Raw genomic sequence first — 57671 nt, forward strand, 5'->3', positions numbered from 1 at the left:
GAAAGTGAATCTTCTACCACGCACACCGCGTCTTCTACCATAGAAAGTGAATCTTCTACCACGCGCACCGCGATCTTCTACAATCGAATGCGAATCTTCTACCACGCGCACCGCGATCTTCTACAATCGAATGCGAATCTTCTACCACGCACACCGCGTCTTCTACAATCGAATGCGATTCTTCTACCACGCGCACCGCGATCTTCTACAATCGAATGCGAATCTTCTACCACGCACACCGCGTCTTCTACAATAGAAAGTGAATCTTCTACCACGCGCACCGCGATCTTCTACAATCGAATGCGAATCTTCTACCACGCGCACCGCGATCTTCTACCATAGAAAGCGAATCTTCTACCACGGATTCCGCGTCTTCTACAATCGAATGCGAATCTTCTACCACGCGCACCGCGATCTTCTACAATGGAATGCGATTCTTCTACCACGCACACCGCGTCTTCTACCATAGAAAGTGAATCTTCTACCACGCGCACCGCGATCTTCTACAATCGAATGCGATTCTTCTACCACGCACACCGCGATCTTCTACCATCGAAAGTGAATCTTCTACCACGCACACCGCGTCTTCTACCATAGAAAGTGAATCTTCTACCACGCGCACCGCGATCTTCTACAATCGAATGCGAATCTTCTACCACGCACACCGCGATCTTCTACCATAGAAAGCGAATCTTCTACCACGCGCACCGCGATCTTCTACCATGGAATGCGAATCTTCTACCACGCGCACCGCCTAGTATGCGCCGCGAATAAACGGATGTACTTCTTTCCAGTAAAAGTCTTCAAGCTTTTTCCTTTCTATACTGGAGAAGCCTGGGGTGTTTATAGCGGATATATTATCTTCTACTTGTTTTACGTTACGGAATCCTGGTATGACGCTTGTTACAGCTTCATGTTCTAGTATCCATTTTAGGGATGCACGTGTCATATTTCCGCGGTCTTCCGCTATCCTGCTTAGTTTATTACTAAGTTCTACACCTTTCGCAAAGTCCAGTCCAGCAAATGTTTCGCCTACATTAAATGCATCGCCATTAATATTGAAATGGCGATGGTCATCCTCTTCGAATGTGGAGTCAGTTGTGAATTTCCCTGTTAATAGTCCACTTGCTAAAGGTAGACGTGATAAAATCCCAATATTTTTTTCTTGTGCTCGTGGAAATAATGTATTGATTGGCTTTTGGCGGAAAATATTAAAAATTACTTGTAAGGCGCTTGCTTTTGTATTGTCGATTACAAATAATCCTTCTTCGATTGTTTCTACACTTACGCCATAATAACGAATTTTCCCTTTTTCCTTTAACTTGTCTAAAACTTCAAATACATGACCGGCTTGTAAAATCTCCATTGGGGGACAATGTATTTGATATAGGTCGATATAATCCCGATTCAAACGTCGCAAGCTATCTTCACAATATTTGGTGACAGCTTCTTCAGAATAATTATCTGGATCATAAATGTCACCTGCTCGGCCAAATTTTGTTGCGATATAAATATCCTGTTTCATTCTACTTGTTACTTTTGCTAACAACTGTTCACTATGACCATCGCCATATACATCTGCTGTATCAAAAAAATTTACTCCTAATTCTATTGCGCGCTCTAATCCCTTTAACGCCTCTTGATCGTTTGTTTTTCCCCATGCACCACCTATCGCCCATGTACCAAAACTTAGCTCACTAATTTTTAAATCTGTATTTCCTAATTGGTTATATTTCAAAATGACCACTCCTTCTGCATACGTGTTCACATAATAATCCACATAAAACAATACCTTATATAGACTCTTTTACTTTTACTTTTACTTTTCCATCATCGCCCATTACACCGAAATAAATCATCAACTTCTATAACTTAATAGTTTTTCATTCAGTACTTTTGTTGTACTATAAATTTCTTGATATACGCCAAACAGTTCTTTATATTTCCGTACATTTTCTTCATTTGGAATAAATTCCTTCTCCACTTTTAGAAATACGTCTGCACATGCTTGGAGGGTTTCGAACCAGTTGCACCCGTATGCTGCAATCATTGCTGCTCCCATGCCTGGTCCTTGTTCACTTGTTAATTTTATTATTTTCGCATCAAATACATCTGCTTGCATTTGAAGCCAAGTATCGCTTTTGGCACCACCACCTATAGAGACAATGGTGTCAATGACTTTTCCCTCTTCACGGAATATATGGATTGATTCATTGAGAGAGAATGTGATACCTTCTAGAACAGCGCGGGTAAAGTCCGCTATTTTATGTGATGCATCTATTCCAATAAAACTGCCGCGTATCGTTGAGTCAGCATGTGGCGTGCGTTCGCCAACAAGATACGGGGAGAAAAGTAAACCATTTGCTCCAACTGGGACGTCTTCCACATTTGCGAGTAATTCATCAAATGATACTTCTTTTGCAAATACATTTTTAAACCAACTTAAGCTATGTCCAGCTGAGAGTGTAACCCCCATTGTATAGTAGGCATTTGGCGCACTATGATTAAAATAGTGCACTTTTCCGTTAAATTCCTTGTTGCTACTGGATTCATAGGATAAAACAACACCTGATGTCCCGATGCTACAAAGTGTTTTTCCTTCTTGTAAAATACCTGCACCGATGGCACCGCATGCATTATCTGCTCCTCCTGCAAATACTTTTGTTGTTGTTTGCAGTCCTGTCTCTTCTGCGATTTCTACGGATAATTCCCCAACCATTTCATCGGATGTTACAAGGGGTGGACATATTGTTAGGTTTATATCTAATCGTTCACAAATCTCTGCACTCCATTCCTTTTTCGCAATATCTAGTAATAATGTTCCAGCGGCATCTGAATATTCCATTTGTAGTTTATTCGTTAGACGAAAGCGTAAATAGTCTTTGGGCAATACAAATGTTTTAATTCGTGCAAATAATGCCGGTTCATATTTTTTTACCCATAATAACTTAGGCAACGTAAAACCTTCTAATGCTGGATTTTTTGTAATTTCAAGTAACCGCTCTTTGCCAATCACATCATATATATCTTTACATTGTTCGGTTGTTCTTGTATCGTTCCACAGAATTGCCGGGCGTAATACTTCATCATTTTCATCCAAAAGAACAAGTCCGTGCATTTGACCGGAAAAGCTAATTCCTTCTATATTCGCTGTATCTTCGGTAAAGTTTTGATGTAACTCTTTTAAAGCATGAATAGTTTGTTCCACCCATACTTCTGGATCCTGTTCGCTATAGCCCGATCTTCGCTGTATGATAGGATAAGATTTAGAAATCTCTTGTACTACCACACCTAGCTGATTAACGAGTAAAACTTTTACTGCACTTGTACCCAAGTCGATTCCAATTACATATTTCATAGGATACATACCTCTTTTCGATGTTTATACATGTACAGCCAGATGAAGGAACTACCATCTGGCTGTACATAATTTAAGAAATCTACATTATCTATTCATTATTTTTAAGCAAAGGTTGTAAGTAAATATTGATTAATGGTGGCTTTTATTTTTTCCATTTGTCCTGATTTATTTGTGATTTCACCCATATTTCGTGCATGTGCTTCCAATGTTTTGAAGTTTGCCTTACCATCCACTATATCTTTACCAATACCATCTTGGAAACTGCGATAACGTTCTGATACAATCCCTTCAAGGACACGATCCTCTATTAATCTTTGTGCAACTTTCAATCCTACGGCAAAACTGTCCATCCCAGCAATATGAGCGTGGAATAAATCTTCTTTTTCAAATGAACCACGGCGAACTTTCGCATCAAAGTTCAAACCACCACGCCCTAATCCACCATTTTTCAAAATTTCATACATAGCAAGTGTTGTAGCATACAAGTCTGTTGGGAATTCATCCGTATCCCAACCTAACAACGGATCACCTTGGTTCGCATCAACAGATCCTAGCATGCCATTAATTCGTGCATAATGTAGTTCATGTTCAAATGTATGACCTGCCAATGTTGCGTGGTTTGCCTCAATATTAAATTTGAAATATTGATCTAAGTCGTATTTTTGTAGGAAAGCATGCCCAGTTGCTACATCAAAATCATATTGATGTGTCGTTGGCTCTTTCGGTTTAGGCTCAATTAAAAACTGTGCATCGAAGTCAATTTCTTTCGCATAATCTACAGCCATATGAAGGAAACGACCTAAGTTATCTAATTCAAGTTTCATATCTGTATTTAATAATGTTTCATATCCTTCACGTCCACCCCAGAATACATAGTTCTGTGCCCCAAGTTCTTTTCCGACTTCTAGGCCTTTTTTAACCTTCGTAGCAGCATAAGCAAATACATCTGCATTACTTGAAGTTGCTGCACCGTGCACAAAACGAGGATGTGTAAACATATTTGCAGTATTCCATAATAATTTCGTCTTACTATCTTTCATGTAATCTTTAATCATTGCAACAATGACATCAATGTTATGCAATGTTTCCTGTAAATTGTCCCCTTCAGGCGCAATGTCAATATCATGGAAACAGAAGTATGGTACATTTAGCTTTTCAAAGAATTCAAACGCTGCCTCTACACGGGCTTTCGCCAAATCCATCCCTGTAAACTTATCCCAAGGTCTGAACATCGTGCCGGAACCAAATGGATCAGTTCCATTCGCTGTGAATGTATGCCAATAAGCAACAGCAAAACGTAACTGCTCTTCCATCGTCTTACCACCGACTATTTCTTCTGGATTGTAAAATTTAAATGCATACGGATTTGTAGAAGTAGCACCTTCGTAGTTGATTTTTCCTATTTCATTGAAATATGCCATAATGAATTCCTCCTAAAGTGTATGTTGATTATGTTATAATAAATAAAATATTAATTAACTTAGTTTATTCAATAGATAAACTAACAATTACCTAAAAAAATATTGTTTCTGTTTTCGATGACACCCATATAAAAATTATTTTTCTTCCCTATCGGCCATACTATATTCTCATATCTCTGGAGGGTTTATCATGAACATGTTTAGCAGCACACTATACCGTATCACGGAATGGATTACTCGATTTGCCTATATCCACTTACTATGGATTCTCTTTACAATATCCGGGTTCGTTATATTTGGCTTCTTCCCATCGACTGTTGCCATGTTCTCCATTGTTCGTGACTGGCTACGTGGGAAAACAGATATACCCATCTTCCAAACATTTTGGAACTATTTTAAACAAGAATTTAAGAAAAGTAACTTATTAGGTGTATTCGTATATGCCGTCACTTTATTAATTGTATTAGATTTTTATTTTATTACTTCCAATACAATCAATCGCTTCACTTGGATAAATATCCCTTTATTTGCTTTTATATTTTTATTTATTTTATTCTTGATTTACTTATTTCCAACGATCGCACATTATCATATGAAACCTATGCAGCTCATAAAAAATGCCTTTTTTATTATGCTCGTTAGTCCAATCCAAAGTTTCCTCATTTTATTAAGTCTAGTTTCATTATATTTTATCTTTAAACTTCTACCTGCATTAGCCTTTATTTTTGGTGGAAGCGTCTATGCATTTATTACGATGTGGCTATGTTTACACGCCTTCGAAAAAATTGAAAACAAACAAGCTTCATAAATACAAGGATGAGGTTCATGGGCTTGAGCCTCTTTTTATTGTTATCAGTTTTATCCTTTTACTGCACTAGAAGAAATACCTTCTACCACTTTATTACTGAAGAAAATGAATGCAATTAGAATTGGTAACACACTTATAATTAATGTTGCACCTATTGCTCCCCAATCCGTCATATATTGGCCAATAAAGTTTTGAATACCGACTGTCAATGTTTTAAATTTATCCGAGCTTATAAAAGTATTTACAAAAACAAATTCATTCCAGTTATAAATCATATTAATAATTACCGTTGTTGACATAACAGGTGCTGTCATCGGCAAGATAATCCTAAAAAACATACGATGGATAGAACAACCATCTATAATAGCTGCCTCTTCAATTTCCCGTGGTAATGTATAATAAAAACCGAGTAATATCATAATGGTTATGGGCAAATTGTATGCCGTATATGTCAACACAATGGACCATGGATTATCAATGAGACTAACTTTTAGAAACATACTGAATAACGGTATGATCGCAGAGTGAATAGGAATCATTAACCCTACCATAAAAAGTCCTAATACTAAACCGCTATATTTCCACTTCATTCTTGTTATTGCAAAAGTAGCCATACTTGCAAAAAGTACTGTGAATATAATAGCTAGCCCAGTAATCCAAACACTATTCCAAAAGTAGGTTCCAATACCGCCTTCCCAAACCTTCAAATAATTTTCCCATCTAAACTCTGTAGGTAAAGCAAATGGTGAACCCGAGAATATCTCCTGGTTATTTTTGAGTGAAAACAAGAACAGCCAGATGATAGGAAAAATCTGAAAAACAGCAACTAAACCTAATGAAATATAGAGTAAAACCTTCCCTAATCGTTTCATGCTCATAACCTCCTCCCTCTAATATTGAATCTCTTCTTTCGACGCTGTAAGTTTTTGTACAATAATCGTCACTACGAGCGTAATTGCTAATAAGAGGAATCCAATTGCACTACCATATCCAAAGTTATTCGTTGAAAAGGCTAATTTATACATATACGATGCCATTACCTCACTTGCACCGTTTGGCCCTCCACCGGTCATCACGTAAATAAGATCAAAATATTTTAATGAACCTACAATAGCTAACACGATCGTAACTTTCACGACACCCATAATAAGTGGTAGCTTTATTTTAAGCGCAATCTGTATTGGATTTGCCCCATCTATTTTTGCAGCCTCAATAACAGAATCCGGAATGTTTTTTAATGCTGCATAATATATGAGTATATAAAAACCCGCATACTGCCATAAAATTGGAATAAATATCGCGTATAAAACGATTGAAGGTTCCGCCAACCAAGATGGTGGATTTTCCATACCTAATTTCATTAGAATGTAATTCAACATACCGTTCGATGGATTAAATACCTTAATCCACAATTGCGCAATCGCAACCGAGGATAATAACATCGGCACTAAATATATTTTCCTTAATAAATCTGCTCCTTTTATTTTTGAAGCTAGAACCATTGATATTGCTAAATAAGCGATGAGACTCAATGTTGAAAATATAGCTAATAATACCGAATGCCCTGCACTACTCCAAAATTTACTATCCTGTATTGCATTGATGTAGTTCTCCATCCCGATAAATTTCATATCACCTATACCATCCCAGTCCATCAAGCCGTAATAGGCTGATAATCCTAATGGTATATAAATTAATACGGCAATTAACAGTAAGGCAGGAAGAACGTACAATGCGATGATCCACTTATTGGACATAACTTTATTCATTGTATTCAACCCCATATCATTAAAGTAGAAAAGGACAACCGATATTGGAATGTCCTTTTCAATTTTTAAGCATGATTGCAAACTTTATAAACCATTACCAATAGAGCCGATTATTCCTCTGCCGATAATGCATCCTCATGTGCTTTCGCAAATTCCTCAGGCGTTATATCTTTACCAAATAATGCTTGAATTTGTTCCAAATGAACTTGTGCTGTACTTGCACTCATTTGAACATCAGCAAACAACGTAATATTCGTTGCACTGTTAAGGTCATTTAACACATCTACATACATTTGCGGAAGTTCCAATGACTCCGTATCCACTTTTGTTGCTGGAATGACCCCAACTTCAGTAACTGCTCTTTCTCCCCATTTTTCAGTGAAATATGCAACAAACTCTTTTGCTTCATCTTTAACTTTTGAGTTTTCCGAAACAAATAGTCCAACACCAGGTCCACCTACATAACTATTTTGATCACCTTTACCATCAACAACTGGAAATTTGAAATAGCCAACAGAATCTCTGAATTCTTGAGGGACATCTTCATTTGTTGTATAGTTTGGTAAATCCCAAGTGGCAATCAAATACATCGCTGCCTGTTCATTCATAAACATACTTTTTGCTTCTTCATCAGAAAGACCGTTAAATCCTTTAACGAAGGCATCCATATCTACGAGTTCCTGTACATCCTTTGCAGCCTCTATAAGAGCCGGGTCTTCAAATGATCCTTCTCTTGTAATAGCCTTTGTAAGTACATCATCATCACCAATTCTATCGGCAAAATACATATACCATAAAGAACCCGTCCAACTATCCTTATTTCCTAATGCAATTGGGGCAACCCCATTATCTTTTAATGTTTTTACAACGTCTTTGAATTCATCATAATCTTTTGGTTCTTTTAAACCATACTGATCAAAAATTGCTTTATTGTAATAGACAGAAACTATGTTTAATTCTAATGGTAAGCCATATGTTTTTCCGTCGATTGCATATGCTTCTGTTGTTCCCGATACAAAACTATCCTTTAATCCGTCATCTAAAACGTCATCTAATGTAGCAAATTTATTACCGCTTACATATGGTTGCAAGAATCCTGCAGCCCATGTCATTCCAACATCTGGCAACTCATTTGATGTAGACAATACTTTTAATTTATCTTTATATTGTTCATTACTTAATACTTCAACATCTACTTTTACGCCTTCATGCTCTTTTTCAAAATCAGCAACAATATCTTTCACAATTTTATGATGCTGCGCAGAGCTTCCTTCTGGCCAAAGATGCATGAATTTAATCGTCTTTGCATCTCCCTTATCACCTTGACTATTATCATCCGACCCAGAACAGCCTGCTAAAAACAAAAATAATGCCATGATAGAAATAAATAATGTTAGCGCTTTCTTTTTCCCCATTGTGACACCTCCGAATTTTTAAAAGATATACCGTTTTACGGGTTAAATAAAGAATACCACGCATAACATTGTTTGTCCAGTGGATAAACTAAGTTTTTTCCAGATGTTTATGATATAATCAGATTTAACTTCATGTACTAACATTAACAATCTTCATGAGTACATAACCTTTTATGAAACTTGTATAAATCAGATATTCATAGTATTACTCCATTTCATCGGTAGTTTACGCTATTTATTTTTTAAAACCTACTATCTAAAACGAATACACTATATCAAGAAAAGAGTTGACTACAATGGCCTTAAACAAAACTTGGAACCAACATGTTGTAAAAAAGGAAAATAAATCTTTGGTTCTTAACGTCATTCAATCATCCTCTCCTATTTCTCGAGCGGACATTGCATCTATAACTGGACTTAATAAAGGAACTGTTTCGTCTCAGGTAACCGAACTTATTGACGAACATTTAATCTATGAATCAGGTCCTGGAAAATCTAGTGGTGGTAGAAGACCAGTCATGCTTCTATTTAATAAAATCGCCGGCTATTCAATCGGAATTGATCTAGGTGTAAATTATATTCTTGGTCTGCTTACCGATTTAGAAGGAAATATTTGTAAAGAAAATTATATAAAAATTAAAGACCTATCTTTTGATGAAATCATGGAGAAGCTCTATGAAGTAATAGATTCACTAATTGCGTCCGTCCCTTCAAGCCCATACGGAATAATCGGGATTGGGATTGGAGTCCCTGGTACAGTTGATAATAACGGGAATATTCTTTTGGCACCAAATTTAAAATGGAAAAATATTCACTTAAAAGAAATCCTTGAGGAAAAATATCACATACCTATCGTAATAGAAAACGAAGCCAACGGGGGAGCCCACGGTGAAAGGAAATTCGGAATCGGTATGGACACAAAACATATTGTTTACGTGAGTATTGGTATCGGAATCGGAGTCGGACTTATTTTAAATGGTGAGTTGTATAAAGGCAATAACGGTTTTTCTGGTGAACTTGGACATATGACAATCGATATAAATGGGAAAGATTGCCGTTGTGGCAGTAAAGGATGTTGGGAACTTTATGCATCCGAACAAGCTTTAGATGATTATGCTGCACAACTAAAACTAACATCTTTATCCGAAGAGGAAATTTCACTAGAAAGTTTACTATCACTTGCTGAAAAAGGAGATGAAAAAGGAATCGCCTTATTTGAAGAAATTGGCAATCAAGTTGGGATTGGATTAAAAAACATCGTTAATATTTTCAACCCTGAACAAATCATTGTCGGAGGACGCTTAGCCGCATCCAAGAAATGGTTAATAGCGCCAATAAAAAAACAGTTAGATCAAACACAATTATTTCAACAACAAGACTTACAAGTGGACTTTTCTAGCCTATCAACACATTCCGCCGCAATGGGAGTAGCAGCTTTTGCCGTAGAGGAATTTTTACAAAATAATCTACACAAAGCGTGAGTGTGCAATACTGTTTATCGCATTTAAACCGAGCATGGCAATATTATTTTCTAGCTGGGATTGTTAATACGAGGGCATGCGCATTTGATTTTATTGCTGGGATTGTTAATACGAAAGCTTGACACATTTGATTTTATTGCTGGGAATGTTAGTACGAGGGCATGCGCATTTGATTTTAATTGCTGGGATTGTTAATACGAGGGCATGGCGCATTTGATTTTATTGCTGGGATTGTTAATACGAGGGCATGGCGCATTTGATTTTATTGCTGCAACTATTAATACGAGGGTTTGGCGCATTTGAGTTTATTGCTGCAACTATTAAAAATAAAAAGCACATGTATGATATTTTCTATAGCCTCCTTTTACGCTCTAAGAAGGAGCCTATTTTTATTAAATATACTTTGTTTGTTGATTAGACAAACTATATGTTATGATAATATGAGCACAGACAAATTCAAGCATTTTTGACAAAACAAATGTAAACCCTTTCAACAAACTGGAGTATATCGACTCCATGCTGATTTACGTTAGGTGTAACAAAAAATATATTAATAGAGGTGGTTCATTATGGCAACGATAACAAATCCCATTTTAACTGGCTTTAACCCTGATCCAAGTATTTGTCGTGCGGGCGAAGACTATTATATCGCAGTATCTACATTTGAATGGTTTCCCGGTGTAGGAATCTATCATTCAAAGGATTTGAAAAACTGGCGTCTTATATCAAGACCACTTCAGCGCTTGAGTCAATTAAATATGTCAGGTAATCCCGATTCAGGTGGGGTTTGGGCACCTCAACTATCTTACGCTGATGGTAAGTTTTGGCTCATCTACACTGATGTCAAAGTTACCGAAGGACAGTGGAAAGATTCCCATAATTATTTAGTTACATGTGATACCATCGACGGTGAATGGTCTGAACCTATATTTCTAAATAGCTCTGGATTTGACCCTTCTTTATTTCACGATGATGATGGAAGAAAATATTTAGCAAATATGTTCTGGGACCATCGGATTGGTAACCATAACTTTTACGGTATTGTTTTGCAAGAATACGACCATGAAAATAGAAAGCTAATTGGAAAATCTGAAATTATTTTTAAAGGCACAGACGTGATGCTAACGGAAGCACCCCATATTTACAAAATAAATGGCTATTATTATTTACTTACTGCTGAAGGTGGCACAAAATATGACCATCAAGCAACAATCGCACGTTCAAAGAACTTATGGGGGCCGTATGAAGTACATCCAGAAAACCCATTGATCACATCATTTCCATACCCAAGAAATCCTTTACAAAAGGCTGGACATGCTTCCTTTGTTCAGACACATACAGACGAGTGGTTTTTAGTTCATTTAACAGGACGTCCATTGCCAAAAGAAGGACAACCTTTACTTGATCCTAGAGGCTTCTGTCCACTTGGACGTGAAACCGCAATCCAACGCATGGAATGGAAAAATGACTGGCCTTACATTGTTGGCGGCAACCAGCCTTCCGTTGAAATTGAGGGACCTGCTATTGATGAAGTGAAATGGCAACCGGATTATCCAACGATAGATGATTTTAATTCAAATGATTTAAACTTACATTTTCAAACATTACGGATTCCACTGGAGAAAAACATCTTATCTTTAGAAGATAATCCAGGACATTTACGACTATACGGAAAAGAGTCGTTGACTTCAAAATTCACGCAAGCATTTGTTGCAAGACGCTGGCAACACTTTAATTTCACAGCTGAAACAAAAGTAGCATTTAGCCCAAATTCCTTCCAACAAGCAGCCGGTCTCGTGAATTATTATAATACGCAAAATTGGACAGCACTACAAATTACATGGCATGAGGAAAAAGGAAGAATTTTGGACTTAACAACATGTGACAATTTCACCTTTGACCAACCCTTAAAAGGAAATGAAATTATTATTCCTGAACATGTCGCATATGTTTATTTACGGGTAGACGTCCAAACAAATATTTACACCTACTCCTATTCATTTGATGGAGAAAACTGGACAGCGATTCCGATAAACTTTTATTCATATAAACTATCAGACGATTATATTAACGGTGGCGGTTTCTTTACAGGGGCCTTTGTCGGAATGCAGTGTCAAGACGGTTCCGGTCAAAATCTACCCGCCGACTTTGACTACTTTAAATATCAAGAAAAGTAAACAAGTCATTTAGCCTGCCCCACCTGCCTTGCAATGCTCATCGAGTGGAATTTAACTTGTGAAATATACAGTTAAATTTCACTCGATTTGATTTATCCAGGATTCGCGAAATCATACAACGTGGCATGAACATCTACCACAGAGGGCGCGCGGAATTCTACCATGGAATGTGAGTCTTCTACCGCAGGGGGCGCGGAATTCTACCATAGAAAACGAATCTTCTACCATGGATTCGCGGACTTCTACCATAGAAAGCGAATCTTCTACCATGGATTCGAGAACTTCTACCATGGAATGCGAATCTTCTACATGGATTCCGCGAATTCTACCATCGAATGTGAGTCTTCTACCACGGTCGGCGCGGGGGCCACGTTTTGGAGCAGCTCTTCTGCCATGGGGGCGTGGACTTCTACCATCAAAAGCCTATCTTCTACCACGGATTCGCGAACTTCTACCATAGAAAACGAGTCTTCTACCATGGATTCGAGAACTTCTACCATCGAATGTGAGTCTTCTACCACGGTCGGCGCGGGGGCCACGTTTTGGAGCAGCTCTTCTACCATGGATTCGCGAACTTCTACTATAGAAAGCGAATCTTCTACCACGGATTCGAGAACTTCTACCATCGAATGTGAGTCTTCTACCACGGATTCGTGAACTTCTACCATAGAAAGCGAATCTTCTACCATGGATTCGAGATCTTCTACTATAGAAAGTGAGTCTTCTACCATGGATTCCGCGAACTTCTACCATGGAATGTGAGTCTTCTACCATGGTCGGCGCGGGGGCCACGTTTTGGAGCAGCTCTTCTGCCATGGGGGCGTGGACTTCTACCATCAAAAGCCTATCTTCTACCACGGATTCGCGAACTTCTACCATAGAAAACGAGTCTTCTACCATGGATTCGAGAACTTCTACCATAGAAAACGATTCTTCTACCATGGATTCGAGAACTTCTACCATAGAAAACGATTCTTCTACCATGGATTCGAGAACTTCTACCATAGAAAGCGAATCTTCTACAACGGATTCCGCGTCTTCTACCATCGAAAGCGAATCTTCTACCATGGATTCGAGAACTTCTACCATAGAAAGCGAATCTTCTACAACGGATTCGAGATCTTCTACCATAAAAAGCGAATCTTCTACCATGGATTCACAGACTTCTACTATAGAAAACGAATCTTCTACCATGGATTCGCTGTCTTCTACCATAGAAAGTGAATCTTCTACAACGGATTCGAGATCTTCTACCATCGAAAGCGCGTCTTCTACTATCATAAGTCAATCTTACTACCACGGATTCGCGGACTTCTACTATCAAAAGTCTATCTTCTACCACGGATTCGCGGACTTCTACCATCAAAAGCCGATCTTCTACCACGAATCCCGCAGCTTCTACCATCAAAAGCGGATCTTCTACCACGAATCCCGCAGCTTCTACCATCAAAAGCGGATCTTCTACCACGGATTCCGCGTCTTCTACCATCAAAAGTCAATCTTCTACCACGAATCCCGCAGCTTCTACCATCAAAAGCCGATCTTCTACCACGGATTCGCGAACTTCTACCATCAAAAGCGAATCTTCTACCACGAATCCCGCGTCTTCTACCATCAAAAGTCAATCTTCTACCACGAATCCCGCGTCTTCTACCATGGATCTTGAATCCTCTACCACGCCCACACTAAATTCTATATCTTATAAGTGGAATTCCCCAACAAAATCCATTTCTTCTAGAACCTTTGCCATACTACTTTTAGCCCATTTTTCTAAATAGTCAGTTATAGTATTGCAATAATCAAGTAATTGGGTATTATTGGATATAACCTCAAAAAATTAGACTTCATTAACATAACTAAAATTTATATTGATATAAGCAGGCAAATTAGTTTAAAACAACGAATACATTATTACTTTATCCATTATCAAAGGTGGTTATTTCGGTGAAAAGAAAATTCCCTATGTTGTTTATCGTTCTTTCAATGTTCCTCCTACTATTGCAAGCATGCAGTTTTTTAAATGCAACCAATAAAACGCAACACGCTAAGGAGGAAGAATTCAAAAAGACCGACTATGAAAAGGAAAACTATGTCAGAGTTCAGGATTATACAGGTGAGGGATTTAAACTTCGTGATAGTAAAGAAAAAAATGGTGAAATTGCTCGTAACCAACAAGAGGTTGTGGAAAAAGGAGTAAAAGACTTCTTCCTTAAAAACTATCGTACGGAAGTGAAGATAAATAACATTGTCAGTGCAGTTGATGGTGCGGTTGTTTATGTTGAATCAGTAAAAGAACCTAAATTTCACACGTTTGCTATTGTACCTGTTAATAGTAAAAATAAAACTGTTTCCATCAATCGAATTTGGTCCTTAGAGGGAGAAGTGGAAAGTTCTCTCGCTACTGGACTGTATGTACTAGCTTTTCAAGGTGAATTCCAGAAATTGGATAACTATCTCCAAGATGTTGTAGATAACCATCCAGTTGTTGGAATGTCAGAAGAGATGATAACAAATATTGGCGGTGAAGGTTATTTATCACCATATTATTTTATGTCACCTTTTGGGGATGCTTATGATCAGCTAGTAGCCGAATATCTGGAAAATCCCGAAATGTCCTCAGAAGAAGTGCGTGATTTTTTAAATAACCATAGCAATGAATTATACAAAATTAATATTACCATCGAGTTATTTATGGAAGATGAATACACTTCACCAGACCAACAGATTTTAGATGAAGTCGCAGCCAATATTGAAGAAATGGATGGTATTCCTGCAGGAGAATACTCCATATTTATCCATGACAATTATATCGATAAGAAAAGAGGCGTCGGATTTAAGGAAAATACGCTCGAACGAACTAACCCAAATAAGATTAGAAAAGAATAGAAGGAGGCTCAATTAAATGAGTACAACTACACCACATGTGAATCATAGCTAGTTTGTGTGCAAAGGCGATAATCTCAGGATTGGGGGATTTTTAAAATTTTTTAAAATATATCACAAACAACAATTTCACGAGGTGGATACATGAGGAAACTAACCTTCGTATTTATGGGTTTCTTAATAATATTTTCAGCTGGATGTCAAGCATTAGAAAAGAAACCAGATACACTACAAGCAGATGAAGAAAAAGTAAACGAATTTAAAGAAACTGACTATCGAAAAGAAAACTATGTCAGAATTCAAGATTATACAGGTCAAGGATATAAACTTAATAACAGCAAAAAAGTAAACGAAGAAATTGCCTGGAGCCATCAAGAAGAAATAGATAAGGCTGTAAAGGAATTCTTTCTTAAAAACTACCATACGAAAGTGCAAGTAAACAACATGGTGAGCGCTGCTGATGGTGCAGTTGTTTATGTGGAGTCAGTAAAAGAACCCAAATTCCATACGTTTGCCATTGTTCCTATTCAGCGTAAGTCTGTGCTAATAAACAACATTTGGTCGTTAGAAGGTAAAGTAGAAGGGGCAATTGCTGGGAGTTTATACGCGCTAGCTTTTGAAGAGGAGTTCCAAGTTTTAGACGACTACATACAAAGTATGTTAGAGAAGCATCCTATTGTTGGTAAACCAGATGAAATGATAAAAAATATAGGTGATCAAGGCTATGTAACTTCATATTTTTTCCTAGCACCATTAAGTAAAGTTTATGATGAGTTAGTTGCAAAGTACTTAGAACAACCCACGATTACAAAGCAGGAAATTAGAAAATTTTTACATACTCAAAAGGAAGAATTACACAGAATTAATGTCTCCATCGAATTTTATATGGAAGAAGAGTATACACACCCAAATCAAGAGATTTTAGACGACATTGTTGCGGGACTTGAGGAATTGGAAGGGATTCCTCCTGGCTCCTATTCCGTACACTTAAACGATAACTACATAGATAAAAGAAGAGGAATTGGAAAAAAGAAAAATACAATTAAACAGAGTCATCCAAATAAAATTTTAAAGAAATAAAAGATGAAGTATGTTGAAGAAAATCAAAGTAAATAGAGGGAGGTTTTATATTGGTCACGGCTATTAATCATATTGATAGGGACCATTTTATTAGTAGTTTTAATAACCAAAGTGTAAATAGGGTGAATGTGAAGGATACTTGGCATTTCAATTATTATTGAATATTCTTGGATATAAGTATACTTAGGGATAGCTCTAAGTTTATCATGTTTAGGGGTTTTCAAATATATCAAAATCAATGTATTTTGTGAGGTGTATACATGAGGAAATTAGCTCTAACATTTATGAGTTTCATAGTATTTTTAGGAGGTTGCCAAGCATTAGAAAAGAAACCAGATACACTACATGCAGACGATGAAAAAGTGAAGGCATTCAAAAAGACAGACTACGAGAAAGAAAACTATGTCAGGGTTTAGGATTATACGGGCGAAGGATTTGAACTTCGGGACAGTAAGAAGGATAATGGGGAAATTGCAGAACGACATCGGGATGATATAGAAAAGGCCGTCAAGAAACATTTTAATGAAAATTATCGGACAGAAGTAAAAACAAATAATTTAGTCAGTGTTGTCGATGGTGTTGCTGTTTACGTTGAATCTTTTGATAAACTGTCTTTCCATACTTTTGTTATTGTACCTATTAGCCTTAAGAACCAGACTGTACATTATGACAAGATTTGGTCATTGGAGGGCGATGTGGAAAGAGCCATTGCTGGTGGTCTGTATGCCTTTGCATTTGAAGAGGAATTTAATCGTTTAGATAAATTTTTAGAAGAAAAAACCGAACAATTCCCTATCGTTGGAATTACAGAAGAAATGGTGAAGTATGTGGAAGCTGACGGATATACGACCCCCTACTATTTTCTAGCACCCTTTGGAGATGTATACGACAATATTGTCGAAAAATATCTTGAAAACCCAGCAATCTCAAAAGAAGAAGTACGTACATTTTTAGAAAATAATCGTCAAGAGTTACACAAAGTAAATGTTGCTATTCAACTCTACATGAAGGAAGAATATACGGCTCCGGACAAAGAGATTCTTGAACAAATCGCGAGTGACATTGAAAATATGTCTGATATTCCATATGGTTCTTATTCCATACACTTAAATGATAATTATATCGATAAGAAAAGAGGTACGGGACTGAAAGATAACACGATCAGACGTAGTAACCAGAATAAGATTATTAAAAGATAAAGGAGGGTGCATGTTGTCTGTAGTAAATATTAACCATGTTAATACTACTGATTATACAAATATTATCAATCAGAATGTCAATGATGTCGATGAGAACCTTATCAGCGACCCTGATTTAAGTAAAATTAGCTGGTCATTATGCGTATATTAAGCCCAAAGAAGGTAGAATAATCGAAGTTGGTGGAACCGAATATGAAGTCATTGACGCTGTCTACAACCATGAAACCGGCCTTGACGCCTTCACCATAAAAAATGTAAACACAAAAGGATACCAGGACTTAATTGTCGTTTTCGTTGGGAGTGAACAACTTAGAGAAGATTGGCTTGAAACGAGTGTGAATTTGTTAAGCAATCTCACCCCTAGGCAGCTTAAAGAAGCAATAAAGTAAGTTAAAGAAGTTGAACGGGATTCTCTTTTAAACCACATCTTACTTTCAAAACGCAAGTACCCTCTTTACTACGGGTCTTCCTACGCATATCCTTTGCCTCATTTCTAAAATATTGCATAAGTTTACTTGCGCTTCGACTTCAATTGGATACTATTGGATATAGGTATACTTAGGGAAATCTCTAATTTCGCCATATCTAGTGGTTGTCAAATGTCAAAAACAATATATTTTGTGAGGTGTATACATGAGGATTTTAGCTTTAATATTTATGAGTTTCACAGTATTTTTAGGAGGTTGTCAAGCGATGGGAAAAAAGCCAGATACGCTAAACACAGATGAAGAAAAGGTGAATGAATTTAAAAGGAATGATTATGAGAAAGAAAACTATGTCAGGGTTCAGGATTATACGGGCGAAGGCTATACTCTCCGTGACAGCAAGGAAAAAAACAGGGAAATAGCAATACAACATCAAGATGAAGTGGAAAAGGCAGTCAAGGAATTCTTTTTAACCAACTACCATTTAAATGTGGAAGTAAATAATATTGTTGCTGCAGTCGATGGCGTTGCTGTACATGTTGAATCCATTGAAAATCCGAACATACATACATTCGCTATTGTACCAGTGGATATAAAAAGTAAAATTGTTCATACCAATCAAACATGGTCCTTAGAAGGTGAAGTGGAAAAGGCTATCAAAGGTAGCTTGTATGTAAAGGCAAATGAAAAGGAGTTTGCAAATCTAAATCGCTACTTAAATAGTATTGAACAAAAATATCCAGTAACAACTGTTAGATTAGAGTCAATTAAAAATACTAGTATAAGAGGTTATAATACTCAACATTATTTCATTGCACCAGCAGGTAAAACATTCAATAAATTATTTATAGAATATATGAATAATCCATCACTATCCCCAGATAGTATAGTGGAATTCTTTAAGTTAAACCCATTAGATCCCCGCTATATTACAATTTCTATTGAGTTTTTCATGGAAAATGAAAATGAAGAACCAAGTATAGATATACTAGATGAAATTATTCATGATCTTGAAAACATGAGTAATATCCCTAAAGGAGCATATTCTATTTACTTACATGATAACTATATAGACAAACAAAAAAGTATTGGGTATAAATCCAATACCTTAGAACGAAGTCACCCGAATCAACTTATAAAGAAATAAGGAGGTTTGGATATTGAGTATATCTAAGATTAATCATAATGTTTCCGTTTCAAAATAAAAGAATATCTTTTGCGATTTCATCCTTCCTAAGCCTCCCGTAATTGATAGTTATAACGAGCTAATTCGCTTTCTTCATTAAACATATCTTCAATTGCTACTTTGATTTTATGTAATAATTCCCTTTGATGGAGGTTACCGGATGATTTTGTGAAAGAATATTTAGCAAGAAATTGTGGATGTTTATAATGAGGAAGGTTTTGATGGCATTATTAACAAGTTATTAGGTTTAGATGCTGAAATGATTGATAAAATAGTGGATATAAATGAAGGTAAAATACCGAAGTGGAAGAAGATAACGCTAATTCCGAGCTTTGTAAAAATGGTAAATGATGTGTGGAAAAAGATACCGGATGTTATTACCTTCTTGAAAATATTAAACCAAGACATTCCAGAGGTCTCAAGTACATTAGAGGAACTTGGCTACATTAGTGAATTGAGGCAGAGGTGCTAGTAGCTGAAATTGATGGATTGATTCATGATTTACAGGGAATGTACAAAAAGATTGATGGAATGTTTTCGAATTCTATCTTTCTAGTAATTCCACAAGTGCGTGCAGCTGCTATACGGTGTATGTTGCCCTAGCTATCGACCTAAAACTTTCCTATGATCGTGTCCGTGATAGATGGTGGTGCAGCATTAACGGTGTATACGTCATCAAAGTATCCTAGAACTATTTGAAGTAACGTAATTAGGTTTCCACCTAATGAATGACCCAGACCAATTTTCCTTACCTTTCCACCTGTTTTCAGCTTTATTTCATTAGTAACTTCTTGATCAAAATATTCTGCTGCTCGATATTGCTCTGTATTTTCTCCTACAAATATCCCCATTAGATTATAAATCCAGTCTATCGGTCGCCAATCGTTTTCTTGCGTCATTTCCGTTCCTCTTGTAATAGTATATGTTTCATTTATTCCCTGTTCCTCATCGAATAGATGGATGATCGTTCCATTAAATCCATTTGCATCTACTTCCTCTATATAATCCTCTGAGTAATAAATATCTACGGCTACATCTAGTTCCTTTCCTGTTTCCTCATAGTAAATTCTTCGTATCTCATCTTCCGTAATTCCATCGTATTCTATATCCATAATCCGGATTTTTATGATATCTGTATAAAGGATATCTTTTTGATTTGTCACTGATTCCACCACCTTTAGTCTATAAATTCAACCGATTTTATTAAACTCTTTATTTGTTGTTCAACCTCGTTTAAATCGAATGAGCATTCGATTGAATTCTTACAAATAATTGTATAGTCGTACTGTAATGCCTGATTACTCTTATCCTGTACTAAAAGTGCTAAAAAGGAATAATACGTAGTGTTTTTACTTTTTGTAACATATTTATTTACTGCGAAATATAGAGTTTTATCCCCATGAAGACTTCTTTCATAATCACCTTTATAACCAGAAGTGACTGATAATAAATCAAGATATGTCTGATGTTCATTTACATCACTTAAATTATTGTAAATAGCACGAACATAATACTGGGCATCAGTGCTTCTATCATGACTTCCTCCAAACTGTATAGCTTCAAAATGCTGTTTATTATTCTGATAATACATATCATCCATCCTTGCATCTTCCGGATACCACATCGTATAGCCGCCTGTTTTGGATTCAAATAAATAATAACCATCCTCTACTTCTTCCGCGGAAGTCATAAATCCTCGTGTAAATTCATCTTGGAATGCCATGACATCTGGTAAATCTTTTGGATCCCGTTCTGCGATTGGTTTTTCAAACATACTGCAACTTACTAATAAAGTAAATATCATGCTTAATGTTACGAGCCTTTTCAATAATGTCAAAGAAGGATTCCTCCCCTCATATTTGGAATTTTTAATTATCATATCATATAATCTTTATCAGTTGTTGGTAATTTAAGGGGTATTTTACAATTTGAGTGTTTAGGACTAGAGATTTTATACTATTGTTTTGAGGGCTGTATAAAAATAAGAAGGGATTGAGATTGAGGTTTGACTTTTGGAGTTAATTATATGTACAGTCTATTATAGCCGTATGCTCTTGCTAGGAAGGATATAACAAAGTTATCAAATAAACATTCAAACAGTTTTCCTATTTGATTATAGATCCAATTAATCGGACGCCAATCATTCTCTTGGGTTGGTTCGGTTCCGCGAGTGATAGTATAAACTTCATTAATTCCTAATTCCTCATCGAATAGATGGATCATTGTTCCATTAAACCCATTTTCATCTACCTCATCTATATAATCCTCTGAGTAATAAATATCTACTTCTACATTTAATTCCTTCCCTGTTTCTTCAAAATAAATTCTTCGTATCTCGTCTTCCGTAATCCCATCATATTCTACATCCATAATTCGGATTTTCATGATATCTGTATGAAAGACACTTTTTTGATTTGTCACCGATTCTATCCCCCTTTATTATTTAAATACAATGGATTTCATTAATTTTCTTACATGTGCTTCCACTTCTTCTAAATTATCAGTACATCCATTATTTCCATCTTCCTCACAAATAATAGTGTATTCATAACGTAAACCTTGATTGCTATCATCCTTAGCGACAAAGCCAAAAAATGTGTGAAAACTAGTCTTTACGTCAACATTTTTCCTCTGTGCAAAATAAATCGTTATGTCATCACTTATACTCTTCTCATATTGACCTTCATAACCTGACATTGATGATAATAAATCAAGATACAATTCATGTTTTTTTACATTCTTTGATTTATTATAAGTGACATGTACATAATAAGTATTATGCGTTATCTTGTCATGACTTCCACCAAACTTTATATGTTCACTATATTCTTTATTCCTCTGATAATACATATCATCCATCCGTGCATCTTCTGGATACCACATCGTATAGCCGCCTGTTTTGGATTCAAATAAATAATAACCATCTTCTACTTCTTCTGTAGATGTCATAAATCCTCTTGTAAATTCATCCTGGAATGCCATGACATCCGGTAAATCTTTTGGATCCCGTTCTGTGATTGGCTTTTCAAACATACTGCAACTTACTAATAAAGTAAATATCATGCTTAATGTTATGATTCTTTGTAATGGCATCAAATGAGATCCTCCTCTCACTTTTTAGAGTCCTTTATGCAAATATTCACCACTCACATCACACCCTCTATTCGTTAAATTCTACCGATTCCATCATTATTTTTACTTGCCTCTCTACTTCATCTAAATCAAAATCACAACTGTTCTTAGGTTCATCACAAATAATTGTATATTTATACTCTAACGCTTGATTTCTGGCATCCTCTACAACAAGGGCTAAAACTCCATAAAAACTTTTAGTTTCTCCAATATTTTCTCTCCTAGCGTAGTAATGGGTTCTATCATCTTTTTCTTCCTTCTCAAATTCTCCATCATATCCTGACGTTCCAGATAATAATTCTAGATATAGCTCATGATTCTTTACATCATTTAATTTATTGTAAATTGCTCGCACATAATACCTTCTTCCAGTGACCTTATCATGGTCTCCTCCAAACTGTATAGCTTCAAAATGATCTTTATTCCTCTTATAATACATATCATTCATCCGGGCATCTTCTGGATACCACATCGTATAGCCACCAGTCTTAGATTCAAATAAATAATAACCATCTTCTACTTCTTCCGTGGAAGTCATAAATCCCCTTGTAAATTTATCTTGGAATGCCATGACATCTGGTAAATCTTTTGGATCCTGTTCTGCGATTGGTTTTTCAAACATACTGCAACTTACTAATAAAAATATGAGCGCTATGACAAGAAAAACTAATTTCCTCAATGAGAGTGTTCTCCCTTTTTTTGAATTTTTGATTATCATACCATACTTTTAATGAATTTCTAGTATATATAGGAAGGTTTTTACAAATTGAGTATGAAAGACTAGGAAGTTAGTACTAAAGGATTGAGAATGGCAATTTTAATTGATGGGGAAATAAGAATACGAAGCCAAGTAAAAGATATAAAATCCAAGGTAACGAAGGAACCTCGAATTATCAATCATCTATTGCGCAAAAATTTGGGAAGGAACGCTCATAGGAAAGAAAGTTTCCCTGTACATGGAAATGGCATTATCAAATTTAAGCATTAGCTAAGAGGCGGGTCGTTCACACAGTTCTAATGATACCCGCTCCCACCGAACCTTACTCCGCTACCCTCCTTTCACGCAACACCTTCTCCAACACATCTGGGTAATTTGTAAACATCCCCGTTACCCCCCATTCCACAAGCCGCTCCATATCCTTTCCCTCATTTACTGTGTATGGATGAATAAGCAAATCAGCATCACGAATTTTCTTCACAAATTTTGGTGTTAACGATTTGAAATTAGGGCCAATTCCAACTGCATATTCCTTTATTTCAGCTATTTGCGCATCCGATAATTTTGCCTTCCCTTTAAAATTAAAAAGTTGAATAAGCGGAATAGACGAATCTAGTTGCTGGATTTTCAATAAACTTTCCTTGTGAAATGACTGGATAATCACAATTCCCTCACGTAAACTAGTGTTGAGCAAATCATGCTTTCGTAATAACTGTAACAATGCCTCTTCCATACCTGGATATTTATTCGGTGTTTTAGTTTCAATATAATAATTAGATTCTTTTCCAAAGTAAGTAAAGATTTCATCTAATGTCGGGACCTTCGCACCACTAAATACAGGATTCGCCAAGTCTGGATATATTTCGTTAAACCATGACCCCACATCTAATACACGAATTTCATTTAAATTTAATTCTTGCACATCACCTGATACATCCGTTGTATGTGACAAATCTGAATCATGCATCGCTATCAATTCACCGTCTTTTGTCATTTGTAAATCAATTTCGATGTAATCACCTGCTAATTCCTCCCCTAATTCATAGGCGGGAATTGTATGTTCAGGAGCATAACCTGATGCACCACGATGGGCAATATTTAAGAATCGCTCGGGGGATAACAAACTTAATTCTTCCACTTCTTGTTCTCGTGTGGCAATATGATTGCTCGTCTTTTTTGTTTCCTCATTCCTTCCAGTCGAGCTGTCATCAAATTGCGAACAACCGACTGTAACCAACATTCCAACAAGTGTGATCGCAAAAATAAGTTTACGTATTTTCAACCCTCCACATTCAATCTTTTTGGATCTTCTACATCTCACGCACCCATCTTCTACTACGTTTTACTAATCTTCTACATCCCGCGCACCCATCTTCTACTATCTTTCATGATTCTTCTACATCCCGTACAACATCTTCTACTACGTTTTACTAATCTTCTACATCTCACGCACCCATCTTCTACTATCTTTCATGATTCTTCTACAATCCCATGCACCATCTTCTACTACGTTTTACTAATCTTCTACATCTCACGCACCCATCTTCTACTATCTTTCATGAATCTTCTACATCCCGCGCACCATCTTCTACTACGTTTTACTAATCTTCTACATCCACGGCCCATCTTCTACTATCTTTCATGAATCTTCTACAATCCCGTGCACTATCTTCTACCACGTTTTACTAATCTTCTACATCTCACGCGCCATCTTCTACTGTCTTTCATGAATCTTCTACAATCCCGTGCACTATCTTCTACCACGTTTTACTAATCTTCTACAATCCCGCGCACCCATCTTCTACTATCTTTCATGAATCTTCTACATCCTGCGCGCCATCTTCTACAATATTTTAGATTCCGACATCTAAATCAAATCAACCCCAACACTGTACGTGAAATATTCATGGAGTGGTGATAAATTTGTAGGAGCTGATTCACGATATCTAAATATACGGCGCTAATGGCTGGATTGTATTCCTTTTTATTAATAAGCCGATTAAAATGTTCAAATTTAATATCCTTTTCAAACTGATTCACACTGGATTGGGTTTGAATATTTTTGCGTGCAAGTTTTAAATCATTGTTTTTAAATGCTAGTAATGACTGTGCATATGCTGCTTCAACATGAATAATGAGTTCTTTTAATTGAAAAACATCTCGTTCACCTAAGATAATGTTTTTCGTTGAAATCTTTCCAGCCTCTCCTACAAACTGAATAACTGCATCTCCTACATGTTCAATTTCATTTAATATATGAAGTAATTTCACCTCTAGATTTGATTGCTCACTTGTCAAATGCCGTTGTCCCAGCTTCAATAAATACTTTTGAATTTGTATATACGATAAATCTATTGTTTGTTCAACTTCGCGAATGGCTTCCTGCGCATGATTGCCATCGACATAGTCTGATATTTTTTGAATCATATTTTCCTGTGTCATTTCTGCAAGGCGGGTAATTTCTCGTTTACTGCTAAAAAGTGCTTCTTCTGGAACTTCTAAAAGTGCATCATCTAAATGTACAGTAAATGATGGGCTTTGCTCCTGTTTTGGGAAGAAACGAGTAAATAATCGAGCAATGGCTGGAATAAATGGCAAGAAGGCAATCGCAATGATGATGTTATATAACGTATGGAAATGTGCAATTTGCCTTTCTGTAGTTCCAGGTAGTGCTGTGACAAGACTAGCGATGAGCGGCAGGCATAACATGATAGCTATCACACCAATTGTTTTAAAGGAAAAGTAAAATAGTGCCACCTTTTTACCTTCGAGTCGGGATGATAGGCTCGAAATCACGACAGGTATCGTGGATCCGATATTTGCACCAAGAACAAGTGGCAATACTTCTGGTAAAGATAAAACTCCGGATGTGATAAAAGCGATACCAATCATAATCATTGCTGCGCTACTATGCATCAACGCCGTCAAAAACATTGCTACAAGCAGAAATAAATAAGGTTTATTTGCTAATTGAACAAGATAATGTAAGAAAGAATCGTTTTCACTAACTGGCTGAAGGGAAGTAGAAATAAGTCCAATTCCAAAAAATATAAATCCAATACTTAATAAAATCATCCCTATAGAATGATACGTGTAACGTTTAATAAATATTAAAAAAATGGCACCTAAAAATATAAATACCGAGGCAAATTGCGCAATATTAAAGGTTAAAATTTGCACAGTCAAAGTTGTCCCAATAGCAGACCCCAATATAATACCGAAAGCCTGTGATAACGTAATGATTGATCCACTCACTAAGCCGACGATCAATATATTTGTAACTGTACTACTTTGTAAGAAAAAAGTTACGACAATCCCACTAACTAATCCCTTCCATCTTGTATTAGTTAACGTCGCTAAATAATGTCGCATTCTGGAGGCACCTATTTTTTGAAGACCTTCACTTAATAAATGCGTGCCATATAAAAAGATACCCAATCCCCCGAAGAAGCCTAATATACTCGTTAACATTTTCATTCCTCTCTCTATCTCGGTGTTTGCATACAGTTTTGCCTTACTAAATCCCAAAAGTCCCATGCTTGAGTGAGTGTAAAAATATGACATTTTACCTTTTGTAAGATTTCATCTGCCTATGTAGATTACACTTCATGTTGACATAAGCGGGTTCTCCTTGTCTTACTTTTTATGGGGATATCATAATTCACTCATGCACGTTATTCGCAATGTAAAAACAAGAAGATTCTCCTTATCATTCATATGCACACGTGACACACAGATCTTAATCCCCAAATTCTAAATAACCGCAATTACCTCTTTATATTTTCGAGCAACATTAACGAGATGGTCTCCAACCCGTTCTAAGAAACGACTAATCATCACCATTTTCACATTACTTTCGGTTATCTTCTCATGTTCATTAATTAAATCAACTACATGACTATATGTTTCCTTATTCAAATCGTTTACATTTTTATCATGCGCGATTACCTTTTCTAATTTCACAACATTATGTTCTGCAATACCCACCCGTAGCCAGCGCATCATATCCTTTTCATATTCAAAAAACGCCTTAATCATCGGCCGTATATTTTTCGAATCCGTCGTATCACATAATGTAATAATATTAATAAACTGATCTCCGACACGCTCTAACTCACGAATGATCCGACTCATCGCAAACAACCACTTAATTTCCATCGTATCTAAATGCTCCAATGAAATAATCTCCAATATATATTGCTCAATCTTCTCCTCATTTTTATCAATGTACCGTTCATTTTTTAAAATATCCTCTTTCAACTCGTGAGAAGACGTCTTTAAATATTCATGATAATAATCCGTTGTCTCAATAAGGTCATCTATAATTTGCAAAACAAGCCGCTTGATTTCACTACGTTTCTCTTCATAATAATTTTGGCGAATTAACATCGCCTCACCTCCATATCCCATTTATTTTCGATGAAAAGTTCAACATCATATAACCCTTCGGAAATCACAGCTCATGTTGAAGCTCCCAAAATCGGATTTCGAAGTTATGCCTTTTCATGTTGAAGCTCCCGCCTCCGGTGTTGAAGGTTCGACATTACATGTTGAAACTCCCGGCATCGGTGTTGAAGTTATGCCATCCCTTGTCGAAGCTCCCGCCTCCGGTGTTGAAGGTTCGACATTACATGTTGAAACTCCCGCCTCCGGTGTTGAAGTTATGCCATCCCTTGTCGAAGTTTCCGCCTTCGGTGTTGAAGGTTCGACATTACATGTTGAAGCTCCCGACATCGGTGTTGATGGTTCACTATTCCATGTTGAAGCTCCCGACCCCGAGGTTGAAGGTTCGCCAATAAATTCTTCGGCCCCATAAGTTAAAGGCCCTCCCTCGCATGAAAAGAAACACCTTTTCCCATCCATACTGAGGATTTGCTTATTTATATTTTAAGAAATTTGTTGTTTACGAGATTTTGAATACAAGTAGCTATATACTTTCACATGAACAAATGAATAAAGAAAAGCGCCTCTTTCCTTACACTTTAATGGCAGAGGGCTTTGAACATTGGCCTTTTCATTTACTTTTCAACAATATATGCGATAGCCTCTTATGAGTTATAAAAGATATTCTATGCGCTTCATTTTAAAAACATGCATGATACATTTTACGATGGTAAGTTGTAAGATGACTGTGTGAATTTTATCTTTGTTGTGATGAATAACTGGTGGACTAATGATTCATCCTAGAGTTTCGCCTCGTATGTGGGCTAGTTTTTTTGTTTATTCTTCGTCATCTATATCATCTTCGGAATCTACTACTCTTTCACTTTCTGTTTCTGAAATGACATCAATTTGTTTACCATTGGATACGAGTTTTACGTTACCATCGAATTTCGAAACATATACTTCGCTGCCTTGTGCTTCATAATTTTCAATAACGGTCAGATCAAATAAGACATTAGTTGGAATAAATGTAATTTGGGGATTTGTTGTTTCTATAAACTTTTTGGAACTTGATGTGCCTAAACCATGGTGTGGGGCGACTACGACATCGACGTCTAGCTCCTCACCATACTTTTTTATGAGACTATTTTCTACACCGCTATAAATATCTCCCGTAAATAAAAAGGTGTTTTCTTTGTAGGTTAGTTTGAAAACCAATGATATATCATTGACAATTCCCGCAGTTAAGTTCGCAAATGCATACGTTTCCGGGGAAGTGCCTTTTGGTGGATTCAGCACTTCAATTGTAAGATCTTTTTCTATTTCGTACACATCGCCTTCTTCCGCATACTCCACTGTAAAGTCCTTTTCATCAATTAACTTCTTATAATCATTGTAAACATTGGATTCATCAAGTGGTAAGTTTACATCAATAATTTTTCCGATTTCTTTCGTTTCAAAAAGTGTGAGGAATCCTCCAATGTGATCGCTATGCGGATGGGAGGGCATGACATAATCTATCTTTTCAATATTTAGCTCAGTTAAATATTCATCTAATAATGGACCAACAATCGGTTTACCAGCATCAACTAGTATCGTTTGTCCCTTTGGTGTTTGAATTAAAATGGATTCTCCTGTTTTTTCAAATCGATCTGGGGGAAGTAAATGAAAAAAATGTATTATCAAATCCCCATCACCGTCATTCGCAAATACTGCTTCTGCATTCACCTCACGAACTCCAGCATCCGCTTCGTTTGTACACGAAGCAAGAAAAGGAATGAAACATAATATGATTGCAATAAGAAAAGCCACTCTTCTCGTAACTCGCAAACCATCTCCTCCTTAGATGAGGGGTCTGACCCCCATCACAATAATGGGGGTCACAATAATGGGGTCAGACCCCTGCAAAAATTTGGGGGTTATTTGAAAATACGCCATCTACTCCTAGTTCTATTAGTTTTTGATATTTCGCTTTATCGTTTACTGTATAAGGCAATACCTTCAGACCAAGATGATGAAATTCGTCAATAAACTCCTTATCTGTATATGCAACATGTGGGTGCACACTCGCCAATTGGAGGCCACAATGTTTTGCATATTCCCACGGTTTTAAAATACGATAATAAAGCAAGAGTCCAAGTGGCATGTTAGGCACAAGTTGTTGGACCTTTTTTAATGCCAAATGATCAAATGAAGAAATAATGACATTATCTAATCGATTATGCTCCTTCAAACAATCCACTAGCTTTCTTTCGATTCCCTCGTAAATGACAGGGATATTTTTAATTTCAATATTGATAATTAAATCTGGCGGACATATTGCTAAAACTTCCTCAAATGTTGACAATGTCACTCCCCTAAATTCACTTGAGAACGAGGACCCTATATCAATTTGTTTAATTTCCGCCAGTGTATAATCTTTAATAAAACCTGGATATTGCTTATTAAATCGAGCAAGTTTTTGGTCGTGAACAACAACCATATGCCCATCCTTTGTGAGCTGGACATCCAATTCTATCGCGCTTGCCCGATGTTCTATTGCTTTTTGAAAAGATGGCAACGTATTTTCTGGCGCCTCCGTAAGAGAGCCCCTATGTGCAAAGTTTAAAATCAACATTCACCACTCCAATTGATAAATATGTATGTAAAAACTTCATTACCTTCATTCAATCTTAACCTAAAGTATAGACGGGATCGGTATTTTAAAGATTCATTTCATCAATAAAAAGAACTAGAAATTTCAACGTAAATTAGTACATCTTCTACATCACGCGCGCTTTCTTCTACATTCATTTGCGAATCTTCTACATCACGCGCACTATCTTCTACATCATTTGCAAATCTTCTACATCACGCACGCCTTCTTCTACATTCATTTACGAATCTTCTACATCCTGCGCACTATCTTCTACATTCATTTGCAAATCTTCTACATCCCAAACGCTTTCTTCTACATTCATTTACGAATCTTCTACATCACGCGCGCGTTCTTCTACATTCATTTACGAATCTTCTACATCCCAAACGCTAACTTCACCCCGCCTTCCTAGCCTAAAAAAATTTTCCATCACAAGTCTCAGCTACTTCTACATGCAACGCCTGGATTTTAATCAGTGGGGAAGCTTTATCCCCACTGATTCGTTCAGTCCCATTTCCCTAGCGTGCACAGGCCCCCCCAACAAACGGAAGGACACATCTAAGTACTGCCACATTTCCAACCGTCCAGTCTTCAGTCCACTCTCCTACTTCAATGCGTTGGTAATTTTCTCTGCCGCTTCATCTAATGCTTCCTGTGGATCACGGCCTTCATACATCTCACCTAAAGCCGTTTCAATAATTTTCCTTGCTTCAGGCATAATTTCCGTTAACGGGCCAGAAGTCGCCATGCTTGGTGTTGTGTTTTCCAATTGCTTCACGGCAGTTGTAAACTGCGGATATTCTTCATAAACATCTTTCAAAACTTCCTCATCATATGCTGCAGGTGTAATTGGGAAGTATCCAGTAGAAGCTGCCCACTCCGCTTGCACTTCCGCACCTGTCATAAATTTAACAAATTCCCAGGCAGCATCTTGCTCCTCTTCAGGAACTTGATTTGTAATCCAAAGTGATGCCCCACCTACGATGACACCTTGTGGATCAACCCCATCAGCTGCTGGCAAGAAGGCTGTTCCGACTTCATGTGGTGAGTTCTTAATCACCTCTGCAGTATTTGCTGTTGAATCAAAGTACATCGCAACTTGACCGGCAAAAAATGGCCCTCTTGGATCATCCCAACTGCTTCCATAGTTTGTAAATGTTTCAGCTTTGTTCATTTCATTTAACCATTCAAAAATAGCTAATCCTTCTTTGGAATTCACGAGTGCTTCTGCCGCATCTCCACTACGTCCGTTGTCATGATCTAAATATAGCGCACCAGAGTTTGCCATTAATTGTTCAAAAAACCAACCGATTGTCGCCATCGTAAATCCGTACTGTCTATTCCCATCCGAAAGTTTTTCCGCTGCTTCTATCATTTCACTGAAAGAACTAGGCGGATTTTCCGGATCTAAACCAGCATCCTTAAACATGTCTTTATTATAGAACATCACAGCATTAGATGTATTAAACGGCATGGAATATAGTTTGTCGTCTATCGAGTAGTAATTTAAAATATTTTCCTCTAATACGGACACATCAAAATCATCTTTATCTATAAACTCTTGCATTGGCGTAATAAATCCGCCCTCACTCATATACTTCGTTCCAATTTCAAAAACTTGCACAATTGCGGGTGCCTCTGCTGAATCCCCAACCGCACGTAGTTTTGTTAAAGAGTCATCGTAACTTCCTTGATAGATTGCTTCTACATGTACAGAATCTGACTGTTCGTTAAATTTATCAACTATTGCCTGGAGGGCATCCCCGTTATCCCCACTCATCGCATGCCAAAAGGAAATTTCAGTTTTATCAGCATCACCACCGCCTCCTGAACCACCTTTTCCTTCATTGTCCCCACTTTCATTACTACACGCCGCTAGCAAAAGCGTAAGTGCGAACAAGAGCATCATACCTTTAAAAAGTTTCCTCATGAAATCTTCTCCCCTTTTTATTTTATCCTTTAACAGCCCCAGCCGTTAAACCCTCTCGAATATATTTCATTCCTATGAATAATAGGAAGAGAGTCGGTAGCAAAATCGTGACAACTGCTGCCATTACCATATTCCACGATGAAGAACTCTCATTAGCAATTAACATTTTGAGTCCAATTTGTACAGTCCGAACTGTATCATCATTCGTCACAAGAAGTGGCCACAAATACTTATTCCACGTTGTTAGAAATCCATAGATGGCGAGTGCACTTAATGATGATTTGGATAACGGCAAAGCAAATCTCAAGTAAAAGCGGAACCGCGAACAGCCATCCATCTGTACTGATTCCCATAACTCTTTTGGTATTGTCATAAAATGCTGTCGCAATAAAAAGATGCCAAATGGCAATGCAAAAAATGGAAAAGTGAGTCCTTGATATGTATTCACCCAGCCTAAATTTAAGATTGTTAAAAAGTTAGGAATGATTGTTGCTTCCCATGGAATTAACATCGTCGCTAGAAAAAGGAAGAAAATGAGATTTCGTCCCTTAAACGGAATGAATACAAATGCATAAGCAGATAAACTACATACAACGAGCTGCCCAACCATGACGATGAACGACATCCAAAACGTAACAGTTAAAAAGTGAAGGAGCGGTATTCTTTCCATCACATTTTTATATGCATCAAAATTAATCGATGACGGCAACAACTTACCCGCATATATTTCTTGAGGTGTCATAAAACTAGCTGAAATCGCGTAAAGAAACGGGAAGAAGAGTACAAGTGCTGAAATGAGTAGTAACGTATAGATCAATATTTTCCTCATCATTGATAATGCACCCTCTTTTCTCCCACTCTAAATTGCACAATCGTCACAATCAAAATAATAACAAATAAAATGATCGCTTGTGCACTGGCAAATCCGAAGTTTCCATAAGAGAAAGCTTGTTGATAAATAGAATAAACAATGATATTTGTTGATCCAGCTGGTCCCCCACCAGTTAAAATATCAATTTGTCCAAAAGTTTGAAAGGAACCAATGATGGCAATGATTGTTACAAAGAATAACACTGGAGAAATAAGTGGAATCGTAATTTTAAAAAGTTTCGCAAAGTAGCCTGCACCATCGATGTCTGCGCTCTCATATAACTCTCGTTGGACGTTTTGAATTCCACCAAGTAGAATGATAAAGTTAATACCAAGATGCATCCATACAGTAGTTGCAGCAATTGATGGTAGTGCCCATTTAGAACTTGTTAACCAATCAACTGCATCAATTCCAAACATATCTAATATATTGTTTAAAACCCCCAAAGAAGGATGAAATAAGAATAAAAATATTGTAGCCCCAGCAGCAACAGATACACCTAATGTTGAAGCAAAAATAGTTCTAAAAAAGCCAATACCTTTTAATTTTTCACTAGCAATCACAGCAAGAAAGAGCGCTAAAATAATTTCAACAGGGACAGTGTAGAGTACAAATAAAAGTGTTCCCTTCATACTCTTTTTGAAATCAGATGATTGCATGAGCTCTTTGTAATGTCCCCAACCAACAAACTCACCTACTTTACCACCGCCACTTACTTCAAAGAAACTGAAATAAAGTGTTTTGAACATCGGATAAAATAGAAAAACCCCTAATAGAATGAGCGCCGGAAACAAATATAACATACCTATCCCAAATAGCTTTCTTTCTCTTTGCTTATGTGACTTTATCTTCCTAGGATCTCCTAGCAGCATATCTTTCCCCAAAAAATGTTACACCCCTTTAACTAACATAATCATCACATTTGTACGAGTCACCAGCCCCCTTCACATGACAAAAGGTTGTTTTATCCCCATTCACTTTCATCATATGACATGCCCTATTAGGATACAACCTATGTAACAGAATCTTTACATAATTCTTTTCAGCTTATTTCGACAAACATTCCCGCTCCCCCATAAACAAATCTAACTTAAGACGTAAAATGAAGCATTTTCAAAAAGCAATGAGGGTTAAGAGGTTAGGGGGTTATTAGTTAAATTGAGGTTATCAGCCTTATGTTGAAGATACGCGGATCCATGTTGAAATTCACATTTCTTATGTAGAAGATACGCGAATCCATGTTGAAGTTCACATTTCTTATGTTGGAGATTCACAAATCCATGTTGAAGTTCACATTTCTTATGTTGAAGATTCGCAAATCCATGTTGAAGATTCGCAAATCCATGTTGAAGTTCACATTTCTTATGTTAAAGATGCACAAATCCATGTAGTAGCTCCGGCAATTAACCGCTAATGTTCCCTAATATCCAGTGAAATTTCGCAACCTAGGACTGTTGTTGAAGTTTGCGGGGCATTCGTGTTGGTGCTTGCTAATCCATGAAAGAGTTTTAACAACTTCTTGAGATCCATTCCCGCTTCCTCCATATTTATTGAGGATAATCGGACTTATGTAGGATTTCCGCAAATCCATGTTATCCATTCGCCACATTCCCGTTGACAGATAGGTATGAATTAGAGTCTTTCCTGCCAATACTAGAACAACAACTACATTTTAAAAGACATGGCATTCTGCAAACTTTAAAAGAAAATGCCGTTACATTAATGCAGATTATTTGTACTCACTATCTGCTGAGATATTCGTTGGAGGGAATCATGGCAATCAAGAAATTAATTAGAAAAGTTGTACCCTATCAAATACGACTTTGGCTGAATCCATTAAAAAAACACCTACTTCATACCAATTATCGTAAAAGAGCCGTATATACAAAAAGCCGGGAAACGTTGCCCATTCAAGAACATATGATTTTTTATGAAGCATATCATGGTGGGAGTATGACTGGTAACGCTTATGCTGTTTTTAAATATTTACTATCCAATCCAAAATTTCAACATTACCAACACATCTGGGCAGTTAAAACTAAAACGGTTATCCCACCAGCATTTAAAAATCATCCAAACGTGACATTTGTTATCTATCAAAGTTTTGACTATGCAAAGTATCTAGCCATCTCAAAGTATTTAATTAACGATACATCATTTCCGTACTACTTTCATAAACGAAAAGAACAAGTTTATGCAAATATTTGGCATGGTACTCCCTTAAAAACAATGGGATTAGATATTAAAAATCGGGCCGTCACAGCACATAAAAATATTCAAAAAAACTTTTTAAGTGCAGACTACTTTGTAAGTCCTAGTACGTATACAACTGAGAAATTACTAAAATCTCATGACGTTTACGAAATTTATGAAGGAAAAGTATTGGAATCTGGTTATCCCCGAGTTGATTTAATGTTTGGAGCTGATAAAGAAGCACTTCGAAAACAAATTGGTATTCGAGAAAATAAAAAGATCATTTTGTACGCACCAACTTGGCGTGGCGAACTTCAAAATGTGGAAGACCAAAGTAAACAATTACTCAAAGATATAATTTACATACAGGAAGCACTTGGCAAAGACTATACGATTTTGCTTAAAACACATTATTATGCCTATGCTTTTTTACATCGTTCTAGTTCAGGGCATCTCGTTATCCCAAATACAATTGATACAAATGAACTTTTGTCAATTGTAGATATTTTAATTACTGATTATTCCAGTATATTTTTTGACTTTTTGCCGACAAAGAAACCAATCATTTTTTATGCAAATGATGTTGAGGAATTTGTAGCAGACCGAGGTCTTTATATTTCCATGAAAAAATTACCTGGACCATTATGTGAAACACTTGATTGTGTTATAGAAAGTATTCACCAATTAAATGCCGTACAAGAAGATTATCAAGAAACATACAACAAATTTTTAGATGCTTATTGCAAACATGATGATGGGCATGCAACAGCACGATTTATTGATGCAGTTTTTTATGGGAAATCCGCATCATATTGTTATCAAACTACGACAGACAAAACAAAGATATTAATATACGGTGGAGGATTTTTAAACAATGGAATTACATCTTCACTTATTAGTCTTTTAAATTTAATTGATTATAACGAATATGACATCACCTTAATCGACCATGGAACAAATACAAAAAAGGCCAAGTGGAATAATATGAGGAAATTAAACAAGCATGTACATCATATCTTTCGTGTTGGAACATGGAATGCGTCCCTCGCAGATTTATATCGCCATACACTTTTTCTACAGTCAGGTAATCTAGAAACTGCACCTAAGCAAATGTACCAAAATGAATTTAATCGAATGACTGGTTTGACAAAGTTTGATATTGGCATTGATTTTGGGGGCTATAGTCCCTTCTGGGCAGCTATTTTCGCCTTTGGAAATTTCAAGAAAAAGAATATTTATTTACATTCCGACATGGACAAGGAGACATCAAAAAAGGTAAACAATCACTACCCTCATCGTCAAAATTTAAAAGTGATATTTTCACTCTATCAATTATTCGATAAAGTGCTATCAGTATCTAAATTAACACATAAGAAGAATAGAAAGAATTTATTACAATATATACCCAAACCTGTGGGAAAAATGGATTATGTCATAAACGCAATTGATTATAAGCATATCCTATCAATGAAAAGTAAAAGTATTCAATATGAATTCGGGGAGGATTTAACTAGTAATAAAACAAAAGACAATGATTTTTCGAAAGAAATGAGTAGCGAATTTCTTCATTTAGGAACTGAACCACCTTCCTACCCACTTCCGCAAAAGGATGATGTCAATTTCATAACAATCGGCAGACTAAGCCCAGAAAAGGATCATGAAAAACTATTAAACGCATTTTCACACATTGCTGCGGACAAAAACAATATTAAGCTTTACATTGTTGGTGAAGGTGCATTGGAAGAAACAATAAAAAATATCATTAGCACATTACATTTAACAAATAAGGTTTTCTTAACCGGTCAGCTAACCAATCCATATGCACTCTTAAATCAATGTGACTGTTTTATATTGTCTTCCAATTATGAGGGGCAAGCAATTGTTTTACTTGAGGCACTCATATTGGGTAAGCCAATCATTACTACTGACTCACCTGGACCCCGAAGCGTATTAGAAGGTGGATATGGGTTAATCGTTGAAAATTCTGTTACAGGATTAGTTGAAGGCATGCGTAGATTTTTAAATGGGGGTAAGTTAAATAATAAAGTGTTTGATTATGAATCATATCAAGAAGAAGCTTTAAATATGTTTTATGAAAAGGTATGTGATTTGAATGAACAGGAATTGTAACACACCCTTTAAAACAAAAGACGTATCATGAGAACTTGTTTAGACTTGCCTTACGTCAATCCCGATAACATACAAAGCGTGGCTCAAAAGAAAAAACCAACTTCCATATTTGAACTACATACATAGTATGCTCACTTATATGGAAGTCGGTTTTTCATTATTTCATTTTCCCGGGTAAAGCATGGATAGATTCAATGAGTTTATTGAGCTTTCCTTCAATACGGTGCAGTAAGTAAAAAGTGACCGCAACGGGAAATCCTACTTCTGCAACAAATGAAATCCAAGACTCAACTTCCACTTGAATAACCTCCTTTCACCTCATCATTCCTGCCAATCCAACCAATATCGTGCAACCTCAATCAGTGGGAATTTTCGCATTCCCCCCTACTGATAATCGTTAGGCGAATTGGGCTTATACTAACTTTCACTCTCGTTAATCCTTGAAATGCTTGAAGTAATGCCTTAACGAGTTAACTTTCAACGAATAAACTTTCAGCGTAAATAGATAGGGTCAGGCTTATAAATAGACCTGACCCTACAAATTTACAAACATCATTATGTTCATGTACCAATTACCCCATAACATCGATTTCCTCGATATTCTGCTCTACAACTCGAGCACTTCGCTTGGCGACCAGATCACCACCGTTTGAAAACAGTACATTTTCAGCAATGATTTCATCCATTACTTCGTTTACCTGCTCAGGGTCTACTGGTTCAGCTGGGTCATCTAGCGTATATGTTACGATTTTTCCTTCTTCATTTTCAAAGCGCAATTCTAAACGTTTCATCCTCATTTCCCTCCTTTCAACTTATTGATTACAGTTAACCTTCTTTAATATCAGACTTGTCCGTTCGCTCCACATTATATAATGTGTGTTGCTGCAATCCTGAAATTGCTTTAGCCAATTGTAAAAGCTGATCCGGTGTTGCTTCTTGTTTTACTGCAAAGTTCTTCCCTTTATAAATTGGCTTTCCAGTTTCAAAATCATCACCGTGATAAAAATTTAGGCGAATAACCGACGAAGTCATACTTGCAACTGCCATTCCTATCACCTCCTTCATAACTATAATCGTACTAAAGTAGTATAAGGGGGTGTTTTTTGTTATTTTAGGTAAAAAGTAACAAGATTGAGATTGCTTAATAATAGTGCATCCTAACACTTCCACCAATATTGATTTATTTACTACACATATTGAGCTAGAAATATCTAGCTATTCAATTAGCCAAAGTCGTGATATGATAGATGTTAGATTTAAACGTTCTGATTAAGGTAATTCATACAGTAGTTTTAGTTTAACTGAAACTGATAAGGTATTTTGCTATGGTTATCACTATATTTTTAAATACTTATAAAAGAACGAACTATATCTGACGCTTCCATAAGGTCTTTGAAACTTTGAATCTCTCTCAAACGTCTAATAAATAGTTACTATTAAAAGAGGTGTAAGCTACATGCTAAAAATTACTTTATTAGCCTGTATTTCGTTATTAGCTTCACTTATTATTACGCCATTATTTATAAAATGGATAATTAAATTAAATATTACAGATAAACCTAATTTCCGCAAAGTCCATAAAAATCCCATTCCTACATTAGGTGGGCTTGTCATTTTCATCAGCTTCTTAATTGGTATAGCGATTATCCAGCCAGTTAGTTCCCATCATCTTGCAATTGTCTGTGGGGCTTTTATTATCATTGGACTTGGGATTATTGACGATATATACAATTTATCAGCAAAAGTGAAGTTCGGTGTTCAACTTCTTGTTGCCCTGCTTGTCATCTTTTGGGGTGGTATTCAAGTAGAATTTATTAATTTACCTTTTGGAGGACAATTCGAATTTGGATTTTTTAGTACTGCAATCACAGTACTTTGGATTGTAGGAATTACGAATGCAATTAATCTCATTGATGGATTAGATGGTCTTGCAGGTGGGGTCTCAGCAATTGCCTTATTCACAATTGCTGGTATGGCAGTTATTATGGGAAATACGTATGTCCTAACGATTGCAACAGTACTTTTCTTTAGTACAATGGGATTTTTACGTTACAACTTTTATCCTGCCAAGATATTTATGGGAGACACTGGAGCATTATTCTTAGGATATATGATTTCAGTGCTTGCATTATTAGGTTTTAAAAACGTTACAATTATTTCCTTTGTCATTCCAATATTCATTCTAGGTGTACCGATATCAGATACACTCATTGCAATTGTTCGCCGCTTTATCAATAATAAACCAATTTCTAGCCCGGACAGTTCTCACTTGCATCATCGCTTATTAAAACTGGGCTTTTCACATAAGCAAACTGTTCTCTTTATCTACGGATTAAGTACAATGTTTAGTGTATCAGCAATCTTATTTTCCATGACGACAGTCTGGGGATCTGTGCTTATTTTCTTAATTGCTATATTTGTACTCCAACTTCTAATTGAATATCTAGAATTAGTTAACAGTAATTTTAAACCGTTAACTAACTTGATTAAAGGAATTATGCAGAAGTAAAATAGGGAATACTTTCAAACACCTTCTAAAAGGAAGGTGTTTTTTTATATGACTGTGACATCTGAATTAATCTCTTTTATGAACCGTATATATATACTATTCCAGCTCATAATCACACGTCACTTGTGAGAAAACTTTTTATTCACGCGTTTAGACTATAATAAAAAGTACAATAGACAACAACTAATCACAAGGTTTTCCCATAAAAAAACAAGTATGGTCATGAAATGAAAGTCTTCTAAACTTTCACCATTTCCATACTTGTATACAATGAAACTATGAGGCAAGAAATCTTGCAATATCTCACCATCATTTAATCCAGCTCAGCAAACAAATACATCTGTTTACTTAATGCAAATCAGCTGCATTTTCTAAATCCGTACTATCCATATCATCGTCGCTCGCATTACCTTCTGCATTATCACGATGTTGTGTTAATTGACTACCATTTAATTCTAAGTGAGCCTGTAATTCATGTTTCGTTTCAGCAAGTGATTCATCATCTAGTTGCCAATAATACGTCCGTCTAGGCGTTGATTGCCATAAATCTTCCCCTTCTAAAGTTAAAGGTTCGATATTTAGATTACTACTCGTGCCATACGAAATAAAGCTCTTCATTTCATCAAACGTCATATTTGTTGTCATATTACTTCCGACAGCTTCAATGATATCATCAAATTTAAAAATAGATTTAACAGAAACTGATTTTTTCATAATTGCTTTAATAATCTCTTGTTGCCTTTTTCCACGTTCAATATCATTATCTTTCTTCCTTGTTCTAGCTAGCGCAAGTGCTTGCTCCCCATCTAATTCCTGTAATCCTGGCATAAGATGGATTTTATTTGGCCTATCATAAGAATCCTGTTCCTTAAATTCATAAGGTACATCAACTGTTATACCATCTATCGCATCCACTACTTCAATGAATGCATCAAAATTAACTTTTACCCAATAATCGATTGGAATGTCTAATAAATTTTCTACTGTATCAATTGTCGATCGTGTCCCACCATTATTTAAAGAGTGAGCATGATTTATTTTTGTCTCGTAACCAACTTCTGGGACATAGACTTTTGTATCCCGTGGTATACTTAATAATTTTACTGTTTTGTCATCTTTGTTTAAAGTGGCAACCATTAATGTGTCTGTACGTATTCCTTCTGTACCACGTTTTTCTCCACCGTCGACTCCCATAATGAGTATACTTACATTATCAAACTTTGGATCGACTTCTTTTTCACGGAGATCTGATTTTAAACGACCATCATCTTCATATGAATCTGAAATAACAGAACCAGCTTTTAAATATAAATTAACAAAAAACCCAAGTGCAGATAAAAATACGATAAGTGGTATTAATATAAAATACACGCGGCGACGTAGCTTCCGCTTTTTAACTCGCTTTCCCATCCGTCTATTCACCTTTTTATTATTCGACATAAAATTTCCCCTTTATATTCATACAATCTTTTCTCATCATTGCTTTATTCCTAAAAGAACAAGTATAATACAACTGTATTAGAGTAAATCATGTATAACATAAAGCTAATGTTAATTGTACTACGAGATATGACTTTCGTAAACAATATCTTATGATTTCTCCCCAAAATGCGACAAAATAAACCAATAATGTGTCTGTTCGCATATTAGACGGATTGAATAGTAGAAAGGTTGCACTTTTATGCAAAATAATCATGATGTTTCCATTATGGATATTAAATTTATAAATATGACAAAGCAAGAACTATTAGATCAAATTCTTATTCCTCGGATTGAGCGGGAAGAAAAGACATTTATTGTGACCGCAAATCCTGAATTCGTGATGCATGCCCGGGAAAACAAACAATTTAAAGAAACGATTCAGTCTGCAGATATTATTGTACCTGATGGAATTGGTATCATTAAAGCTGCAAAAATTAAGAAACAGCCTCTTAAAGAAAGAATTGCTGGTTATGAACTTATGCTAGATTTATTAAAATATGCAAATATGAATGGGCTAGCATGTTATTTTTTAGGTGCAAGTAAACTTGTTAATGAAAAAGTAATCAATGTCATCAAATCGAAATATCCGCAAATAAACATTGTTGGCCATCATCATGGATTTTTTGATTTACATGACCCTAAGATTAAGGAAGAAGTAGCAGAGGCAAAACCAGACTTTGTATTTGTTGCTTTAGGTATGATGAAACAAGAACAATGGATTTCTGAACAACTTCCAAGGCACAAAAAGGGAGTATTTATTGGTATTGGTGGGAGTTTCGATACACTTACTGGTGAAGTGAAAAGAGCACCACAAAAATGGATTGATTTGAATTTAGAATGGTTATATCGTATCATCAAACAACCTTTTCGTTTTAAGCGGATATTAAAGGTATTTTGGTTTATGATACTAATAGTTTTAGGAAAGGATAAGTAGGTGAGAGCCAGCCGAGCGTGGGGTTAACTACTCCCCTCCGCCCGTTCTAACTATTTACAATTTTACAGCATTGTGTACATGCTTTTCCTGTAACTCTTGAATTCTTTTTTTCCGTTTTAGTAAAGGTGCGGTGGAGCCAAATTTCTTAATTGCAGCTTCTGTTTCCTCTATAGCTTTTTCGAAATCCCCGATATACACATACAAATCAATTAACAATCCAGGAATAACACGATCTTGGGGTGCTAACTCTCTTGAACTTTCCGCAAATTGAATTGCTTCTGTATATCTTTCTTTTCTCCTTAAAACGTGGATTTTCAAACGCATGCAAAGGGAATCCTCAGGTGCTAGCGTTAATGCATAGTTTACCAGCTGTAATGCCCATCTTGGTTTATTTCTTTTTAGACAAGCATCACCTAAAACTCGATAGTAAGTTTGGGATTTTTTTCTTAATTCCTTATCATATATCGGTATTTCTGCTTTATGAATAACAGTTAGAATAAACTCCTTGAGTAGTCCCATTTGCTTAAGGTGTGGACCCATTCCATGGCCTGCATATGGTATTTCAACTAACTGAGCATTGGGGAATGCTGACAAGAGCCCTTTATTAACATATGTATTATCTAATGCATTCTTCGGATCATAGACAATGATAGGTGATATTTCCGAATTATGAGTCGGCAAGATATTATGTTTAAAAATACGTTTACCTTTTAAGTTTGACTTTCCATAAATTGGATGAATAGACATTCTTGGTGAAAGGGCTAAAATTCTACAATTTAGAGCCGATGCATAATATAGTGCTCCATAAGCACCTAAACTAAATCCATATGCAACTTTATCTTCATACCCTTCTACTAAGGCGCTTACTGTACGCTTAAAATCCTCCAAAGATAAATCTTGTTGATAAACCTTTTTTCTCCTTTTTCTAATTGCAATAATATCTACATTTTGTTGAATTAGTAAATTAAATGCAAATGAGGGATTGTCCCATACCATATTAATAGAATCAAAGGTAACGACTACCCTATTTGTCTTCTGCAAACTTTTATAAAACTCAATTCTACTTTCCCCATTATCATATAACACTATTTTGCGATAGCCCTTTTCATCTTCTAAAATTTCTTCACTATATTTATGCAGTAAACGATTTAAAATATGGCTAGCTTGTCTATGACTTCCTACCACTTGATAAAGCATAGATAATTTAATCTGATATTTGAATTGTACATTCTGCTTATATATAGAGCAAACTTCTTCAATCCGCTGAATAGACATATTCCAGTCTCTATTTTGGATTGCTTGATCCACAAATTCATCTAACAACTTTTTACTCTTATTACTAATCTGATCATTTGTTTCTATTGGCATCTGCTCACTAATTACAGATAATATTTCTTTATTGTCAGAACATGTTGTAACGCCTAAGATTAAAATATCCATTGCCCTTTGCAAATCATTATATTTCTGCAACATCTTTGCATAATTGATATAAGCATCAGCGGGAAGATTTACCTTCTTAAAATTGTCTATTTTACCCCAATGTACATTAACCAAGTCCAATTTCCCTGTTTGTAGTGCATACTTTATAATACTCGCATGAATCTTTTCATCCGTTGGAAAATCCCTGAGGCATCTCTTAAAAACGCGGTATGCTTTATTCACTTTACCAGTTTCTAATAGATTATTTCCCTTTTCCAAATAATAATTTACACTTTTATTTTTATAAACCCTAATCTTCACTTTATGGAATGTTTCAATTGCCTTATCTTTTATCATAACTTGCCATTTCCACTCCCTTTCCTCACTATAAATCCTTTGGCATTTATTCACTTACTCTTCCTTTAACAATAACGACGGTTATGATTGAAAGCCTCTCTATACTCAATATCATAATATGGGAATTCTATCAAATATAACCTTCTATTGCTTGAAGTAATATTTCAGATTTTACTTACGGTAAATAGCGTATATTACGCCTTTAATTACCCAGCATGGATACAGCTGTAGGGAGCAAGATTAATCTCGCTCCCCAACATAATCAAATTTACTTTTTATACAATTTAGCACTTTCTTGTGCGGCGTAAAGACCAACCGCTTTATTTTGACTCCATATTTTAGTAAATCTAGAAACTGGAACATTCGTATTACCTGCATATGGACTCAATTCAGGCGTGATTGAAGGTCGCTTATATGTCTCAGTAAAGTATTGTAAAAATCCCCCGCCAGATGGATAACCGCCGTATGGTATAATCGTATACCCAGTCATATTTGCAATAGTTTTAGCATAGCTATAGTCTCGTGTATAATTAGAACCTTTCTGGTTATATCCCCAGTAGAGAATTTCTCCACTAGTATGATAGTTTATTGTCATTTGTGGCTTGATCACTTTTAAAAAGTTAATGACTGCTTTTGTCTCTTTTGCTGAAGCCGGTGCACTGCCTTTATGGTTTTGATAGTTTGGATACCCTACATTATTAGAAACTGTATACCAATCTACACTAAAGTTGCGGTTTAAGTCTACGCCCTTTGCATTTGCCTTCCAGCGCTTAAAGTTTTTGCTTCCGGCATTCATCTTAATTAATGATGCATGATCTTTTGCCGGAAATGCGCTTAAACCTTTTTGTTGAAGTGTTACACCGTCAGGATTGACCATTGGCATAAACCAAATAGTTGTCTCATTTAATATCTTTCTAGCATTGAAGCCACCAATACTTTTATTTTGTCGATAAGCTTTTGCATAGTTTTCTAACATATACATATTTAGATTTGTAGAAATCCACTCTCTTGCATGAAGTGATCCATTAATAAATGTTGTCGCTTTTCCTTTTCCTAAAGAAACAGCATAAAGATTTCTTCCGTATTCTGATTTACCAACAACTTTATAAGTAATTAATTCTGGATAAGCTTCGGCTAACTTTTTAATATCTGCTGACATATGGTTATATGTATAAGTTTTTTTCGGATTTACAAACGATAGCTTTGTCGCATCCCCGACATCATTTTTATGTATATAACCTGTTTTCCACTTTCCATTCACTGATACTTTGGCTGAATACCAATTGCCATTTTCATACTTATATTTTAATTTTGAACCCTTTTTATAGCTTTTCAGTTTCTTTGACGATTTTGAAGTTTTCGCATAAACAGTTGTCGGGTTTGCAATAGCATAACTTGTGAGTGTAGATCGATTTGCTCCCACATCACCTTTATGAATATAACCCGTCTGTTTCTTACCATTTACGTAAACCGTTGCTACGTACCAATTGCCGTTATAAGGTCGATATTTTAATGTTGACCCAATCGCATAGCTTTTAAGAACACTAGAACTTTTAGATGTTTTGCTGTAAACGCTCGTATGGTTCTGAGCATAACCAGTTAAGGTTGTGTTCATAGAGCCTACATCACTTTTATGAATATAACCTGTTTGAGCTTTTCCATTCAGGTAAACAGTTGCAACATACCAGTCCTTTGTAAAGCTTCGATATTTTAATAGATTACCATAATTGTATGATTTCAGTACCTTAGAGTTGGTAGCTGCTTTTGAATAAATCTTTGTTGGATTTTTGACAGCTACTCCTTGTAAAGACGAAGCACGAGTTGTTGCTGTTTCAACATCACTAGTATGAATAAAGCCAGTATGTGCCTTCCCATTTATATAAACAGTAGCAGTAAACCAATCTTTGTCATACGCTTTATATTTTAGAATTTGACCACGGGAGTAGCTCTTTAATACCGCAGAGTCTTTAGCTGTTTTACCATAAACTGCAGTTTTCTGATTTAATGCAATACCATTTATTGTTGGTATACTATCTGTCTTCCCAACATCCCCAGCATAAATATAGCCTGTATGGGCTTTTCCATTTATATAAACGGTTGCCTCATACCATTCTTTTGAATACACCCGATATTTTAACAGTTTTCCATATGGATAGCTTTTCAACACTTCTGCATTCAAATTTGTATTTGCGTATACGGATACAGGCTGCTTCAAGGCAAAACCTGTTAAATCTTCAGATTGTACAGCTGTTGCCACTGCACTATTATCTTTTGGTTTTTCAATTTCTCTCGTTTCTTCTTGCGCTTCTATATCCCCTAGCTCTTCTGTTTGATTTAATTCTTCGGAAACAATTGTTTTATCTATTTCAGGTTTTTCGGAATTGGATGAGCGATTTTCTCGATATTCATCTGCATCCTCACCTAAAATAATATGATCATGATGTACATAACCAGTAAGAATCTTGTCATCATCAAGATGACCACTCTTATCTTTTTGAACATACTCAATCAATGAGAATTCTTTTTCTCTCTCAACATCCTCTTTACTATCTAATAAAGCGACAGTTGTATCATCCGGAATGTAGGTTAAGAGATTCGTACCATCCTCATTTTCAAAAAGTTCAATTTCACCGTCAATTTCGTCTGCAAATAACACAACATGATTTGTTATTTCTGTATCCGCATCTAATGTGACAGCCATACTATAATTTGGAAACAGCTGAGTAATCAATAAAAATATAGCAAAATAAACACTAAATTTTTTCAAAATGTATATAATCCTCCTTCATTTTAATGATGGAATTCTTTCCTTCACGACCGGTTTAAAATGACCAATCACTTTTTAACGCCTCATAAAGCTACAAAACTAGGGAACTCTTTTATTATCGGTAGAATATACTTAATAGTTTAGGTATAAAAAGGACTTTAGACCTATCTCATTAAATTTACATGAGCTGAAACTAAACTTGCGATTCATGTCGACCGAGCATAAGCCCCCTATTTAGCCTTTTTACCTCATCCTACAAACAAAAAAATAGTGGGGCAAAGTCACCATTGATGACCTCACCCCACTAATTTCATTATGATCTTAACATTACATTTAATCATGAAATAAATCTTCTACAACACGCTTCGTAGCTTGCCCATCTTCTAAATAACAAAACTTATCATAAAACGCTTGGACACGAGCGGTTGGCTGATAACCGTCTTTTTCTATCTTTTTAATTTCCTTAACAATTTCTGCCGTTTCTTTTACCAATGGACCAGGCGCTTTCTTTTCAAAGTCAAAGTAGAATCCGCGTAACTTATCACGATATTCATCAATATCATAAACAAAAAATAATATTGGTCTACGAAGATTAGCATAATCGAAGAACACGGACGAATAATCTGTAATGAGTAAATCTGCAATTATATATAATTCCCGAATATCCTCATGTTTAGAAAAATCATACACGAATCCTTGATATGCACGTAGGTCTATATTTTCTGCAACTAGATAATGCATACGCAATATAATAATATAATCATGACCAAAGTTTTGATACATTTCATCCAAATCTAATTGTAAATCAAATTTGTAATTTCCAACGCTATAAAATTGATTATCTCTCCACGTTGGAGCGTAAAGGATCACTTTTTTATCAGTTGGTAAATGATGTTGCTGTAAGATTTTAATTTTTGCCGACTTAGGATCCTTTTGAAATAAAAAATCATTACGCGGATATCCCGTCTCAAGCATTTTATTTTGGAATGCAAATGCACGTCTAAATATTTCGGTTGAATATGCATTTGGTGAAATCAGCACATCCCATTTACTTGTTTCATAAAGGAAATTCCGTTTATAACGTTCTGTATCTGTCCCCGGCATATGAACAGCATCCATATCTGCTGCTAAACGTTTTAATGGTGTGCCATGCCATGTCTGAATATATGTCGTATGTTTTGGCTTTGGTATCCATAATGGTAAACGACTATTCGACACCCAATATTGTGAGCGTGCCATTGAAATAATCCATTGCAATGAAAATCGTCTAACGTATCGCACTTGTTTATCAGAAAAAAGGTTCAAATGCCTTCTGTCCGCGCTCCAAATTAACTCATAGTCTGGATTATGCTGCACCATATATTCATATATGGCTCGCGGATTATCGCTATACTGTTTTCCATGAAAGCTTTCAAACATGACCATTTTTTTCTTAACAGGAAGAAAGGTAGCAATTTTGAAAGTAACCTTTAGAAATTGCTTTATGATTGGACTTCGCCGCATTTTTATCAGGCTTTGCTTTACAGACAAACTTCTTCTCCCCTTTAGCTCTTTACAGTGTAGTCTTTGCTAGCAAATCTTTTTAAAAGGGAACACCGTAATTTTTGATATTAACAATAATCGCTCTAGCATTCGTGTAATGAGGTTATAATCTTATCATAGATACGTTTACAGTTGTCCGAATCTTGGTATTTAAATACGCCAGATACATCTATTTTATAATTTTTCAGATTTAGACTTAACCTCTCCTCAATGAGTTTTATCAATTCACTTTCACTAAAAGCTATTTCTCCCAAAAAGGTTTCCTCTACTGGTCTTAATATCCCTCTCCTAAAAAATCTCTTAACATCGAAGTGATAATAAATAACAGGTTTATTCATAAGAGTGAAGTCAAAACTAACACTACTATAATCCGTGATAAGTAGTGCATGCTCTATAAGTAATTCTTGAACCGTTTTAGATCCCAAAGTAATAAAATTAACTCTATCACTAGTCAACTCAGAACCTTTTTGGAAATATTCCTGTGCTCTATAATGCGGATAAAAGTTTAGATTAACATTATAAAAATCTAATAACTCCATTAACTCATCACTATTTATCAGACTTAAATATCTTTTATAATACTGGCTGTTTAAAAATTGTTCGTCTGTATTTATCCAATCTCTCCACGTTGGCATGAGTAAAATATTCTTTGGTTTGTCCTTTTGTATTAAGTTATCAAATCTCGCTAAACCAGTTACTACGACATCCTCTTCGTTGTAACCCATTTCCTCCATGACAACTTCTCTCTTTTCTGGCTCACTGCTAACCACAAACAAGTCAAATGGTATTTCATAATATCTTTTATGGTATTCAACATTTTTCCTACCTAATACACCATGCTGCAAGAAGACTTTAAACGTATTTTCATAATGGAAAAAACCTTTGGCTGGTTTATAAGGTAGTATATTTTCCAAGTCATGGGTGCATAATAAGACTTTTGCCTTAAAAGCTACCTGGTAATGTTTATCAGAGCCAAACTCAAGAACATTTGGTAGATGTTTTATTCTGACATAATCATCCGCGCTAGATTCAATGACATAATAGACATCTATATCCGTATTTTTCTGTAACCATTGAAATAGCACAAAACCATTATCCTGAGCTGTGTTATATCTTTCCCCTATTAACCATATATTATCATCCTTGAAAGAAGTATCATCTGGAATATCGATGTAGTGTGGTATGATAAAAGTTTCGATTTTCAAATTATTAAATGGGGTAGTTGTAAATAAGAAATGATGATTATTTGAATATTCATCTACCTTTACAACGTGTTCATAATAATTATCCTTTTTATAGTCTGAGTATTTATATTTTATTTTTTCCTTTCTTACTATACCATGATCCTTATTTTCAATTACTATATAGAAGTCAAAAATCGTTTTATCTTTACTTTTAAGAGACGGCAAATTATATTTCCCTAAATCAACAGAGAAATTCTCCATTATTGGAACCTTAATATAGTCCTTAGAATTTCTCTCTTCAACATAAAGAAATAGATTACAATCGATAAAATTACTAAGATTATTTACATATCCTGAGACATTAAGTTCTTTTATATTGTTAATTACCTTTTCTACCTTGGGCTTCAAAATCTTTATTCCAAGTGACTTATCTTTTCGTATATAAAAGTCATATATGACATTTTGAGAATCATATACTAATTTTTGATCAATTAAATAAGTCCTATGCCTTTTCTTTAGTAAGAACTGATATATAATTGGTTGTTCATCATCAAGTAATATAAAAAATCTCTTTCTCGTATAATTATGAAGTAAGTCACTAATTGGAATATCACATTCCAATCCTTCCGCAGTATACCTAAGACTGTAATAAAAATCAGTACTCCTAGTATCATTCATAATTAATTGATAATTGCCATCTTCTACAAATTGATTAGATTCAATAGCTAGAGTAACTTTTTCTCCATTATGATTTAATCCAATATGGTCTATTTTTATCTTTTGCCTTGCAACGTGTAAAACAAGTTCGTTCGTATCAAGTTTGTTAACTTGGACCTTATGTTTATATGTATCAAAACCTTGTGTTGGAATGTTATCTATAACAAGTGGGAAGTTTACATCTTTTATACTTAAAAAAAGGACCCACTTACCTTGAGATAGATAATCCATTTCCGGACATACTAGCTTATTACGATCCACTACTCTTGGGAAAAAGGTCCGTTTAGCATTTCCACTGATAGCTAATACGGAGACATCTTCTTCTTTTAAATTTCCAATATCCTTATTTTCTAAACTTAATATCATTTCTTCATAATTGATAAATATATTTTCTACTGTTACTTCTTCCTTAAAACTTACATCGTCTAAAATTTTCTTAATACGTATATTTTTGTGTGCCGAAATAACAAAAAACTTACTTTTTAATATTCGCCCCATCCAGCCACGCAAATTCCTATTTGGTGTAATTACTAAGTTTTTGCCATCTGATAGCATTTGTATTTTACTATTATCTGCACAATGTATATATTCCAATGGTAATTTTAATGTAAGATTATCCCTATTCACATGGTGAGATAATTCAAGATTCGATTCTCCTGATATATATACGAATTTGATACTTTTTTTTGTTAACCAAAAGTTTTTCAATTTCATTTTAAAATTCCACATATCATCTTCAAATTCTACATCATAGAGCTCCACTTCTCTTATTAAGTTACGTCTAACTTTTTTATAAAAGTTGTATATATACTTTAACAAACCATTTCCTCCTATGATTATGCCGATAGTTTTTTTAGTGAGCTGGCCTTTTTATGTAATGAGTTGATCTTAATGATAGCTTCTTTACATTCTCGTTATTAGAAAAAGAAGCCTTAATTATCGGCTCCTCTCCCCTATATCAATAAGAAGTTCATAATCATACTAGGACTTCCCAATCTACAAAACAAGTTAGTTTTTAATTTAAGATACCTAACCTTTTTTCTTGCCTTTTTAATGCTTCATTACGATGCTTTTTTCTTTCAACAGCCGACATCTCTTTCCACTCTTTAATAAACTTCTCGTATTGGGGAATGATGTCGTCCGCGGCTCCATAATCACGTACCATTCCTTGTTCAAGCCAAAGAATTTTATCGCAAAAGGTTTTCATTTGGCGAATTGAGTGACTTACGAAAATCATTGTTTTTCCTTGTTCCTTAAACTCCATCATTTTAGCGAAGCTCTTATCTGCAAAAGCTTTATCTCCTACAGAAAGTGCCTCATCAATAATTAAAATATCTGGATCAATCGTAACGGATATCGCAAAACCTAGTCTCGATTTCATACCACTTGAGTATGACTTGACTGGTTGATCAATAAAATTACCCAGTTCGGAAAACTCAATAATGCTATCTTCCATTTCTTCTATTTGCTTTTTTGAAAATCCCAACATGAGACATTTTAATTCTATATTTTCCCGTCCTGTTAAATCACCTTTTAGTCCAGCTGCAACGGCTATCAATGCTGCTTCTCCATTAACACTTACTTTGCCAGTTGTTTCCGGTACAATTCCAGCAATTATATTTGATAATGTAGATTTCCCCGAACCATTAGTTCCAAGAAATCCAATTACGTCACCTTTTTCCGCTTCAAAACTCACATCGACAAGAGCATAAAAGTCTTTTCCGTAATTATTAGGCAAAAGTAAATCAAAGATTCTTTCCTTCGCACTCTCATACAATTTATATTTTTTTGTTACATTTTCAACGACTATTGCCTTTTCCATCGTATCACGAACCTTCTATAAGAAATCAATAAAATGTCTCCTAAATTTCACGTGTAATGTAGAACCAATCAAAAATAAAACGAATACTAGTCCCCAGAAATAAAGTGAATACTGCCAGTGTGTAATAAAATACCATTCGGTACCAAAAAATGCTGCCCGATAACCTTCAACGAGATAGAGCACAGGATTCAAATTAAGAAACTTTAATAATACTGGATGATCACTTAGTATCGATAATGGCCATAAAACTCCTGAAACATATAACATCATTCGCAACGCAGAATTGAGTAACATATGTATGTCACGAACAATTGTCGATAGCGTTGACGTAATCAACGAAATAGCTAACATTAAACTATAGCCTGCCAGTAAAAAATATAGTAGTTGCAAATAGTAAATATTAATATAAAAACCTAGAAATTGGAAGATGATAACGGAAACTGTAATCATAACGAGGTGTATATAAAACTGTGAAAAGATTACATAACTCGGTATGATACTCATTGGAAAATTCATCTTCGATAACATTCGTAATCTAGAATAAATTGATTTTGAGCCTTGTATTGTTGATTGATAAAAGAAAGTCCATAAAAAGAAAGCAGCTAATAACCATGTGAAAAATGGTATCTCCACATTCCCAACTTCTACAGGTGCTCTACTCCTTAAAGTTCCAAATACAAACCAGTAAATAAGGATTTGTATTGCTGGATTTAAAAACTCCCATAATATACCTAAATAATTATTTTTATTATTACTCTTTAATTCATAAAGTGACAATCTTCGGATCAAATAAAAATGTTGGATTTGTTCCTTAATAACCAACCATGCAGATTTCATAACGTATATCCCTTCAACTTAATATTATTGATTTGATAAACTGTACTTACATTATAATTATACCCATTAATCTTTTTCCTTATAGATTATAATTGTACTCGTCCAATTCGTCTATTAAAACTTTTATAAGCAATTTTAAATATGATATTTGTCCTTTTGACTATAACTTACCATTTATAAATTATACTAACTCCCAATATAAAAGACAAATTTATCTTTGAATACCTTATCATATTTTCTTTAAAATCCCCCTTACCCTACTCAGTAAAATTCCACTGTTATAAATCTTACTAAAACTTGAATTCCTTTATTCTTAACTTAAACCCTTAGAACTATTACTTTTGACCCGTAAAACACTTCCACTTCAACGTTTTTATTCATTTTACATGACTAAATTCCCATCACTGAAAATGTCCTAATTCTATTTACCTATCTTTTTTCTATGATTCTACTTAACATTAGCTAGTTTTTTTGTCATAATGGTATTTGTTAGCTTATCTGCAATCTAGGAAGGATGATTGATTTATTTCAGCACATTAAAACTAAATAAGGAGTGAACATGCCATAAATGAAGAGATTTAAGTTATTCGGTCTATATTTATCCATATTTGTGTTACTATTCTATACGGCATTTATACCGGCTGCGACCATACATGCAGAAGTTCAACATGAAGGCACAAACGTAGAACGGGCTACTGTACAAACACTCGATGAAGATGAACAAATCCCGTTAACAGAGGATGAAAATCCGTCTAGTAAAATATTAACCTACTTAGCGAATAATGATACGGTTATTTTACTAGAACAATTAGCTGACGTTTCTTACGTTGAGTTCGAAGATGATACTTTAGGTATCGTACAAGGTTATATCGACAATCAATTCCTACATATTAATGTAGAAGAGGATTCTATGGTATCCTCCGAAGACACAAATGGAACGCTAGACGATAAAGAAGAGTCTACCGAAGAAACCGATGGGACGCTTGAAAATGACAACGTCGTTGACGAAGAAGACGCAGATGCTGAAATAGAAAGTGAAGACACGGATAATTCTTCGACAGATTTAGATGAGGTAACAGATGAGCCAGAAGAAGAGAGTACCTCGGAACAGGTAGAGCAGGAAAGTGAAGTTCAACCTACTATCGCTACTTTCAGTGCCGCACAGAAGTCATTGAAGGGGATTGCTTTAAAAAGTCCAACAAATGTCTATCAAAAGCAGGATAAAAACTCTAAAGTTCTAAAAAGTTATGCTCTTGGATCTGTTTTACAGTATAAAACTTTTACCACTGAATGGTATGAAGCTACGGTTTATTTAAATGGTAAAGCACACACTGGGTATATTCATAAAAATGATGTTGAAAATTCCACTTCCCAGCAGAGAGATTTGATTGGAATTGGCTTAAATAATTCTACCCATGTATACAAGTCTACTTCTACTAGTTCAGGAATACTTAAGTCATATGCAATGGGGTCCATACTAAGATATAAAACTTTTACAAATAATTGGTACGAAGCTACGGTTATTGTAAATGGTAAAAAACATACCGGGTATATACACAAATCACATGTTGAAAATGCTGTTGAAAAACAAAAGGATTTACGTGGAATTGGCTTAAAAAGTCCAACTCACGTTTATAAATCTGCTTCTACTAGTTCAGGGGCACATAAGTCATATGCAAAAGGTACGCTTCTAAAATATAAAACCTTTACGACCAATTGGTACGAGGCAACTGTCTATGTAAATGGCAAAAAGCATACTGGGTATATCCATAAATCACATGTTGAAAATGCTATTGAACAGCAAAAGGATTTGCGTGGGATTGGCTTAAATAGTTCTACTCATGTTTACAAATCTACTTCTACTAGTTCAGGAGTACTTAAATCTTATAAAAAAGGGACCATTTTAAAATTTAAAACCTTTTCAAATGCCTGGTACGAAGCGACTGTTTTTGTTAATGGTAAACAACATACTGGCTATATCGCGAAAAAAGATGTAGAAGAAATTTATCAGACTCAGAAAAGTGTGGAAGGAATGGCGCTTAAGGCCAAAACAAATGTCTATTCTATACCTTCAACAGGGGCCTCTGTATTAAAGAGCTATGCAAAAGGGAGTTTAATTAAATTTAAAACCTTTTCCCCTAATTGGTATGAAGCAAGCGTTATTGTGAATGGTCAAAGAAAGTCTGGTTATTTCCATAAAAACGATGTAAGTACAGATACAGTGGCATACACACAAACTAAATATGATATAACATTAGAAAAGGCCTTAGACTTACAAATAAAGGCACAACCGAAAACTTATGCAACAGCGTATGTGCACAAGAATGCATTGGAAAATAAAAATGGTAAATGGGTAGTAACTGGTACCGGTTGGAATGTCCGTAGCGGACCAAGTACAGCTCATAGTGTTGTAGGAAAACTAGATGAACGTTATACAAAAGATGCGATTACCGTTTATCAAACTGAAGGTGACTTTTATAAGTTTTCTACTTGGATTATTGCATTGGAGAAAGATACACTTCCGTATTTAGATCCTAGCAATGTAAATAAAAACTCTACAGAGTATTTCCAATTCTTAAAGCTTTCTAGTAGTGCAGGTTTACACGTCGCAGAAGTGAACCAAAAGATTCTCTATGATAAAGGTATTTTTAAAGGTAAAGCAAGTTCCTTTATACAAGCGGCAAAAGATCATAATATCAATGAAATTTATTTAATTTCGCATGCAATGCTAGAAACTGGAAACGGTACATCTGACCTTGCAAAGGGCGGAACTTACAACGGTAAGAAGGTTTATAATATGTACGGTATTGGTGCTGCGGATTCTTGTAATTCCCCATACCAATGTGGTTTGAAATTTGCATATGATCAAGACTGGACAACGCCTGAAAAAGCTATCGTTGGTGGAGCAAAATTCATTGCTGATAGATATATAAATAAAGGGCAAGACACGTTGTATAAAATGAAGTGGAATCCCGAAGCCATGGTTAAATCAGGAGTAGCAACCCATCAATATGCTACTGACATTGCTTGGGCAGAAAAACAAACATATAATATTAAAAAATACTACGATTTACTAGATAACTATTCTTTAATATTTGATGTACCAGTTTATAAATAAGAAAAATCTGGCACGTGATTGAATCACGTACCAGGTTTTTTATTTAAATACATGCTGCACCGTCTTTTCTGCTGCATTTCCATCATCCCACATACAATATTTATCGTGGAATTGCTTATATTTCTCCTCGTATTTTTCTGATAATGTATCTATATTTAAAATTGCCTCCACAACCTCATCCGTTGTCATTAAAAGCGGTCCCGGAATTTCCTTTTCCATATCAATATAAAAACCACGTAACGTATCACGGTATTTTTCCAAATCATAGGTAAAAAATAAAATAGGCCGTTTTAAGTTCGCATAATCAAAGAAGACAGATGAATAATCAGTGATCAATATGTCTGATATTAAATATAGTTCGGCGATATCATCATGTGATGTAAACTCAAATACAAAATCTTCATATCCTGTTAAATCAATATGTTCAGCGATAAGATAATGTAAGCGTAGAATAATGACATAATCTTTACTAATATGTTGTTGTAATGTATCCAACTCTAATTTCAAATTGAATTTATATGCACCTTTTCCGTAAAACTCATCATCTCTCCACGTCGGGGCATAAAGGATCACCTTTTTATCTACTGGTATCTTTAATTTACGTTTCAATTTCATTATGTCTTTTTGATTGTTTTTCTGATATAAAATATCATTTCTTGGATAACCATGTTCCAACATCTCTTTATTAAAAAGAAATGCTTGGCGAAAGACTTTCGTGGAATAAGGATTTGGTGAAATAAGATAGTCCCATCTTCTTGATTGCTCATAAAAGTTTCGCTTATACCGTTGTGTATTAGTTCCCGGCATGTAAACTGCATCCATATCTTGTGCTAGTCGTTTTAATGGTGTGCCATGCCATGTTTGCAAATAAAAGGCCCCCTCTCTTTTGTCTAAGTATTTTGGAAGACGACTATTACTTACCCAGTATTTAGCCCTTGCAAAATAATAAAAATAACGAATGCTAAACCTCTTTACTTGAATGGCACTTCCTGGTAACTTTTTCTTTCCATTCAAAATCCAAACAAATTTAAAGTTCATATTTTGTTTAGTCATATATTCATATATGTATTTTGGATTATCCGAATAGCTTTTGCCTGCAAAACTTTCAAATACAACGAGTCTTTCGCTCATTTTCATTTGAGAAAAGAACCTTCGATAAAGGAAAATATTAAATCTCCTTTTTGTAGAAATGCCCCTTCTAAGGTCGCGCAAAAAATGATGACGCTTACTTATCCTTCGATATTTATCCAAATTTCTTTGTACGAGTGCCTTTGTCTCCCTTTTTAATATCCAATTATATTTTTTGATTAACTCAGGAGCAACGCGCCCCATTGCAGTTGACACTTCTTCAAATAGCTGACTTTCATCGTGATGTTTATAAAAAGTAATAATCTTTTTACGATAAAAGTTTAAAAAATGCACATCTATAAAGTTTTGTAATTCTTCTTCATCGTAGTTATTTTTCACTTCATTATACATCAACAAATAGTCTTTAATTACCTCCGCTTCATTTCTTTGCATAAGCGGTGGTTGAGATGACGGTTCAAGTCGCTTTCTATGGAAGTAAATGGCATCCTTCATATAAGCTATTTGATTACTATACAAAACAGCAGGAAAAATAAACGATACATCTGCATATACCGCTACCTTTTCTGAGAAAAAGAGTTGATGTTGTGTCACAAAATCTCTTCTTATTAACATGTTTACTGCAGTAAGTCTTTTTATCACATGATACCTTTTTTCATTCCAATACTTTTTTACAGCATATACTCCCTCCAGTATG

General features: G+C 35.4%; 50 protein-coding genes and 2 pseudogenes (1 of these 52 running past the window's edge). 14 read left to right on the top strand and 38 right to left on the bottom strand.

Annotated elements, in window-relative coordinates; all coding sequences use genetic code 11:
• Positions 1-98 precede the first annotated feature (98 nt).
• The 7 genes from ACFFIS_RS01285 to xylA form a co-directional block, all read right to left on the bottom strand.
• Positions 99-281, bottom strand: a complete 183-nt coding sequence (locus ACFFIS_RS01285; protein ID WP_390185831.1) for a hypothetical protein — start codon at positions 279-281, stop codon at positions 99-101.
• Positions 269-409: a hypothetical protein gene (locus ACFFIS_RS01290; RefSeq protein WP_390185833.1), complete on the bottom strand. Its 141-nt coding sequence runs from the start codon at positions 407-409 to the stop codon at positions 269-271. Before ACFFIS_RS01290 ends, ACFFIS_RS01285 begins: the two co-directional genes overlap by 13 nt.
• The gene (locus ACFFIS_RS01295) at positions 397-531 is read right to left on the bottom strand and encodes a hypothetical protein (RefSeq protein WP_390185835.1); all 135 of its coding nucleotides are present in this window, start codon (positions 529-531) and stop codon (positions 397-399) included. The genes ACFFIS_RS01290 and ACFFIS_RS01295 overlap by 13 nt, the downstream gene beginning before the upstream one ends.
• A complete protein-coding gene (locus ACFFIS_RS01300) occupies positions 525-659 on the bottom strand; it encodes a hypothetical protein (protein ID WP_390185836.1) in 135 nt (44 codons plus the stop codon). Before ACFFIS_RS01300 ends, ACFFIS_RS01295 begins: the two co-directional genes overlap by 7 nt.
• Before the next feature lie 95 nt (positions 660-754).
• Positions 755-1738 carry an aldo/keto reductase gene (locus ACFFIS_RS01305; RefSeq protein ID WP_390185838.1) on the bottom strand — a complete coding sequence of 328 codons (984 nt, stop codon included), beginning with the start codon at positions 1736-1738 and terminating at the stop codon, positions 755-757.
• 120 nt (positions 1739-1858) lie between these two features.
• Positions 1859-3358: a xylulokinase gene (gene xylB, locus ACFFIS_RS01310; protein ID WP_390185839.1), complete on the bottom strand. Its 1500-nt coding sequence runs from the start codon at positions 3356-3358 to the stop codon at positions 1859-1861.
• Between the two features lie 104 nt (positions 3359-3462).
• A complete protein-coding gene (gene xylA / locus ACFFIS_RS01315) occupies positions 3463-4782 on the bottom strand; it encodes a xylose isomerase (protein WP_320380189.1) in 1320 nt (439 codons plus the stop codon).
• Positions 4783-4972: 190 nt separating this feature from the next.
• Here xylA and ACFFIS_RS01320 point away from each other — a divergent pair, with 190 nt between their 5' ends.
• Positions 4973-5590 carry a YesL family protein gene (locus ACFFIS_RS01320; RefSeq protein ID WP_320380190.1) on the top strand — a complete coding sequence of 206 codons (618 nt, stop codon included), beginning with the start codon at positions 4973-4975 and terminating at the stop codon, positions 5588-5590.
• 50 nt (positions 5591-5640) lie between these two features.
• Here the strand turns inward: ACFFIS_RS01320 and ACFFIS_RS01325 are convergent, their stop codons facing one another.
• From ACFFIS_RS01325 to ACFFIS_RS01335, 3 genes are all read right to left on the bottom strand, one after another.
• Positions 5641-6462 (bottom strand): carbohydrate ABC transporter permease, encoded by an 822-nt coding sequence (locus ACFFIS_RS01325; RefSeq protein ID WP_123315938.1) that lies wholly within the window; start codon positions 6460-6462, stop codon positions 5641-5643.
• A gap of 18 nt (positions 6463-6480) precedes the next feature.
• Positions 6481-7359, bottom strand: coding sequence for a carbohydrate ABC transporter permease (locus tag ACFFIS_RS01330; protein WP_123315937.1), 879 nt, complete (start codon positions 7357-7359; stop codon positions 6481-6483).
• Positions 7360-7469: 110 nt separating this feature from the next.
• A complete protein-coding gene (locus ACFFIS_RS01335) occupies positions 7470-8774 on the bottom strand; it encodes an extracellular solute-binding protein (RefSeq protein WP_390185840.1) in 1305 nt (434 codons plus the stop codon).
• A 296-nt stretch (positions 8775-9070) separates the two neighbouring features.
• Between ACFFIS_RS01335 and ACFFIS_RS01340 the strand changes: the two genes are divergently transcribed.
• Together ACFFIS_RS01340 and ACFFIS_RS01345 are read left to right on the top strand one after the other, a co-directional pair.
• Positions 9071-10255: an ROK family transcriptional regulator gene (locus ACFFIS_RS01340; protein ID WP_390185841.1), complete on the top strand. Its 1185-nt coding sequence runs from the start codon at positions 9071-9073 to the stop codon at positions 10253-10255.
• A gap of 569 nt (positions 10256-10824) precedes the next feature.
• Positions 10825-12432, top strand: coding sequence for a glycoside hydrolase family 43 protein (locus ACFFIS_RS01345; protein ID WP_390185843.1), 1608 nt, complete (start codon positions 10825-10827; stop codon positions 12430-12432).
• A gap of 111 nt (positions 12433-12543) precedes the next feature.
• Here the strand turns inward: ACFFIS_RS01345 and ACFFIS_RS01350 are convergent, their stop codons facing one another.
• From ACFFIS_RS01350 to ACFFIS_RS01365, 4 genes are all read right to left on the bottom strand, one after another.
• Positions 12544-12723 (bottom strand): hypothetical protein, encoded by a 180-nt coding sequence (locus tag ACFFIS_RS01350; protein ID WP_320380193.1) that lies wholly within the window; start codon positions 12721-12723, stop codon positions 12544-12546.
• Between the two features lie 132 nt (positions 12724-12855).
• Positions 12856-13689 (bottom strand): hypothetical protein, encoded by an 834-nt coding sequence (locus ACFFIS_RS01355; protein WP_390185844.1) that lies wholly within the window; start codon positions 13687-13689, stop codon positions 12856-12858.
• The gene (locus tag ACFFIS_RS01360; protein ID WP_390185845.1) at positions 13589-13924 is read right to left on the bottom strand and encodes a hypothetical protein; all 336 of its coding nucleotides are present in this window, start codon (positions 13922-13924) and stop codon (positions 13589-13591) included. The genes ACFFIS_RS01355 and ACFFIS_RS01360 overlap by 101 nt, the downstream gene beginning before the upstream one ends.
• A 3-nt stretch (positions 13925-13927) precedes the next feature.
• Positions 13928-14050, bottom strand: a complete 123-nt coding sequence (locus tag ACFFIS_RS01365) for a hypothetical protein (RefSeq protein ID WP_390185846.1) — start codon at positions 14048-14050, stop codon at positions 13928-13930.
• A 326-nt stretch (positions 14051-14376) separates the two neighbouring features.
• On the opposite strand from ACFFIS_RS01365, the gene ACFFIS_RS01370 reads away from it, so the two are divergent.
• The 6 genes and pseudogenes from ACFFIS_RS01370 to ACFFIS_RS01395 all read left to right on the top strand — a co-directional run bounded on the left by ACFFIS_RS01370 (position 14377) and on the right by ACFFIS_RS01395 (position 19677).
• Positions 14377-15318 (top strand): DUF1672 family protein, encoded by a 942-nt coding sequence (locus tag ACFFIS_RS01370; protein ID WP_390185847.1) that lies wholly within the window; start codon positions 14377-14379, stop codon positions 15316-15318.
• Between the two features lie 141 nt (positions 15319-15459).
• The gene (locus tag ACFFIS_RS01375; RefSeq protein WP_390185848.1) at positions 15460-16395 is read left to right on the top strand and encodes a DUF1672 family protein; all 936 of its coding nucleotides are present in this window, start codon (positions 15460-15462) and stop codon (positions 16393-16395) included.
• Between the two features lie 260 nt (positions 16396-16655).
• Positions 16656-16811 carry a hypothetical protein gene (locus tag ACFFIS_RS01380; RefSeq protein ID WP_320380199.1) on the top strand — a complete coding sequence of 52 codons (156 nt, stop codon included), beginning with the start codon at positions 16656-16658 and terminating at the stop codon, positions 16809-16811.
• A gap of 12 nt (positions 16812-16823) precedes the next feature.
• Positions 16824-17594: pseudogene (locus ACFFIS_RS01385) on the top strand (DUF1672 family protein); the annotation flags it as partial.
• A gap of 693 nt (positions 17595-18287) precedes the next feature.
• On the top strand, positions 18288-19166 hold the full coding sequence (locus tag ACFFIS_RS01390; protein WP_390185849.1) for a DUF1672 family protein: 879 nt from the start codon (positions 18288-18290) through the stop codon (positions 19164-19166).
• 232 nt (positions 19167-19398) lie between these two features.
• Positions 19399-19677, top strand: coding sequence for a hypothetical protein (locus ACFFIS_RS01395; RefSeq protein WP_320380202.1), 279 nt, complete (start codon positions 19399-19401; stop codon positions 19675-19677).
• 139 nt (positions 19678-19816) lie between these two features.
• Here the strand turns inward: ACFFIS_RS01395 and ACFFIS_RS01400 are convergent, their stop codons facing one another.
• The 8 genes from ACFFIS_RS01400 to ACFFIS_RS01435 form a co-directional block, all read right to left on the bottom strand.
• Positions 19817-20368 (bottom strand): DUF6792 domain-containing protein, encoded by a 552-nt coding sequence (locus ACFFIS_RS01400; RefSeq protein ID WP_320380203.1) that lies wholly within the window; start codon positions 20366-20368, stop codon positions 19817-19819.
• Positions 20369-20382: 14 nt separating this feature from the next.
• Positions 20383-21042, bottom strand: a complete 660-nt coding sequence (locus ACFFIS_RS01405) for a YvcA-related protein (RefSeq protein ID WP_320380204.1) — start codon at positions 21040-21042, stop codon at positions 20383-20385.
• Between the two features lie 185 nt (positions 21043-21227).
• On the bottom strand, positions 21228-21626 hold the full coding sequence (locus ACFFIS_RS01410; protein WP_320380205.1) for a DUF6792 domain-containing protein: 399 nt from the start codon (positions 21624-21626) through the stop codon (positions 21228-21230).
• An 18-nt stretch (positions 21627-21644) separates the two neighbouring features.
• Positions 21645-22298 (bottom strand): YvcA-related protein, encoded by a 654-nt coding sequence (locus ACFFIS_RS01415; protein WP_320380634.1) that lies wholly within the window; start codon positions 22296-22298, stop codon positions 21645-21647.
• Between the two features lie 67 nt (positions 22299-22365).
• Positions 22366-23016: a YvcA-related protein gene (locus tag ACFFIS_RS01420; RefSeq protein ID WP_390185851.1), complete on the bottom strand. Its 651-nt coding sequence runs from the start codon at positions 23014-23016 to the stop codon at positions 22366-22368.
• 361 nt (positions 23017-23377) lie between these two features.
• The gene (locus tag ACFFIS_RS01425) at positions 23378-24295 is read right to left on the bottom strand and encodes a glycerophosphodiester phosphodiesterase (protein WP_390185883.1); all 918 of its coding nucleotides are present in this window, start codon (positions 24293-24295) and stop codon (positions 23378-23380) included.
• A gap of 632 nt (positions 24296-24927) precedes the next feature.
• Complete coding sequence (locus tag ACFFIS_RS01430) at positions 24928-26526, bottom strand: Na/Pi cotransporter family protein (protein ID WP_320380209.1); 1599 nt, start codon at positions 26524-26526, stop codon at positions 24928-24930.
• Positions 26527-26808: 282 nt separating this feature from the next.
• The gene (locus tag ACFFIS_RS01435; protein WP_320380210.1) at positions 26809-27444 is read right to left on the bottom strand and encodes a phosphate signaling complex PhoU family protein; all 636 of its coding nucleotides are present in this window, start codon (positions 27442-27444) and stop codon (positions 26809-26811) included.
• A gap of 73 nt (positions 27445-27517) precedes the next feature.
• On the opposite strand from ACFFIS_RS01435, the gene ACFFIS_RS01440 reads away from it, so the two are divergent.
• Positions 27518-27871: a hypothetical protein gene (locus ACFFIS_RS01440; RefSeq protein WP_390185852.1), complete on the top strand. Its 354-nt coding sequence runs from the start codon at positions 27518-27520 to the stop codon at positions 27869-27871.
• A 404-nt stretch (positions 27872-28275) separates the two neighbouring features.
• On the opposite strand, the gene ACFFIS_RS01445 is transcribed toward ACFFIS_RS01440, so the two are convergent.
• From ACFFIS_RS01445 to ACFFIS_RS01465, 5 genes are all read right to left on the bottom strand, one after another.
• Positions 28276-29268 carry a ComEC/Rec2 family competence protein gene (locus ACFFIS_RS01445; RefSeq protein WP_390185854.1) on the bottom strand — a complete coding sequence of 331 codons (993 nt, stop codon included), beginning with the start codon at positions 29266-29268 and terminating at the stop codon, positions 28276-28278.
• A 64-nt stretch (positions 29269-29332) separates the two neighbouring features.
• Positions 29333-30055, bottom strand: coding sequence for a glycerophosphodiester phosphodiesterase (locus tag ACFFIS_RS01450; RefSeq protein ID WP_390185855.1), 723 nt, complete (start codon positions 30053-30055; stop codon positions 29333-29335).
• A gap of 625 nt (positions 30056-30680) precedes the next feature.
• Positions 30681-32006 (bottom strand): ABC transporter substrate-binding protein, encoded by a 1326-nt coding sequence (locus ACFFIS_RS01455; protein ID WP_390185856.1) that lies wholly within the window; start codon positions 32004-32006, stop codon positions 30681-30683.
• 22 nt (positions 32007-32028) lie between these two features.
• On the bottom strand, positions 32029-32838 hold the full coding sequence (locus ACFFIS_RS01460; RefSeq protein ID WP_320380214.1) for a carbohydrate ABC transporter permease: 810 nt from the start codon (positions 32836-32838) through the stop codon (positions 32029-32031).
• A complete protein-coding gene (locus tag ACFFIS_RS01465; RefSeq protein ID WP_390185858.1) occupies positions 32835-33761 on the bottom strand; it encodes a carbohydrate ABC transporter permease in 927 nt (308 codons plus the stop codon). Before ACFFIS_RS01465 ends, ACFFIS_RS01460 begins: the two co-directional genes overlap by 4 nt.
• An 889-nt stretch (positions 33762-34650) precedes the next feature.
• On the opposite strand from ACFFIS_RS01465, the gene ACFFIS_RS01470 reads away from it, so the two are divergent.
• Entirely contained in the window at positions 34651-37200 is a 2550-nt protein-coding gene (locus ACFFIS_RS01470; protein ID WP_390185860.1) for a CDP-glycerol glycerophosphotransferase family protein, read from the top strand.
• 157 nt (positions 37201-37357) lie between these two features.
• Here the strand turns inward: ACFFIS_RS01470 and ACFFIS_RS01475 are convergent, their stop codons facing one another.
• From ACFFIS_RS01475 to ACFFIS_RS01485, 3 genes are all read right to left on the bottom strand, one after another.
• Entirely contained in the window at positions 37358-37498 is a 141-nt protein-coding gene (locus ACFFIS_RS01475; protein WP_320380217.1) for a YvrJ family protein, read from the bottom strand.
• A gap of 274 nt (positions 37499-37772) precedes the next feature.
• Positions 37773-37991, bottom strand: a complete 219-nt coding sequence (locus ACFFIS_RS01480) for a DUF2922 domain-containing protein (protein WP_320380218.1) — start codon at positions 37989-37991, stop codon at positions 37773-37775.
• A gap of 34 nt (positions 37992-38025) precedes the next feature.
• Entirely contained in the window at positions 38026-38247 is a 222-nt protein-coding gene (locus ACFFIS_RS01485) for a DUF1659 domain-containing protein (protein WP_320380219.1), read from the bottom strand.
• 409 nt (positions 38248-38656) lie between these two features.
• Between ACFFIS_RS01485 and ACFFIS_RS01490 the strand changes: the two genes are divergently transcribed.
• On the top strand, positions 38657-39709 hold the full coding sequence (locus tag ACFFIS_RS01490) for a glycosyltransferase family 4 protein (RefSeq protein WP_390185861.1): 1053 nt from the start codon (positions 38657-38659) through the stop codon (positions 39707-39709).
• 348 nt (positions 39710-40057) lie between these two features.
• Here ACFFIS_RS01490 and ACFFIS_RS01495 read toward each other — a convergent pair whose 3' ends face one another.
• A complete protein-coding gene (locus ACFFIS_RS01495) occupies positions 40058-41149 on the bottom strand; it encodes an LCP family protein (RefSeq protein WP_390185862.1) in 1092 nt (363 codons plus the stop codon).
• Between the two features lie 241 nt (positions 41150-41390).
• On the opposite strand from ACFFIS_RS01495, the gene ACFFIS_RS01500 reads away from it, so the two are divergent.
• Entirely contained in the window at positions 41391-42125 is a 735-nt protein-coding gene (locus tag ACFFIS_RS01500; RefSeq protein WP_390185863.1) for a WecB/TagA/CpsF family glycosyltransferase, read from the top strand.
• Positions 42126-42179: 54 nt separating this feature from the next.
• Here the strand turns inward: ACFFIS_RS01500 and ACFFIS_RS01505 are convergent, their stop codons facing one another.
• From ACFFIS_RS01505 to ACFFIS_RS01530, 6 genes and pseudogenes are all read right to left on the bottom strand, one after another.
• Positions 42180-43955, bottom strand: coding sequence for a tetratricopeptide repeat protein (locus tag ACFFIS_RS01505; protein WP_390185864.1), 1776 nt, complete (start codon positions 43953-43955; stop codon positions 42180-42182).
• 214 nt (positions 43956-44169) lie between these two features.
• On the bottom strand, positions 44170-46668 hold the full coding sequence (locus ACFFIS_RS01510; RefSeq protein WP_390185865.1) for a M14 family zinc carboxypeptidase: 2499 nt from the start codon (positions 46666-46668) through the stop codon (positions 44170-44172).
• A 333-nt stretch (positions 46669-47001) separates the two neighbouring features.
• Positions 47002-48213: pseudogene (locus ACFFIS_RS01515) on the bottom strand (CDP-glycerol glycerophosphotransferase family protein); the annotation flags it as partial.
• Between the two features lie 80 nt (positions 48214-48293).
• Positions 48294-50930 (bottom strand): CDP-glycerol glycerophosphotransferase family protein, encoded by a 2637-nt coding sequence (locus ACFFIS_RS01520; RefSeq protein ID WP_320380227.1) that lies wholly within the window; start codon positions 50928-50930, stop codon positions 48294-48296.
• 196 nt (positions 50931-51126) lie between these two features.
• Positions 51127-51933, bottom strand: a complete 807-nt coding sequence (gene tagH / locus ACFFIS_RS01525; RefSeq protein WP_390185866.1) for a teichoic acids export ABC transporter ATP-binding subunit TagH — start codon at positions 51931-51933, stop codon at positions 51127-51129.
• Between the two features lie 15 nt (positions 51934-51948).
• Positions 51949-52770, bottom strand: coding sequence for an ABC transporter permease (locus ACFFIS_RS01530; protein WP_320380228.1), 822 nt, complete (start codon positions 52768-52770; stop codon positions 51949-51951).
• A gap of 568 nt (positions 52771-53338) precedes the next feature.
• Here ACFFIS_RS01530 and ACFFIS_RS01535 point away from each other — a divergent pair.
• Complete coding sequence (locus ACFFIS_RS01535; RefSeq protein WP_390185867.1) at positions 53339-55888, top strand: glucosaminidase domain-containing protein; 2550 nt, start codon at positions 53339-53341, stop codon at positions 55886-55888.
• Between the two features lie 39 nt (positions 55889-55927).
• Here ACFFIS_RS01535 and ACFFIS_RS01540 read toward each other — a convergent pair whose 3' ends face one another.
• Positions 55928-57671, bottom strand: partial view of a bifunctional glycosyltransferase/CDP-glycerol:glycerophosphate glycerophosphotransferase gene (locus ACFFIS_RS01540; RefSeq protein ID WP_320380233.1) — the 3' portion only. The gene runs 383 nt beyond the window's last position; the window shows 1744 of its 2127 coding nt (coding positions 384-2127); its start codon lies off the right edge, out of view; it ends in the stop codon at positions 55928-55930.

The sequence above is a fragment of the Paracerasibacillus soli genome (genome assembly GCF_042432965.1).
Taxonomy (GTDB): Bacteria; Bacillota; Bacilli; order Bacillales; family Amphibacillaceae; genus Paracerasibacillus; species Paracerasibacillus soli.

Bases quoted from the DNA above. Each gene is read 5' to 3' on its own strand.
- xylB (WP_390185839.1), bottom strand. From the start codon at position 3,358: ATGAAATATGTAATTGGAATCGACTTGGGTACAAGTGCAGTAAAAGTT.
- xylA (WP_320380189.1), bottom strand. From the start codon at position 4,782: ATGGCATATTTCAATGAAATAGGAAAAATCAACTACGAAGGTGCTACT.
- ACFFIS_RS01320 (WP_320380190.1), top strand. From the start codon at position 4,973: ATGAACATGTTTAGCAGCACACTATACCGTATCACGGAATGGATTACT.
- ACFFIS_RS01325 (WP_123315938.1), bottom strand. From the start codon at position 6,462: ATGAAACGATTAGGGAAGGTTTTACTCTATATTTCATTAGGTTTAGTT.
- ACFFIS_RS01330 (WP_123315937.1), bottom strand. From the start codon at position 7,359: ATGAATAAAGTTATGTCCAATAAGTGGATCATCGCATTGTACGTTCTT.
- ACFFIS_RS01335 (WP_390185840.1), bottom strand. From the start codon at position 8,774: ATGGGGAAAAAGAAAGCGCTAACATTATTTATTTCTATCATGGCATTA.
- ACFFIS_RS01340 (WP_390185841.1), top strand. From the start codon at position 9,071: ATGGCCTTAAACAAAACTTGGAACCAACATGTTGTAAAAAAGGAAAAT.
- ACFFIS_RS01345 (WP_390185843.1), top strand. From the start codon at position 10,825: ATGGCAACGATAACAAATCCCATTTTAACTGGCTTTAACCCTGATCCA.
- ACFFIS_RS01350 (WP_320380193.1), bottom strand. From the start codon at position 12,723: ATGGTAGAAGTTCTCGAATCCATGGTAGAAGATTCGCTTTCTATGGTA.
- ACFFIS_RS01355 (WP_390185844.1), bottom strand. From the start codon at position 13,689: ATGGTAGAAGATCTCGAATCCGTTGTAGAAGATTCACTTTCTATGGTA.
- ACFFIS_RS01375 (WP_390185848.1), top strand. From the start codon at position 15,460: ATGAGGAAACTAACCTTCGTATTTATGGGTTTCTTAATAATATTTTCA.
- ACFFIS_RS01380 (WP_320380199.1), top strand. From the start codon at position 16,656: ATGAGGAAATTAGCTCTAACATTTATGAGTTTCATAGTATTTTTAGGA.
- ACFFIS_RS01390 (WP_390185849.1), top strand. From the start codon at position 18,288: ATGGGAAAAAAGCCAGATACGCTAAACACAGATGAAGAAAAGGTGAAT.
- ACFFIS_RS01415 (WP_320380634.1), bottom strand. From the start codon at position 22,298: ATGCCATTACAAAGAATCATAACATTAAGCATGATATTTACTTTATTA.
- ACFFIS_RS01425 (WP_390185883.1), bottom strand. From the start codon at position 24,295: ATGTTGGTTACAGTCGGTTGTTCGCAATTTGATGACAGCTCGACTGGA.
- ACFFIS_RS01430 (WP_320380209.1), bottom strand. From the start codon at position 26,526: ATGTTAACGAGTATATTAGGCTTCTTCGGGGGATTGGGTATCTTTTTA.
- ACFFIS_RS01435 (WP_320380210.1), bottom strand. From the start codon at position 27,444: ATGTTAATTCGCCAAAATTATTATGAAGAGAAACGTAGTGAAATCAAG.
- ACFFIS_RS01440 (WP_390185852.1), top strand. From the start codon at position 27,518: ATGTTGAAGCTCCCAAAATCGGATTTCGAAGTTATGCCTTTTCATGTT.
- ACFFIS_RS01450 (WP_390185855.1), bottom strand. From the start codon at position 30,055: ATGTTGATTTTAAACTTTGCACATAGGGGCTCTCTTACGGAGGCGCCA.
- ACFFIS_RS01455 (WP_390185856.1), bottom strand. From the start codon at position 32,006: ATGAGGAAACTTTTTAAAGGTATGATGCTCTTGTTCGCACTTACGCTT.
- ACFFIS_RS01460 (WP_320380214.1), bottom strand. From the start codon at position 32,838: ATGATGAGGAAAATATTGATCTATACGTTACTACTCATTTCAGCACTT.
- ACFFIS_RS01470 (WP_390185860.1), top strand. From the start codon at position 34,651: ATGGCAATCAAGAAATTAATTAGAAAAGTTGTACCCTATCAAATACGA.
- ACFFIS_RS01480 (WP_320380218.1), bottom strand. From the start codon at position 37,991: ATGAAACGTTTAGAATTGCGCTTTGAAAATGAAGAAGGAAAAATCGTA.
- ACFFIS_RS01485 (WP_320380219.1), bottom strand. From the start codon at position 38,247: ATGGCAGTTGCAAGTATGACTTCGTCGGTTATTCGCCTAAATTTTTAT.
- ACFFIS_RS01490 (WP_390185861.1), top strand. From the start codon at position 38,657: ATGCTAAAAATTACTTTATTAGCCTGTATTTCGTTATTAGCTTCACTT.
- ACFFIS_RS01495 (WP_390185862.1), bottom strand. From the start codon at position 41,149: ATGTCGAATAATAAAAAGGTGAATAGACGGATGGGAAAGCGAGTTAAA.
- ACFFIS_RS01500 (WP_390185863.1), top strand. From the start codon at position 41,391: ATGCAAAATAATCATGATGTTTCCATTATGGATATTAAATTTATAAAT.
- tagH (WP_390185866.1), bottom strand. From the start codon at position 51,933: ATGGAAAAGGCAATAGTCGTTGAAAATGTAACAAAAAAATATAAATTG.
- ACFFIS_RS01530 (WP_320380228.1), bottom strand. From the start codon at position 52,770: ATGAAATCTGCATGGTTGGTTATTAAGGAACAAATCCAACATTTTTAT.
- ACFFIS_RS01535 (WP_390185867.1), top strand. From the start codon at position 53,339: ATGAAGAGATTTAAGTTATTCGGTCTATATTTATCCATATTTGTGTTA.